Source organism: Streptomyces sp. NPDC059832, from assembly GCF_042731715.1.
Taxonomy (GTDB): Bacteria; Actinomycetota; Actinomycetes; order Streptomycetales; family Streptomycetaceae; genus Streptomyces.
In genome coordinates, this window is sequence record NZ_JBHWIY010000012.1 from 1 (window position 1) to 55,401 (window position 55,401).

General features: G+C 71.8%; 52 protein-coding genes and 2 pseudogenes (1 of these 54 only partly in view). 15 read left to right on the plus strand and 39 right to left on the minus strand.

Going from position 1 to position 55,401, the window contains the following annotated elements:
- Window positions 1-388, plus strand: a 388-nt coding sequence (locus ACFV8T_RS21965; protein ID WP_385329891.1) for a TSUP family transporter, incomplete at its 5' end; no start/stop codon positions are given.
- A 34-nt stretch (window positions 389-422) separates the two neighbouring features.
- On the opposite strand, the gene ACFV8T_RS21970 is transcribed toward ACFV8T_RS21965, so the two are convergent.
- Window positions 423-701, minus strand: coding sequence for a metal-sensitive transcriptional regulator (locus ACFV8T_RS21970; RefSeq protein WP_093546175.1), 279 nt, complete (start codon window positions 699-701; stop codon window positions 423-425).
- Between the two features lie 100 nt (window positions 702-801).
- Between ACFV8T_RS21970 and ACFV8T_RS21975 the strand changes: the two genes are divergently transcribed.
- On the plus strand, window positions 802-1,374 hold the full coding sequence (locus ACFV8T_RS21975) for a rhodanese-like domain-containing protein (RefSeq protein ID WP_385329894.1): 573 nt from the start codon (window positions 802-804) through the stop codon (window positions 1,372-1,374).
- A gap of 90 nt (window positions 1,375-1,464) precedes the next feature.
- On the opposite strand, the gene ACFV8T_RS21980 is transcribed toward ACFV8T_RS21975, so the two are convergent.
- The gene (locus ACFV8T_RS21980) at window positions 1,465-2,760 is read right to left on the minus strand and encodes an alpha/beta fold hydrolase (RefSeq protein ID WP_385329897.1); all 1,296 of its coding nucleotides are present in this window, start codon (window positions 2,758-2,760) and stop codon (window positions 1,465-1,467) included.
- Window positions 2,761-2,864: 104 nt separating this feature from the next.
- Between ACFV8T_RS21980 and ACFV8T_RS21985 the strand changes: the two genes are divergently transcribed.
- Entirely contained in the window at window positions 2,865-4,028 is a 1,164-nt protein-coding gene (locus tag ACFV8T_RS21985) for an ABC transporter ATP-binding protein (protein ID WP_385329898.1), read from the plus strand.
- Window positions 4,029-4,234: 206 nt separating this feature from the next.
- Here ACFV8T_RS21985 and ACFV8T_RS21990 read toward each other — a convergent pair whose 3' ends face one another.
- The 5 genes from ACFV8T_RS21990 to ACFV8T_RS22010 form a co-directional block, all read right to left on the minus strand.
- On the minus strand, window positions 4,235-5,518 hold the full coding sequence (locus tag ACFV8T_RS21990) for a transporter (protein ID WP_385329900.1): 1,284 nt from the start codon (window positions 5,516-5,518) through the stop codon (window positions 4,235-4,237).
- A 4-nt stretch (window positions 5,519-5,522) separates the two neighbouring features.
- Window positions 5,523-6,110, minus strand: coding sequence for a hypothetical protein (locus ACFV8T_RS21995; protein WP_385329903.1), 588 nt, complete (start codon window positions 6,108-6,110; stop codon window positions 5,523-5,525).
- Window positions 6,107-8,236, minus strand: coding sequence for a hydantoinase/oxoprolinase family protein (locus tag ACFV8T_RS22000; RefSeq protein WP_385329905.1), 2,130 nt, complete (start codon window positions 8,234-8,236; stop codon window positions 6,107-6,109). The genes ACFV8T_RS21995 and ACFV8T_RS22000 overlap by 4 nt, the downstream gene beginning before the upstream one ends.
- A 100-nt stretch (window positions 8,237-8,336) precedes the next feature.
- Entirely contained in the window at window positions 8,337-9,947 is a 1,611-nt protein-coding gene (locus tag ACFV8T_RS22005; RefSeq protein WP_385329907.1) for an FAD-dependent oxidoreductase, read from the minus strand.
- On the minus strand, window positions 9,944-11,095 hold the full coding sequence (locus ACFV8T_RS22010) for a LacI family DNA-binding transcriptional regulator (RefSeq protein WP_385329910.1): 1,152 nt from the start codon (window positions 11,093-11,095) through the stop codon (window positions 9,944-9,946). The genes ACFV8T_RS22005 and ACFV8T_RS22010 overlap by 4 nt, the downstream gene beginning before the upstream one ends.
- A 155-nt stretch (window positions 11,096-11,250) precedes the next feature.
- On the opposite strand from ACFV8T_RS22010, the gene ACFV8T_RS22015 reads away from it, so the two are divergent.
- Window positions 11,251-12,225 (plus strand): acetylxylan esterase, encoded by a 975-nt coding sequence (locus tag ACFV8T_RS22015; RefSeq protein ID WP_385329912.1) that lies wholly within the window; start codon window positions 11,251-11,253, stop codon window positions 12,223-12,225.
- Between the two features lie 42 nt (window positions 12,226-12,267).
- Here the strand turns inward: ACFV8T_RS22015 and ACFV8T_RS22020 are convergent, their stop codons facing one another.
- The 4 genes from ACFV8T_RS22020 to ACFV8T_RS22035 all read right to left on the minus strand — a co-directional run bounded on the left by ACFV8T_RS22020 (window position 12,268) and on the right by ACFV8T_RS22035 (window position 15,161).
- Window positions 12,268-13,218, minus strand: a complete 951-nt coding sequence (locus ACFV8T_RS22020) for an ABC transporter substrate-binding protein (protein ID WP_385329914.1) — start codon at window positions 13,216-13,218, stop codon at window positions 12,268-12,270.
- Window positions 13,215-13,892: an ABC transporter permease gene (locus ACFV8T_RS22025; RefSeq protein ID WP_385329916.1), complete on the minus strand. Its 678-nt coding sequence runs from the start codon at window positions 13,890-13,892 to the stop codon at window positions 13,215-13,217. The genes ACFV8T_RS22020 and ACFV8T_RS22025 overlap by 4 nt, the downstream gene beginning before the upstream one ends.
- Window positions 13,889-14,566, minus strand: coding sequence for an ABC transporter permease (locus tag ACFV8T_RS22030; RefSeq protein ID WP_385329919.1), 678 nt, complete (start codon window positions 14,564-14,566; stop codon window positions 13,889-13,891). The genes ACFV8T_RS22025 and ACFV8T_RS22030 overlap by 4 nt, the downstream gene beginning before the upstream one ends.
- A gap of 124 nt (window positions 14,567-14,690) precedes the next feature.
- Entirely contained in the window at window positions 14,691-15,161 is a 471-nt protein-coding gene (locus tag ACFV8T_RS22035) for a winged helix-turn-helix transcriptional regulator (protein ID WP_385329921.1), read from the minus strand.
- Window positions 15,162-15,278: 117 nt separating this feature from the next.
- Here ACFV8T_RS22035 and ACFV8T_RS22040 point away from each other — a divergent pair, with 117 nt between their 5' ends.
- Window positions 15,279-16,532, plus strand: coding sequence for an MFS transporter (locus ACFV8T_RS22040; protein ID WP_385330455.1), 1,254 nt, complete (start codon window positions 15,279-15,281; stop codon window positions 16,530-16,532).
- Here ACFV8T_RS22040 and ACFV8T_RS22045 read toward each other — a convergent pair.
- From ACFV8T_RS22045 to ACFV8T_RS22100, 12 genes are all read right to left on the minus strand, one after another.
- Window positions 16,466-16,912 (minus strand): nitroreductase family deazaflavin-dependent oxidoreductase, encoded by a 447-nt coding sequence (locus ACFV8T_RS22045; RefSeq protein ID WP_385329923.1) that lies wholly within the window; start codon window positions 16,910-16,912, stop codon window positions 16,466-16,468. The two genes, ACFV8T_RS22040 and ACFV8T_RS22045, sit on opposite strands and share 67 nt — an antisense overlap.
- Before the next feature lie 101 nt (window positions 16,913-17,013).
- A complete protein-coding gene (locus ACFV8T_RS22050) occupies window positions 17,014-18,627 on the minus strand; it encodes a PucR family transcriptional regulator (protein WP_385329926.1) in 1,614 nt (537 codons plus the stop codon).
- Between the two features lie 2 nt (window positions 18,628-18,629).
- On the minus strand, window positions 18,630-19,544 hold the full coding sequence (locus ACFV8T_RS22055) for a serine hydrolase (protein WP_385329929.1): 915 nt from the start codon (window positions 19,542-19,544) through the stop codon (window positions 18,630-18,632).
- Window positions 19,541-20,647: an o-succinylbenzoate synthase gene (gene menC / locus ACFV8T_RS22060; protein WP_385329931.1), complete on the minus strand. Its 1,107-nt coding sequence runs from the start codon at window positions 20,645-20,647 to the stop codon at window positions 19,541-19,543. The genes ACFV8T_RS22055 and menC overlap by 4 nt, the downstream gene beginning before the upstream one ends.
- Entirely contained in the window at window positions 20,644-21,513 is an 870-nt protein-coding gene (locus ACFV8T_RS22065) for a GNAT family N-acetyltransferase (RefSeq protein WP_385329933.1), read from the minus strand. Before ACFV8T_RS22065 ends, menC begins: the two co-directional genes overlap by 4 nt.
- Window positions 21,510-22,655, minus strand: coding sequence for a M20 family metallopeptidase (locus tag ACFV8T_RS22070; protein WP_385329936.1), 1,146 nt, complete (start codon window positions 22,653-22,655; stop codon window positions 21,510-21,512). The genes ACFV8T_RS22065 and ACFV8T_RS22070 overlap by 4 nt, the downstream gene beginning before the upstream one ends.
- Window position 22,656: 1 nt before the next feature.
- Window positions 22,657-24,027 carry a serine hydrolase domain-containing protein gene (locus ACFV8T_RS22075; protein ID WP_385329939.1) on the minus strand — a complete coding sequence of 457 codons (1,371 nt, stop codon included), beginning with the start codon at window positions 24,025-24,027 and terminating at the stop codon, window positions 22,657-22,659.
- Window positions 24,028-24,050: 23 nt separating this feature from the next.
- Window positions 24,051-25,991 (minus strand): S9 family peptidase, encoded by a 1,941-nt coding sequence (locus ACFV8T_RS22080; RefSeq protein WP_385329942.1) that lies wholly within the window; start codon window positions 25,989-25,991, stop codon window positions 24,051-24,053.
- Complete coding sequence (locus ACFV8T_RS22085) at window positions 25,988-26,776, minus strand: ABC transporter ATP-binding protein (RefSeq protein WP_385329944.1); 789 nt, start codon at window positions 26,774-26,776, stop codon at window positions 25,988-25,990. Before ACFV8T_RS22085 ends, ACFV8T_RS22080 begins: the two co-directional genes overlap by 4 nt.
- Window positions 26,773-28,689 (minus strand): dipeptide/oligopeptide/nickel ABC transporter permease/ATP-binding protein, encoded by a 1,917-nt coding sequence (locus tag ACFV8T_RS22090; RefSeq protein ID WP_385329947.1) that lies wholly within the window; start codon window positions 28,687-28,689, stop codon window positions 26,773-26,775. Before ACFV8T_RS22090 ends, ACFV8T_RS22085 begins: the two co-directional genes overlap by 4 nt.
- A gap of 2 nt (window positions 28,690-28,691) precedes the next feature.
- Window positions 28,692-29,678: an ABC transporter permease gene (locus ACFV8T_RS22095; RefSeq protein WP_385329949.1), complete on the minus strand. Its 987-nt coding sequence runs from the start codon at window positions 29,676-29,678 to the stop codon at window positions 28,692-28,694.
- Entirely contained in the window at window positions 29,678-31,288 is a 1,611-nt protein-coding gene (locus tag ACFV8T_RS22100; protein ID WP_385329952.1) for an ABC transporter substrate-binding protein, read from the minus strand. Before ACFV8T_RS22100 ends, ACFV8T_RS22095 begins: the two co-directional genes overlap by 1 nt.
- Before the next feature lie 241 nt (window positions 31,289-31,529).
- Here ACFV8T_RS22100 and ACFV8T_RS22105 point away from each other — a divergent pair, with 241 nt between their 5' ends.
- Window positions 31,530-32,096, plus strand: a complete 567-nt coding sequence (locus tag ACFV8T_RS22105) for a DUF4291 domain-containing protein (protein ID WP_385329954.1) — start codon at window positions 31,530-31,532, stop codon at window positions 32,094-32,096.
- A gap of 62 nt (window positions 32,097-32,158) precedes the next feature.
- Here the strand turns inward: ACFV8T_RS22105 and ACFV8T_RS22110 are convergent, their stop codons facing one another.
- From ACFV8T_RS22110 to ACFV8T_RS22125, 4 genes are all read right to left on the minus strand, one after another.
- A complete protein-coding gene (locus ACFV8T_RS22110; RefSeq protein WP_385329957.1) occupies window positions 32,159-33,175 on the minus strand; it encodes a hypothetical protein in 1,017 nt (338 codons plus the stop codon).
- Between the two features lie 63 nt (window positions 33,176-33,238).
- Window positions 33,239-34,255, minus strand: coding sequence for a phosphotransferase (locus ACFV8T_RS22115; RefSeq protein WP_385329959.1), 1,017 nt, complete (start codon window positions 34,253-34,255; stop codon window positions 33,239-33,241).
- A 116-nt stretch (window positions 34,256-34,371) separates the two neighbouring features.
- Window positions 34,372-34,812: an NUDIX domain-containing protein gene (locus ACFV8T_RS22120; RefSeq protein WP_385329961.1), complete on the minus strand. Its 441-nt coding sequence runs from the start codon at window positions 34,810-34,812 to the stop codon at window positions 34,372-34,374.
- 130 nt (window positions 34,813-34,942) lie between these two features.
- Window positions 34,943-35,452 (minus strand): DUF664 domain-containing protein, encoded by a 510-nt coding sequence (locus ACFV8T_RS22125; protein ID WP_266430513.1) that lies wholly within the window; start codon window positions 35,450-35,452, stop codon window positions 34,943-34,945.
- Between the two features lie 205 nt (window positions 35,453-35,657).
- On the opposite strand from ACFV8T_RS22125, the gene ACFV8T_RS22130 reads away from it, so the two are divergent.
- On the plus strand, window positions 35,658-36,602 hold the full coding sequence (locus ACFV8T_RS22130; RefSeq protein ID WP_385329964.1) for an aminoglycoside phosphotransferase family protein: 945 nt from the start codon (window positions 35,658-35,660) through the stop codon (window positions 36,600-36,602).
- A 50-nt stretch (window positions 36,603-36,652) separates the two neighbouring features.
- Here ACFV8T_RS22130 and ACFV8T_RS22135 read toward each other — a convergent pair whose 3' ends face one another.
- From ACFV8T_RS22135 to ACFV8T_RS22160, 6 genes are all read right to left on the minus strand, one after another.
- Complete coding sequence (locus ACFV8T_RS22135) at window positions 36,653-37,762, minus strand: hypothetical protein (protein WP_385329966.1); 1,110 nt, start codon at window positions 37,760-37,762, stop codon at window positions 36,653-36,655.
- Window positions 37,763-38,229: 467 nt separating this feature from the next.
- Window positions 38,230-39,267, minus strand: coding sequence for an MsnO8 family LLM class oxidoreductase (locus ACFV8T_RS22140; protein ID WP_385329969.1), 1,038 nt, complete (start codon window positions 39,265-39,267; stop codon window positions 38,230-38,232).
- A 98-nt stretch (window positions 39,268-39,365) separates the two neighbouring features.
- Complete coding sequence (locus tag ACFV8T_RS22145) at window positions 39,366-39,557, minus strand: DUF6381 family protein (protein WP_385329972.1); 192 nt, start codon at window positions 39,555-39,557, stop codon at window positions 39,366-39,368.
- Between the two features lie 69 nt (window positions 39,558-39,626).
- The gene (locus ACFV8T_RS22150; RefSeq protein ID WP_385329974.1) at window positions 39,627-40,088 is read right to left on the minus strand and encodes a hypothetical protein; all 462 of its coding nucleotides are present in this window, start codon (window positions 40,086-40,088) and stop codon (window positions 39,627-39,629) included.
- Window positions 40,089-40,270: 182 nt separating this feature from the next.
- Window positions 40,271-41,089: a hypothetical protein gene (locus ACFV8T_RS22155; RefSeq protein WP_385329977.1), complete on the minus strand. Its 819-nt coding sequence runs from the start codon at window positions 41,087-41,089 to the stop codon at window positions 40,271-40,273.
- On the minus strand, window positions 41,086-41,502 hold the full coding sequence (locus ACFV8T_RS22160; protein WP_385329979.1) for a hypothetical protein: 417 nt from the start codon (window positions 41,500-41,502) through the stop codon (window positions 41,086-41,088). The genes ACFV8T_RS22155 and ACFV8T_RS22160 overlap by 4 nt, the downstream gene beginning before the upstream one ends.
- 446 nt (window positions 41,503-41,948) lie before the next feature.
- On the opposite strand from ACFV8T_RS22160, the gene ACFV8T_RS22165 reads away from it, so the two are divergent.
- Together ACFV8T_RS22165 and ACFV8T_RS22170 are read left to right on the plus strand one after the other, a co-directional pair.
- Window positions 41,949-43,013, plus strand: a complete 1,065-nt coding sequence (locus tag ACFV8T_RS22165; protein WP_385329982.1) for a tetratricopeptide repeat protein — start codon at window positions 41,949-41,951, stop codon at window positions 43,011-43,013.
- On the plus strand, window positions 43,010-44,062 hold the full coding sequence (locus ACFV8T_RS22170) for a polyprenyl synthetase family protein (protein ID WP_385329984.1): 1,053 nt from the start codon (window positions 43,010-43,012) through the stop codon (window positions 44,060-44,062). Before ACFV8T_RS22165 ends, ACFV8T_RS22170 begins: the two co-directional genes overlap by 4 nt.
- A 52-nt stretch (window positions 44,063-44,114) precedes the next feature.
- On the opposite strand, the gene ACFV8T_RS22175 is transcribed toward ACFV8T_RS22170, so the two are convergent.
- Window positions 44,115-44,726 (minus strand): LysR substrate-binding domain-containing protein, encoded by a 612-nt coding sequence (locus ACFV8T_RS22175; protein ID WP_385330458.1) that lies wholly within the window; start codon window positions 44,724-44,726, stop codon window positions 44,115-44,117.
- A gap of 112 nt (window positions 44,727-44,838) precedes the next feature.
- On the opposite strand from ACFV8T_RS22175, the gene ACFV8T_RS22180 reads away from it, so the two are divergent.
- On the plus strand, window positions 44,839-45,030 hold the full coding sequence (locus tag ACFV8T_RS22180; protein WP_385329987.1) for a hypothetical protein: 192 nt from the start codon (window positions 44,839-44,841) through the stop codon (window positions 45,028-45,030).
- On the opposite strand, the gene ACFV8T_RS22185 is transcribed toward ACFV8T_RS22180, so the two are convergent.
- Together ACFV8T_RS22185 and ACFV8T_RS22190 are read right to left on the minus strand one after the other, a co-directional pair.
- The gene (locus ACFV8T_RS22185; protein WP_385329990.1) at window positions 45,000-45,632 is read right to left on the minus strand and encodes a hypothetical protein; all 633 of its coding nucleotides are present in this window, start codon (window positions 45,630-45,632) and stop codon (window positions 45,000-45,002) included. The two genes, ACFV8T_RS22180 and ACFV8T_RS22185, sit on opposite strands and share 31 nt — an antisense overlap.
- Window positions 45,629-46,369, minus strand: coding sequence for a 2OG-Fe(II) oxygenase (locus ACFV8T_RS22190; RefSeq protein ID WP_385329992.1), 741 nt, complete (start codon window positions 46,367-46,369; stop codon window positions 45,629-45,631). Before ACFV8T_RS22190 ends, ACFV8T_RS22185 begins: the two co-directional genes overlap by 4 nt.
- Before the next feature lie 455 nt (window positions 46,370-46,824).
- On the opposite strand from ACFV8T_RS22190, the gene ACFV8T_RS22195 reads away from it, so the two are divergent.
- Window positions 46,825-47,826 carry an Acg family FMN-binding oxidoreductase gene (locus tag ACFV8T_RS22195; RefSeq protein ID WP_385329995.1) on the plus strand — a complete coding sequence of 334 codons (1,002 nt, stop codon included), beginning with the start codon at window positions 46,825-46,827 and terminating at the stop codon, window positions 47,824-47,826.
- Window positions 47,827-48,100: 274 nt separating this feature from the next.
- Here the strand turns inward: ACFV8T_RS22195 and ACFV8T_RS22200 are convergent, their stop codons facing one another.
- Window positions 48,101-48,886 carry a hypothetical protein gene (locus ACFV8T_RS22200; protein ID WP_385329998.1) on the minus strand — a complete coding sequence of 262 codons (786 nt, stop codon included), beginning with the start codon at window positions 48,884-48,886 and terminating at the stop codon, window positions 48,101-48,103.
- A 198-nt stretch (window positions 48,887-49,084) separates the two neighbouring features.
- On the opposite strand from ACFV8T_RS22200, the pseudogene ACFV8T_RS22205 reads away from it, so the two are divergent.
- Window positions 49,085-49,378 (plus strand): annotated as a pseudogene (locus ACFV8T_RS22205) (GNAT family N-acetyltransferase); the annotation flags it as partial.
- Between the two features lie 116 nt (window positions 49,379-49,494).
- On the opposite strand, the gene ACFV8T_RS22210 reads toward ACFV8T_RS22205, so the two are convergent.
- A complete protein-coding gene (locus ACFV8T_RS22210) occupies window positions 49,495-50,682 on the minus strand; it encodes a serine hydrolase domain-containing protein (protein ID WP_385330001.1) in 1,188 nt (395 codons plus the stop codon).
- Between the two features lie 286 nt (window positions 50,683-50,968).
- Between ACFV8T_RS22210 and ACFV8T_RS22215 the strand changes: the two are divergent.
- Window positions 50,969-51,115: pseudogene (locus ACFV8T_RS22215) on the plus strand (IS5/IS1182 family transposase); the annotation flags it as partial.
- A 117-nt stretch (window positions 51,116-51,232) separates the two neighbouring features.
- Window positions 51,233-52,984, plus strand: coding sequence for a hypothetical protein (locus ACFV8T_RS22220; protein WP_385330004.1), 1,752 nt, complete (start codon window positions 51,233-51,235; stop codon window positions 52,982-52,984).
- 501 nt (window positions 52,985-53,485) lie between these two features.
- Here the strand turns inward: ACFV8T_RS22220 and ACFV8T_RS22225 are convergent.
- The gene (locus ACFV8T_RS22225) at window positions 53,486-54,400 is read right to left on the minus strand and encodes an NADP-dependent oxidoreductase (protein WP_385330006.1); all 915 of its coding nucleotides are present in this window, start codon (window positions 54,398-54,400) and stop codon (window positions 53,486-53,488) included.
- 400 nt (window positions 54,401-54,800) lie between these two features.
- On the opposite strand from ACFV8T_RS22225, the gene ACFV8T_RS22230 reads away from it, so the two are divergent.
- Window positions 54,801-55,401: the 5' portion of a class I SAM-dependent DNA methyltransferase gene (locus tag ACFV8T_RS22230; protein ID WP_385330009.1), read on the plus strand. Its footprint extends 47 nt past the window's final position; only the first 601 of its 648 coding nucleotides appear in the window; the start codon lies at window positions 54,801-54,803; the stop codon falls past the right edge of the window.

A 55,401-nucleotide genomic window follows, 5' to 3' on the forward strand; every position in this document is an offset into this window, starting at 1 on the left:
GGCCGGGGACGGTGCGGGCGCCGCGCCCGCCGGACGGGTCGCGCGGACCGGCGCCGGGCTCGGCGCGGTGACCGGGTTCCTCGGCGTGGGCGGCGGGTTCCTCGTGGTACCCGCGCTGGTCACCGTGGTCGCCGTTCCGATGACGGCGGCGGTCGGCACCAGCCTGCTGGTCATCACGGTGAACTCCACGGCCGCGCTGGTCACCCGGCTCGCCACGCCCACCGCGCTGGACTGGGCGACGATCGCCCCGTTCACGGCGACGGCGGTGCTCGGCGCCTGGGACGGGCAGCGGCTCGCCGCGAAGGTGTCCACGGCCGCCCTGCAACGGATCTTCGGCGCGGTGCTGCTGGCCGTGGCCGTGTTCATGCTCGTCGACGCCGTGACATGAACCACGGCGCCCCTCCTCGGCCGGCCCGGCCGGCTCAGGCCAGCGAGAGAAAGAGCTTCTCCAGCCGTGCCCGCATCTGGTCGCGGTCCGCGGGCTCCTGGCCGCCGTCGGCCATGCAGTGCTGCAGACCCGTCGCGATGATCGCGAAACCGGCCCGGTCCAGCGCCCGGGACACGGCCGCCATCTGCGTGATCACGTCCTCGCAGTCCCGGCCCTCCTCGATCATCCTGATGATCCCGGCGAGCTGGCCCTGCGCGCGGCGAAGGCGGTTGAGGACCGATTTCAGTTCGTCGGCCGCCATGTCGAGTTCCACAACATCCTCCTCCTGATACCCCAAGGGGTATTCTAACCCGACCGGGGAAGGGGGGACCGCTTCCCTCCCGAGCCCCGGTGAACGAAAGGAAACACTGCTCGTGACCAGCCCCGTCTCCCTCTCCCCCGCCCAGGCCGCGGCCCGCCTCGCGGAATTCACCGTGATCGATGTGCGGGCTCCCGGCGAGTACGCCTCCGGACACGTTCCCGGTGCGCTGAACATCCCGCTGGACCGCCTTTCCGAGGCCGTGCCCGCGCTGAAGTCCGCCGCGGCCCGCGGCTCGCTGCTGATGGTGTGCGCCTCCGGCGTCCGCTCCACCCGGGCCTGCGACATTCTCGCCGCCGCCGACATCGACGCCGTGACGCTCTCCGGCGGCACCTCCGCCTGGGAGGGCGAGGGCCGCGATCTCGACCACCCGGCCGGAGCCCGCGCGACCTGGCCGATGGAACGTCAGGTCCGGCTCGCCGCCGGTTCGCTCGTGGTGGCCGGCCTGCTCGCCGGGATGCGCTTCCCCGCGGCACGCTGGATCTCCGCCGGGGTCGGCTCCGGTCTCGTGTTCTCCGCCGTGACCAACACCTGCGGCATGGCGGCGGCCCTGTCGAAGCTCCCGTACAACCGGGCCCCGCGCTCGGCCACGAGCCTGGACGCCACGCTGCACGCCCTCCAGAGCTGACGCCCGTGGTTCCGTGAGCGGGAGGAGCCGGTCACGCGCGCTGCGTGGCCGGCTCCTCCCACTCACGGAGACCAGAAGGACGGAGAACGGTCAGACGTCGTCCCGGACCAGGGCGAGCAGCCGGTCCAGTACCCGCGGTCCGCCCGCACGCAGCCCGTCGTGCTCGTACTCATTGGTCACCCAGGTGCGCAGACCCCGGATCGATGACGCCGTGCGCAGCGCGTGTTCCGTGTCGACGTACATGTCGTCGTGGTAGACGGCCGCCGCGACCGGCACCTGATTGGCCGCCAGGCGCTCGGGGTCGTACAGCGGCGGCCAGTCGGTACGGGCGGCCAGCAGTTCGGCGGTCTCGCGCAGCGGGCGCAGCGCCGGGTCCACCTCGAAGTGCCAGGGGTGGATGCTCTCACCGGTGAAGAGCACCGGACCGTCGCCCTCGATCGCCGCGGCGGCGTCGAACTGCGGGAATTCGGCACGGACCCGCTCGGCCGCCCAGCCGGTGGGCTGCTCGCCCTGGCCGTAGATCGCCTCGTGCATCAGCGCGTACAAGGGATGCCCGGCGAACGAGGTGGCGGCCCGCATGGCCTCCTGGAAGGTGTCGGAGAGCTCGGTGCCGAGCGGCGTACGGACGAAGGCGTTCTCCAGCAGATAGTGCAGCTGGTGGCTGCCGTTGCCGCCGCCCAGCATGATGCCGAGGGACTGGAACCCCTCGGGCGTCAGACGGTGTCCGGCGCTTTCCGGGCGGTGCTCCGCCAGGTGGGCGGTGATCTCCCGGGCGCGCTCGGCGTCCTGCGGGTAGCGGGCGTAGTGGGCGGCGACCTTGCGCTCGATCCGGGGGTAGGCGGCCCGGTACACGTCGTCGGCGTGCGCGTCGAGGGAGGGCAGCCCACCGGTGATGAGGACGGCCTTGAGCCCTTCGGGAGCGGCCGACAGGTAGCGGACGGCACAGAAGCCGCCGAAGGACTGGCCGAGGACCGTCCACGGTTCGCCGCCGGTCAGCTGCGGGCGGATCAGCTCGCAGTCACGCACGATGTTGTCCGACCGGAAGTGGGCGAGGTAGTCCGCCTGCTCGCGCGGGCCGCCGCGCAGCGGCAGGGTCTGCCGGTTGGCCGGGGTGGAGAGGCCGGTGCCGCGCTGGTCGAGCAGCAGCACCCGGAATTCCCGCACGGCCCGTCCCAGCCAGGCCTCCGCGCCGACGAAACGCCGGGCGCCGAACCCGGGGCCGCCCTCCAGGTAGACCAGCCACGGCAGCTCCTCGCCGGTCCTGTCGCTCGCCACGGCCTCCCTGCCGAAGACTTCGATCTGCTCGCCACCCGGATCGCCGTGGTCGAGCGGGACCGTGAAATAGCGGTCGGTGAAGACGATGCCGGGGTGCCGGTAGCTGTTCACAAGGTGCTCCTGAATCAGATGTCACGGACAGTTCAGCACATGGCCGTGACACGGACAGTCGCGGCCCGTGTGCGGAACACCCGGGGGCCTCCTACCGTGCAGGCATGATCCGGTTCGAGCAGGTCGGCAAGGTGCATCCGGACGGCACCAGAGCGGTCGACGACCTCTCCTTCGAGGTCGCCGAGGGAGAGCTGGTCACCCTCGTCGGACCGTCCGGCTGCGGCAAGACCACCACGATGATGATGGTGAACCGGCTGATCGAGCCCTCGTCGGGACGGATCCTCGTCGACGGCGAGGACATCGCCGGCGTCGACCCGGTGAAATTGCGCCGCCGGATCGGCTACGTCATCCAGCAGGTCGGTCTCTTCCCGCACCGCACGGTCCTCGACAACACCGCGACCGTCCCCGCGCTGGTCGGCTGGAAACGGGCGAGGGCCCGGGAGCGTGCGGCCGAGCTGCTGGATCTGGTGGGCCTCGACCCGAAGACGTATGGCTCCCGGTACCCCGCGCAGCTCTCCGGCGGACAGCGCCAACGGGTGGGTGTGGCACGGGCGTTGGCGGCGGATCCGCCGGTACTGCTGATGGACGAGCCGTTCGGCGCGGTCGACCCGGTGGTGCGCGAGCGGCTGCAGAACGAATTCCTGAGCCTGCAGGCGACGGTCCGCAAGACGGTCCTGATGGTCACCCATGACATCGAGGAGGCGGTCCGGATGGGCGACCGGATCGCGGTGTACGGGTCGGGGCGCATCGAGCAGTTCGACACCCCGGGCGCCGTGCTCGGGGCTCCCGCGACTCCGTACGTGGCGCAGTTCGTCGGCGCCGACCGGGGCCTGAAGCGGCTCTCGGTCACCACGATCGAGCCGGCGGACCTGGAGGAGCCGCCGGTCGCCCGTCTGGACGAACCGGCCGGCGCGGCGGCGGCGCGGCTGGGCGGCACGGGTGCCCGCTGGGCGGTGGTGCTGAACGGCGACGGCGATCTGCACGGCTGGGTGGCGGCGGACGCGTTGCGGATCGCGGGTGACCACGGCACGGTCGGCGAACTGGCCCGCAGGATGGATGCCTGGGTGCCGGTCGGGGCGCCGCTGAAGCAGGCGTTCAGCGAGATGCTCCAGCACGACGCGGGGTGGGTCGCGGTACTGGACGGGTCCCGGTTCCTCGGCGTGCTGACGCCGGCCAAGCTCCACGAGGCGCTGCGCCGCTCGGTCGACGCGGACGCGCGGGGCGTGGGCCGAAACGAGGTGCGCTTCGACTCGGTCGCGGACGCGTAGGGAGGGACGGGCGCGGACGCCCGTCCCTCCCCCGAGGGCTCTGGGAGTTGTCGTCGCATGTCACGTCCGCATCAGGAGTGAGGCGGGGTGACTGCTGCTTCGTACTCGGTGATCAGGAGGTTGCCGCCGCTCCCCTGACGCAGGCGAGACGGATTCGTCTGCGGCTCGTTCAGGGGTGAGCTCCGTCCCGGGAGTGGGTGAACGTGTCAGAGGCAGGTGGCGGCGGTCACGCAGAAGCCACCGAGGGCGACGGCCCAGACGTACGGCAGGGTGCGGAGCATCACCTGCTGCGGGGTGACACCCGCGTACTGAGCGCTCCACACGGTCTGGGTGCTCGTGGGGTCGGCGACACCGAAAACCTGGTTGTACGAGGTGGCCAGGCCCAGGACCGCGGTGGCGGGGTAGATGCCGGCGGCGATCAGGACACCGGCGATGCCCGCGCCGAGACCGAAGACGTTGAGCGGGCCGCGGTAGAGGCAGAGCGGTACGAGGACGGTGAAGACGAGGACGAACAGCACCGCGTTCTGCGGGCTGACCGCCTTGACGAGAGGTTCGAGCGCCTCGATCGCTCCGGGCAGCTTCACGGCCGCGAGCAGGATGCCGATGGCGATGAACAGGGTGATCGGCGCGGCGGCCACCTCGAAGCCGCCGTACAGGGTGCGCAGCAGCCGCTTGTTCATCTCGCGCGGCCGGGTGGTGGTGACCAGGCAGTACAGAACGCCCGCGAGCAGCGAGGGAATGATGGCCACGTCGAGGCCGAGCGCCAGGACCAGGGGCACGACCGGCGTGAGCAGCGCGTACCAGGGGGCGTCGCCGAGCCGGGCACGCCTGCTGGAACGCGGCTTCGGCGCAGGGGACTTGGCGGACCAGGCGTGCTCGACGCCGCGGCGGCGGGACTCGACGAGGACGAAGAGGACCGCGGCGGCCAGCGCGAACGGGAACAGCTTGACCATGAATCCGCGCACGGTGGGGACGGGTAGTTCGAGCGCGGTGGAGAAGAACTGCCAGACCGGGAGCTCGAACGGCATGCCCGCCGCGATGCCCAGGAGGATCGTGCCGGCCGCGGTCACCTTGGGGATGCCGACGGCGATCATCGCCGGGATGCCGATGATTCCGGCGAGCATCGCGGCGGGCGCGGAGCCCGTCACCGTACCGACGAGCGTGGAGACGGCGAGGACGCCGAGGGCCACCACGACCGGACGGTCGCCGCCGAATTCGACGATCTTGCGGACGAGGGTGCCCGCGATGCCGGTCTCGTCCAGGAGCTTGCCGAGCCAGGAGCCGAGCAGGATGGCGATCATGGTGGCGGCGAGGGCGGGTGCGCCCTCCTGGAGGACCGTGTCCAGGACACTGTTCCTGCCGGTGAGCGGGGCGCCCGCGACGAGGGCGATGACGACGGCCAGGACGACGAGCGCGAAGGCCGTGGGGAGTTTCCGGGTGAGCATCGCGGCGACACCGGCCGCCATGACGAGGAGGATGACGACGCCCATGGCGTTACTTCTCTCTTCCGTGCGGTGCGGCGGAGGGGTGCGCGTCGGCGGTGGCCAGCGCGGCGGTCAGCAGCAGCGGGCTGCGGCCGAGTCCGCAGGCGGTGCGGGCGTAGGCGTGGGCGGCGATCTCCTCGGCCCCGGCGACATGGCCGTACAGGCGTCGGCGTCCGGCGCGCAGCACGACATGGCCGAGGGCGCGTTTCAGTACCGCCTTCGCCGGGCCGTGGTGGAGCAGTTCGTGGACGGCCTCGTGTGCGAGGGCCGCGGCGCGCACCGAGCCCGTCGGGTACCAGTGGCGCCAGCCGCACTCGTCGACCAGGGCCTCCGCGCGGGCGAGGGTGTCGGTGTACAGCTCGACGGTCGCGGGGCGCGAGGTGTAGCGGGCGAGGAGGCCGTGTTCCAGCCCGCCGTCGCGTTCGACGACGCGGGCGCGGGACGGGGCGGGGGTGAGCCGGGCACCGAACTCCGTCGCCACGGTGGCCCAGTGGCGCAGCAGATCGCGGTCGCGTCCTTCGTGCGTGGGGGTGGCCGCCAGGAGCCGTACGCCGAACTCGACGTCGTCCGTGGCGGCGAGGTCGGCGGTCCGGCTCACGTCCGTACCTCCACGACCGCGATCACGGACTCGTCCGCGGCGCGGGTGCCGAGTTCGCTGCGGGCCAGGGCGAGCAGCGGCTGCGGATCCAGGACGCCGGAGAGGTCGGCGATGCGGGAGCCGATGAGCAGCCGCAGGGCGGGGGCCCGGACTCCGCCGTCGCCGTACGAGGTGGCCTCGCCGACGAGCCGGGCGAGCGTCTCGGGGGCGCGGGCGACGGTGGTGGTCTCCACCAGGGCGTCGGGGGCGTGCAGCCGGACGACACCATCGGCGTCGACGACCCGCACCGGGTGCCGGGTGGTGCGGAAGCGGCGCCGGATCTCGGTGCCGTAGACGGTGTGGGCGGCAGTGCCGGCCAGGATGCGCACGTCCGAGGGGTCGGCCTTGAGGCTGGCCGCCGCGGCGCGCAGCCGTTCGTCCCCGTCGGCGCGGTGGGCGCGGTCCTGGGTGCGGAGTTCGGTGGCACCGGTGGCCACCGCCCGCACCGTACTGGTCTGCGGGTCCACGGTCACTTCGACCTCCACGCCGTCGGCGGCGGCGCCCTGGGCCAAGACGGCCGCCTCGGCCTCCGCGCGGACGGCGAGGATCTGTTCCTGGCCGGCGCCCGGGATGATCCGCTCGATCTGTTCACGGACCAGGGCGAGGGCGACTCCGATGGGGCTGATGACCTCGCTGTGCCGGGCGATCCGGCCCTCCTGGCCGGTGACGGACGACAGGTGCGGGGTCACGGACGCGGCGCCTCCGCCGCCCCCGACCAGCACCGCGGTGTCCTTTTCCAGCCGGTAGTCGCGGATCATGGCGTCGGTCACGGCCCTGACCTGTTCGATGCCCGTGTCGAGGAGCCGGGCGGCGGCCGTCGTGACATCGGTGGACAGCGCGGTGGCCAGCGGGGCCAGCGCGGCCTGGGCGACGTCCTGGTCGCAGCGGGCGAAGTCGCCCTCGGGCACCCGGCCCAGCGCGTTGGCCGCGCAGGTCATCGTGAGCGCGTACCGCCCGCCGGCCGCGTCGATCACGGCGTAGTCGTCGGGGTCGCCCTCCATCGGCCGGACGGTGACGACGCGCGCGTCGCGCAGTTCGTCGAGCGTGGCGAAGCAGGCGTACGGCAGTCCGGCGATGTGTGCGCTGCGGGGCCCGACGCCGACGACCCTGCCGCCGCCGATCCGGACCATGGACCCGCCACCGACGCCGACGGTCCGCACATCGAGCGCGGAGAGGTACGACGCCCTGCCGAGGATGGTGGCGTGCCGGACGGCGACCTTGCCGCGGCGCACGACGCTGATGTCGGTGGAGGTGCCCCCGGTCTCCAGGAACAGGCCCTCGCTGATCCGTTCCTGCATCAGCGCGCCCGCCACTCCCGCGGCGGGGCCGGAGAGCACGGTCAGCAGTGGGCGTCGGCGCATCTCGTCGAGCGACATCACACCGCCGTCGCACCGCATCACCATCAGCGGCGCGTTCACCCCGGCCTTGGTGATGGAGGCGTCGACGAGGTCCGCGGTGGCCAGCATCCGGGGCAGGATCGCGGCGTTGACCACGGCGGTGCGGGTCCGCTTGGCGAGTCCGTACAGGGAGGTGATCTCGTGCGCGGCCGTCATCGGCAGTCCGCGCGGGCGGGCCGCTTCGAGGACCGCGCGCTCGCCCTCCGGCCGGTCGACGCCGAACGGCTCACTGGCGACGAGCACTTGGGCGCCGTCCCGGGTGACCGCGTCGACGGCGCCGCGCACCTCGTCGGCGTTCTCGGGGTCGGCCACATGGGCGTAGGAGAGCGGCAGCCGCTTGCCCGGGGCGAGTTCGAGCCTGCCGAGCGAGGCGAGCCGGCGGGTGAGCGCGGCGCCGGGTCCCGTTCCGATGCCGATCAGCCCGACGGTGGCGACATCGCCCTCCAGCAGGGCGTTGGTAGCCTGTGTCGTGCCGTGGGCCAGGAACGCCACGTCCTCGGCGGCGCGGCCGGTCCGTTCCAGCAGCCGGTCGAGTGCCTCGACGATGCCGTGGGCGACCCCGTCCTCGTGGTGGTGGCTGGTGGGAACCTTTACCTGCCCCAGCAGTTCGAGGGTCGTGGCATCGACGGCCACGGCGTCGGTGAAGGTTCCGCCCACGTCGATACCGACGCGGATGCGGTGGGTGGTCATGGCTGGGCACCTCCTTGTGCGGGTGGGTTGATGCGCGGGCGGGCCGGGTGGGACAGGTGGAGCTGTCCCACCCGGCGTTTCACGGATTCCGGACGGGCCGTCAGTAGCCGCGTACGTCGGGCCAGTGGCGCTGGACCCCGTCGCGGTCGAGCAGCCGGGCGAACGCCTCGTACCGCTTGTCCTCGGACTGGACCTGCTGCGGTTCGACGCCCTCGGTGAGGCAGTGGGCGGCCAGGGCACCGGCGACCTCGCCGATGTTCCACTCCACCGGGTGGAGCCGGTAGCAGCCGTTGGTGATGTGGGTGGTGCCGATGTTCTTGCCCGCCGGCAGCAGGTTGCGGACGCGGCGTGGCACGAGGGCGCCGAGCGGGATCTCGAACGGGACCGAGCCGATGTCGATGTAGTTGTCTCCTCCGGTGGAGGGGTGCAGATCGATGCGGTAGCTGCCGACGCCGACCGCGTCCCGGTGGCGTGTTCCGCCGTGCGGGCCGACGAGGTCGATCGCCACGTCCTGCTCGGTGACGGTGGTGACGGCCTTGATCCGGCGGGACTCGCGTACGTACGGGGCCTTGGCGAGGCCGTCGTCGGTGCCGGTGATGTCGGGGCGGATCCGCAGCCCGGGGAAGCCGGTGCCACCGTCCTGGCGTGGGGCCTCGGTCTGCAGCCAGTACAGCACCGACAGCGACAACTGCCGTGCCTCGGTGACCGCTTGTGCGGAGACCTCGTCCCCGGCACCGATCAGCGGCTTGAGCCAGTAGTCGTTGAGCGGCCAGTTGACGAGCGTGATGTCGGAGTCGAAGGCACCGGGGCGGTGCATTCCCCGGGCGAGGATGCGGCGGAAGCCCCACAGCTCCTTGTCGCCCGCGTCCGCGCTCTGGTCGGCGCTGACGGCGAGCGGGTCGACGTCCGGGTTGGGGACGAAGGCGCGCGGTACGGATTCCAGGGAGCGCGGGTCGGGTGCCTGGAATCCGAGGAGCGGGCCGGGCCAGAAGCCGGGGCGGTAGGAGCGCCAGAAGTCGTAGTCGGCGGGGCGGTCGACGGTGTGGTTCTCGCCCTCGTGGTGGGAGAGCGCGAAGCACACGGTGATGCCCTGCTGGTTGAGCGGCTGGGCCTGTTCGGGGGCGTGCGGTTCGTCGAACTCGCTCCGCGCCTCGGCGCCGATGGCGTGCTCGACACCGCCGAGTTCGAGGAGTTCACCGGTCTCGGTGGCGTCGACGACGTAGCGGGCGGTGACGGTGGTGCGGTCGCCGGTCCGGAGGTCCTCCAGCGTGACGGCCCGGATGACATCGTTGTCCGCTTCGGCGGCCACGGCCCGGTGCTCGGTGAGCAGGGTGAGGCGGCCGGCCGCCCGGTGCGGTGCGAGCATCGCCTCCAGCACGGTGAGCGCGACGCGTGGCTCGTGGCAGAGCTTGCTGACGCGTCCGGCGCCCGGGTTGAGGTCGGTGAGGGCGAGGGCCTCGGAACGCATCGGGTACCACTGGCGGTAGTACGCCCGGATGCCTTCGCGCAGTCGGCGGTACGAGGCGGTGGTGCCGAACTGCTCCACCCACGGGTGCTCGTCCGGGGGGACGGCCTGGGAGGTGAGCTGGCCGCCGATCCAGTCGGTCTCCTCGGTGAGGACGACGGTGCGTCCGGCGCGGCAGGCGGCGAGCGCGGCGGCGACGCCGCCGAGTCCGGCGCCCACGACGAGGATGTCCGGTTCGGGTATCACTGGTCTCCTTGAGCTGTACGTACGGGTGGTGCGGTCGGTCGGTGGTCCTCGGTGGCGGGCGGCGGGCCCGAGGTGACGCCGGGCCGGAAGGTGCAGGCGACCAGGGGTTCGGTGGCCTCCTCCCCCGCGACCAGCGCGGCGAGCATGCGTACGGCGGCCGCGCCGAGCCGGGTACGGGGGATGTCGAAACCGGTGGGTTCGGGCCCGTCCGCGAGATCGGCGGGCGGGCTGCCGAGCAGCGCCAGGGAGGCGTCGCGCGGGCAGTCGATCCCGGCTTCGGCGACGGCGCGGCGCAGGGCGCGCCAGGCGGCCCCGGTGTCGGTCTCCTCGGCGACGAACGCGGTGACGCCGTCGGCGAGCCAGCTCCGCAGCCGCTCGGGGGTGAGGTCTCGTTCCGGGTCCGCGGAGCGGAAGACGGCCCCGGGGCCGTCGGCCGGACCGGCCGCCTCCAGCCCTTCGAGGAAGCCCTGCTCGCGGTCGGTGGAGGCGGGCGCCTCGTCGTCCTCGCGGATCAGGACCATCCTCCGGTGCCCGAGCGCGGCGAGGTGGTCGACGACCTCCCGGGCGGCGCTCACGTAGTCGGCGCCGACCCAGTGCAGGCCCTCCGGCTCGTCCCGGCGGCCGAGGTGGACCACCGGGAAGCCGTCGGCGACCAGCCGGCCCAGCTCCCGGGCCGGCGCGTGGCGGCCGAGGAACAGGCAGCCGTCGGCGAGACGGACCCGGTTCAGCGCGTCGGGTCCGGCGGCCCCCGCGCCGCCGGTGCTCGACCCCGTGAACAGCACCAGGTCGTAGCCGCGCTCCGCGGCCTCGTGCTCCACGCCCACCAGGAACGGGTAGTACGAGTGCTGCACATCGGTCGGGAACGTCGCGGTGAAGCTGAACACGCCCAGCAGGTTGTTGCGCGCCGCCGCGAGCCTGCGGGCCGCCGGGTCGGGGACGTAACCGAGACTGCGGGCCGCCTCCAGGACCTTCTGCCGGGTCTCCTCCGAGATCGCGGGGCCCTGTCTCTTGTCCGCGAGCACCAGCGAGACCGTGGCCTGCGAGACCCCGGCGAGCCGTGCGACCTCCGCCTGGCGCGGGCGGGCCGTGCGGCCTGCCGGTGCGGGTGCGCGGCCGGGCCTGGCCCGCTTCCTGGGTTCCTCCACCATGGCTCCTCACATCGATTAATGCGTATTAGTAATGCGCATTAACGAGTACTGTGAGGGTCGGCCGGGCGCCGGTCAAGGGGCCGGGCACCACTTCTTCACCGCACGCCCTCCCCGTACGGTGTGATCAACCATCCCCGCGAAGAAGGCGGTCCCACATGTCCCTGTTCGATCTGCCGCTCGACCGGCTGCGCGACTACCGCAGCGGGTCGGTGGAGCCGGAGGACTTCGACGCGTTCTGGTCGAAGACGCTCGACGAGGCCCGGTCCCACGACCTCGACGCCCGTTTCGAACTGCGCACCGGCACGGGGCTGAGCACCGTCGACGTGTACGACGTGACCTTCGCGGGCTTCGGCGGCCACCCGGTCAAGGGCTGGTTCCTCGTCCCGGCGGGCACCACCCAGCCGCTGCCGGTGGTGGTCGAGTTCATCGGTTACGGCGGTGGGCGGGGCCTGGCGCACACCCATCTGCTCTGGGCCTCGGCCGGTTTCGCCCACTTCGTGATGGACACCCGCGGCCAGGGCAGCGGCTGGCTCGTCGGCGACACCCCGGACCCGGTGGGCAGCGCCCCCGCGTACCCCGGCTTCATGACCCGGGGCATCGAGGACCCGGAGTCGTACTACTACCGGCGGGTGTTCACCGACGCGGTGCGTGCGGTGGAGGCGGCGCGCTCGCACCCGCTGACCGACGCGGCGCGCACCGCGGCCATCGGCGAGAGCCAGGGCGGCGGCATCACGCTCGCCGTGGGCGGGCTGATACCCGACCTCGTGGCCATCGCGCCGGACGTCCCGTTCCTGTGCGACTTCCCCCGCGCCCTCACGGTCACCGACCGGACCCCGTACCGCGAGGTGGGCAACTACCTCAAGACGCACCGCGGCCGGGCCGAGCGGGCGCGGGCCACGCTGTCCTACTTCGACGGGGTGCACTTCGCCGCACGCGGGCGCGCGCCGGCGCTGTTCTCGACGGCCCTGGAGGACATGACCTGCCCGCCCTCGACCGTCTTCGCCGCCTTCAACGCCTATGCCCACCAGGACAAGACCATCGAGGTGTACGACTTCAACGATCACGAGGGCGGCGGGCCGTTCCAGGAGGCCGTGCAGCTGGGCTGGCTCCCCGGAAGGCTGACGGCCTGACCTCGCGAGGCGGCGGTGGTCCGCGGCGGTGTGCGGGGGCGGTCATCCGCGCGGGACGAGGTTCTTGGACTCCAGGTAGGCGCGTGCCACGTCCTCGGGCAGCCGCCGCCAGCTGTCGACCTGCTCGTTGAGCCGGGCCAGGTCGGCGGTGGTCAGCACGGTGTTGAGCCTGCCCAGCGCCGTGCGTACGCCTGCGCTGCCCGCCCGGGACCGGTTGACGACGGGGACGAGGTAGTCGGCGTTCTGGAGATGCTTGTCGTCGGCGAGCAGGACGAGGCCGAAGCTGTCGAGCGTGGCGTCGGTCGTGGTGGTCAGCACCATCTGGTCCTGACCGTTCTGGACGGCCTGTTTGGCCTGGGTGGTGCCGACGCCCTTGGGGTCCACCGCGGTGATGCGGATGCCGTACGTCTTCTTCAGCCCGGGTGCGCAGTAGGGGCGCTGCACGCATTCGTCACCGGCGGCCAGACGCACGGGCAGCCGGGACCTGCCCAGGTCGCCGAGGGTCCTGAGGCGGTGTGCGGACGCGTACCGGGCGGCAACCGCGAACGCGTTCTGGTCGACGGCGCGCCCGGGGTCGAGGACGATGAGACCACGGGGCGCGGCCAGCGCGCGCAGGGCCTTCATGGTGGCGGCGAGGTCGGGCGAACCGACCGGGGTGGCGTCGGCGCCGTTCTTCTTTGCGTTCAGCCAGTCCGCGAAGGTGGCGGCGTACTCCGGCACGACGTCGATCTGACCGCTCTCCAGCGCCGGTTCGTAGATCTCCCGGTTGGTGACAGAGATGATCTTCGTGGAGTAGCCGGCCCGGTCCAGCAGCAGCGCGTACATCTGGGCGAGCAGATCGCTCTCGGTGAAGCCCGCGGAGCCGATGGTGAGGTGCTTGCTGTCCCCTGGCGGTGCGGTGACCTCGCCCCGGTCCTCCAGGGAGGGGCCGGTGCCGCACCCGGCCGCCGGGAGCAGTACCAGCAGCACGGCGACGGCGGTTCGTGGCCTCATCCGGATCCCCCGCCGCGGAACCGGCCGGGAACGAGCAGCCGGCCCGCCTCGAAGAGCCCTTCGACGATCAGCGCGAAGACCGCGACGAGCACCGCCCCGGCGACCACCTGGGCGGTGGAGGCGAGATTGAAGCCCGCCGTGATGATGCGGCCGAGTCCCCCGCCGCCCGCCAGCGCCGCGAGGGTGGCGGTCGCGACGAGCTGGACGGCGGCGATCCGTACGCCGGTGAGAATCAGTGGGAGGGCGAGCGGCACCTCGACGCCCAGTATCAGTTGTCCGCCCGTCATGCCCATTCCCCTGGCCGCCCGCACGACGTCGCGGTCGACCTCCCGCATGCCGACATAGGCGTTGGTGAGCAGCGGAGGTACGGCGAAGAGCACGAGAGCGATGACGGTCGGCCACTCGCCGTGCCCGCCGATCGGGGTGAGGAGCAGCAGCACCAGCACGGCGAAGGTCGGCACGGCCCGGCCGATGTTGGAGATGTTGACGGCGAGTGCCCCGCCCTTGCCGAGATGGCCGAGGACCACGGCGACCGGCAGCGCGATCAGGCAGCTGATCAGCAGGCAGACGACGGTGAGGAACAGATGCTGGCCCAGCCGGTTCCGGATGCCGCCGTCACCGGACCAGTTGGCGGAGGTGGTGAGCCAGGACCAGGCGTCGGCGAGGGTGTTCACGACTGCCTCCGGGTCCACGGGGTCAGCAGTCGCTGCGCGAGCAGGAGCAGCAGGTCGGCGGCGACGGCGATGACGACGCAGAGGACGGAGGCGGTGAGCACCTGGGCCTTGAAGTAGGTGTTCATCCCGGAGTAGATGAGGTTTCCGAGTCCGCCGTAGCCGACGATCGCGCCGACCGTGACCAGGGAGACCGCGGAGACGGTCGCGATCCGCAGTCCGGCCATGGCCGCGGGCAGCGCGAGGGGCAGCTCCACGGCGAGCAGCAGCCGCAGGGGGCCGTACCCCATGCCGCGCGCGGCCTGCCGGGTCTCCTCGGGCACCGCGCGCAGTCCGGCGAGGATGTTCCGTACGAGGAGGGTGAGCGAGTACAGCACGAGCCCGGCGACCACGAGGGAGGCGGAGAGTCCGTACACCGGCAGCAGCAGCGAGAACATGGCGAGCGACGGCACGGTGTAGAGAATCGTCGTCACGCCGAGCACGGGTCCCGCCGCCCAGCGCCGGTGCCGTGCCGCGAGGGCGAGCGGGACGGCGAGGACCAGTCCGATGAGCACGGCGGCCACGGTGAGCTGAAGGTGCTGCACGACGGCGTCCCAGAGAATCTCGCGACGGCTGGAGAGGTAGGCCCCGCAGAGCCACTCATTGCGCGCTAGGCAGTCGTCCGGGGGCGCTGTCACCCGTCCATTGGAGCGTGCGGGGCCGCGCGGGCGCGCGTCCTGATCGACCGTCCGGGGTGGTGCGGGTGCGTATGCACCTCACGTGACGGGGACGCGACCGGGAAGGCGGGGGTGGCGGGCCGCGCTATGCGGGCGCCGACGTTCCCAGACGCTCGACCTTTCGCACCGTGATGTCGTCCGGTCCGAGCAGGCGCCCGTCGGCCGCGCGGACCTCCAGTGCCCGGGGCGTTCGGCCGTGGCGCAGGTCGACCATCTCCGAATGCGGTTCGCCGGGGTCGAAGAAGTGGCCCTCGCCCCACTGCCTCAGCGCCACGATGACCGGGAAGAGGTCCCTGCCCTTGGCCGTCAGCACGTATTCGTGGCGGGCCCCGCCGTCGGCCGCCGGAACCATGTCGAGAATCCCGCCCCCGACCAGCTCGCGCAACCGCGCCGCCAGGATGTTCTTCGCGACCCCCAGACTGCGCTGGAACTCCCCGAAGCGGCGGCTGCCGTCGAACGCGTCACGGACGATCAGGAGCGACCACCAGTCGCCGATCGCGTCGACCGAGCGGGCCACCGGGCAGTCGCTGTCGTCGAGGCGCGTCCGCTTGACCATTCCGTTCCCCTTCACATCATCGGTTGCAACATGCTACCAGCTGACGCTAACGTCCACCCGGTAGCAACTTGCAACCGAACTGATCGAGGGGCACCCGTGACCGACAGCGAGAGAACGATCAGGACCGCGGACACCAGCGGGGGGACACCGGCACCCGCTCTGTCCGGACGCACCACGCTGCTCTTCGCGGTCGCCTCCGGAGTGGCGGTGGCCAATGTCTACTTCGCGCAACCCCTGCTGGTCACCCTGAGTCAGGACTTCCGGATCAGTGCGGCGACCATCGGCGTCGTCGTGACACTCACCCAGATCGGCTACGGCCTCGGGCTGTTCCTGCTGGTGCCCCTGGGCGATCTGGTCGACCGGCGAACCCTCGTCGTGACCCAGCTGGCGCTGCTCGCGGCAGCGCTCGTCGCCACCGGCACGGCGGCCACCGCGCCGGTCCTGCTGACCGCCCTGGCCGCTGTGGGCTTTCTCGCCGTGGTGACCCAGACGCTCGTGGCCTTCGCGGCGTCGCTGTCCGCCCCGGACCGACGTGGCCGCGCGGTCGGCCTGGTCACCAGCGGAATCGTCATCGGGATCCTGCTCGCCCGCACGGTCTCCGGCGCGCTGGCCGACCTCGCGGGCTGGCGCTCGGTCTATCTCGCCTCGGCCGCACTGACCCTCGTGCTCACCCTGGCCCTGTACCGCGTGCTGCCCCGCCGGTCGGCACCACCGGCCTCCATGCGGTACCTACGACTGCTGCGTTCGACGTTCACGCTGTTCGCCGAGGAACGCGTACTGCGGGTCCGCGCGCTGCTCGCCCTGCTCGTCTTCGCCGCGTTCAGCACCCTGTGGAGCTGCGTCGCGCTCCCGCTGAGCGCACCCCCGCTGTCGCTGTCGCACACCGCGATAGGGGCGTTCGGGCTCGCGGGAGCCGCGGGCGCGCTCGCGGCCGCGCCGGCCGGACGCCTGCACGACCGGGGTCTCGCCGGGTGGACGACCGGCACCGCACTGGTCCTGCTCACCGTGTCGTGGCTCCCGCTCGCCCTCACCCGGCAGTCGCTGTGGGCGCTGGCGATCGGCGCGGTCGTCCTCGACCTGGCCGTGCAGGCCGTCCATGTCACCAACCAGAGCCTGATCTACGCGGTCCGTCCCGACGCCGGAAGCCGTCTGATCGGCGGCTACATGGTCTTCTACTCGGTCGGCAGCGCCACGGGCGCCCTCGCCTCGACGGCCGTCCACGCGATGGCCGGGTGGGGCGCGGTGTGCCTCCTCGGCGCCGCGTTCAGCGCGCTCGCGCTCCTGGTGTGGGTGGTGGACAGCCGTCAGTGTGCCTCGGCCGCCGGTTCGAGGACGAAGACCGGAATCTTCCGGTCGGTCTTGCGCTGGTAGTCGGCGTAGTCGGGAAACGCCTCGACCGCCCGCTGCCACCACAGGCCCTTCTCGTCGCCCGTGGCCTCACGGGCGTTCATGTCCTGTCGGACCGGGCCGTCCTGGAGTTCCACCCGGGGGTCGGCCACGATGTTGTGGTACCAGACGGGGTGCTTGGGGGCGCCGCCCTGCGAGGCGACGACGGCATAGGCGCCGTCGTGCTCGACCCGCATCAGCGGGGTCTTGCGGATCTTTCCGCTCTTGGCCCCGCGGGTGGTGAGGATGATGACGGGCAGGCCGCGCATCGTGGTTCCCTCGGTGCCGCCGGAGCTCTCGAACAGCTCGACCTGATCGCGGACCCACTGCGCGGGGCTCGGCTCGTACTCTCCCTGGAGAGGCATGACATCTGTCCCATCGTCGATGTTCGGACGCGCGCGTGAACCTGCGGACATCGGTGTGTCCCGTCCGTTGCGAAAACTCTTGCACCATTCCGTCCGGACGGCTACGGGTGTCCCGCCTCAGGAGTGCGGCGCCGCAGCCGCAGTTGCAGCATCGCCTCGAATCGTGCCTCCGGGTCGTTGAGATCGATGCCCGCGACCACGGCCAGCCGCTTGAGCCGGTAGCGGAAGGTGTTGGGGTGGATGTGTACGGCGGCAGCGGCGGCGGGCACATCGCCGAAGGTGCTCAGCCAGGCGTCCAGGGTCTCCGTGAGGGCCGTGTTGTGCCGGGCGTCGTAGACGAGCAGCCGTATGACGGGGCCGTCCGGCAGATCGTCCTCGGCGGCCATCCGGTCCGTCAGCTCCTCCAGCAGCGAGGCGGCGTAGACGTCCGACAGCCGTGCCGCCCTGCGCTGCGTACGACCGGAGCCGAGGACCCGCAGCGCACGGTCCGCGTCGGCGCGCGAGCGGCGCAGCTCCACCGGGCGGGAGGCGAGCCGGCCGATTCCGATGACGGCGGGCACCCGGTCCCCTATCCGGCCGAGGAACGCCTCGGCCACCCGCAGCCCCTGCTCGTCCGAACTCGCGGGCAGGACCGCGTAGGTGACTCCGCCGAGTGTGGCGGCGGCGGTACGGGGGTGGATCGCGGCCAGGTGCAGGGTGAGTGCCTCCGCCACCCGATGGCCCGCGGCCACCCGGTCGGGCGCGAACTGCTCGCCGGTCACCGCGAGTGCCAGTACGCAGGCGGGCTGCGCGGACAGGCCGAGCCGCACGGCGGCCTGCGGTGCGTGCGTACCGCCCTCCAGGACGGTGGCGAGCAGATCCGCACGCAGCCGTCGTTCGGCGTCCTCACCCGTGCGGCGGCGCAGCAGATGCAGGGCGGCCACCTTCGCCGCCTCCTGCAGCGCCTGTGCGCGGTCCGCGCTCAGCGGTCCGTCGACCACGACCCAGATCGATCCCAGGATCTCGCCGCCCGCGCGGACGGCGATGGCCATCCGGGGCTTGTCCGAGACGCCGGCCACATAGACGGGTTCCTCCTTCCGGTAGAGGGCCTGGAAGGCGCCGCGTTCCTCCAGGGCGCGCAGTTTCTCGGCGGGCACCTGACGGTCGAGGATGGTCGCGATCCTGGCGTCGTCGCCCTCGTCCTGCCGGCTGGAGAAGGCCAGCACCCGTCCGCCACGGTCCTCCACGGTGACCGGGCCGTCCAGCAGCCCGGCCGTCGCGTTGGCCAGGGCGAACAGGTCACCGGCGAGCGGCTCGGTGCCGTCCGCCTCGTCGGGGCCGCCCACCGTGCCGAGTTCGTCGACCGCGAGCAGCGACCGCAGCAGCGCGGCCACCTGGGCCCAGGAGGCGCCGGGCGTCAGGCCGAGTACGGTCAGGCCGGTGCGGGCGGCCGCATCGGACACGGGTCCGTCCACCGGGACCGGCGAGCGGACCACCACGGCCGCCGCGCCGAGCCCGGCGGCCGTGTCGACCAGGGCGGCGACCGGCCCGGCGCCGTACACACCGACGCCGAGCACCACCGCCCCGGGCAGCCTCGCCGGTTCGTCCAGGGGGTCCTGGATCAGCACTCCGCTGACGGTGCGGGCCGGGTCGGCCTCCCCGGCCACCACTTCGATCAACGTCGACCCGAGATCGTTGAGGATCCGGCCGAGCACGGCCCGTGGCTGCTCCGTCATCCTCACAAGGTAGTTGATCGGAGTTCGTCGACGGCGAGTGCTGCCACCTGCCCGATCACCCGGTCCGCCCGGGAATTGTGCAGGTCCGGCCTGTCGGACCGGGTGAAGACGGCCACTGCCCAGCGCCCGCCGTCGCGGTCCTCGATCACCCCGGCCTCGTTGCGCCAGCCCGGCAGCGTCCCGGTCTTGCCTGCGATGCGGTAGCTGTCGTCGAAGCCGGACCACAGTCGGTGCGGCCATATCTGCTGGGACATCACGGCCCGTACCTCGGCGCAGGCTTCGGCGGGGCCGGCCTCGTCGCGCCAGATCCGGACCAGCAGTTCCGCGATGTCGCGGGCCGTACCCCGGGTGGTGCGTTCCGGGACGCACACCGACAGCTCCAGCAGCTTCTCCGGCCCCTGCGCGGCAAGTGCCGCCATCCTCGTGTGCGCCTCGACCTCGGTGGTCACGCCGAGGTCGGCGAAGAGCGAGCCGGTCAGCTCCAGACAGCCACCGATCAAGTGGGTCCGACGCAGACCCAGTTCGGCGAGCAGCCCGTTGACGGTGTCCAGACCGACCCGGGCCAGCACCACATCGGTGGCTGCGTTGTCGCTCATAGTCAGCATCATGTAGACCAGGTCGCGCAGGCTCATCTCGACCGGGTCGGCGCAGCCGGAGGTGCCGATGCCGCCGTCGCGATAGCGCGGGTCCACCGAGTGGCGCTCGGTCCTCTCCAGCCGTCCTGCGGCGGCCTCGCGTGCGTAGGCGAGTGCGATCGGGATCTTGAACACGGAGGCGAGGCAGACCGGTTCGTCCGCCGCGACGCCGATCGTGCGGTCGCCGTCGATCTCTCGGGCGAAGAAGTGTCCCTGGACCTCGGCGTCGTCGAACGCCGTCCGGATCCTGGTCTCGACGGTGCCCGACACGGTTGCGGTCATCGGCTGATCCATTCGGTCGATTCGGTCACTGCGGCCAACTGCTCGGGGATCGGGGAGAGTCCGAGCCCGGGTGCGCCAGGCACGTCGAGATGGCCGTCCTTCAGCACGAACGGTTCGGTGATGTCGGTCCGGTAGTACCGGTCGGAGGCGGAGGTGTCTCCGGGCAGGGTGAAGCCGGGCAGTGCGGCAAGGGCGACATTCGCGGCCCGGCCGAGGCCGGTCTCCAGCATTCCGCCGCACCAGACCGGGACGCTGTGCGCGGCGCACACGTCGTGGATCCGCCGGGCCTCCAGATAGCCGCCGACCCGCCCCGGCTTGATGTTGACTACCGAGCAGGCGCCCATGGCAATCGCGTCGGCCGCCGAGCGGGCGGAGACGATGGACTCGTCCAGACAGATGGGGGTGCGCACCCGCTCGGCCAGCGCCGCGTGTCCCCGGATGTCCTCCTCGTCCAGGGGCTGTTCGATCAGCAGCAGCCCGTACGGGTCGAGCCGGGCCAGCTGTGCGGCGTCGGCGAGGGTGTACGCGGTGTTGGCGTCGACCTGGAGCAGTACGTCGTCGCCGAAGCGCTCCCGGACCGCGCGCACGGGTTCCACGTCCCAGCCGGGTTCGATCTTCAGCTTGATCCGCAGGTAGCCCTCGGCGAGATAGCCGTCGACGGCGTCGAGCAGTGCGGGGACCGAGTCCATGATGCCGACCGACACCCCGGCCGGTACCCGTTCGGCCGTCGCGCCCAGCCACTGGCCCATCGACAGATCGTGGGCGCGCAGCCAGGCGTCGAGGACGGCGGTCTCCAGAGCGGCCTTGGCCATCCGGTGGCCCTTGAAGGCGGCCAGTGCCGGGGCGACCGCCCAGGGGTCGAGCGCCGGCAGCGCGGTGAGCGCGGGCACGAGATAGCTGCGCAGCACGTCCGCCGCGGCCTCGGTGTACTCGGAGGAGTACAGCGGATCGGCCATGGTGACGCATTCGCCGTAGCCCTCGTGGTCCTCGGTCTCGACCCTGACCAGCAGGATCTCCCGGGTGGTCATCGTGGCGAACGAGGTCCGGAACGGTGCGACGAGCGGCATCGCGATCCGGCGCAGTTCCACACCGACGAGTTTCATGCCTGATTCTCCTGATGTCTGTCGATCACGTACCAGCCGTCCCGGGTGAATCCCGTGACGGTGTGTCCCTCGGCCATCAGGCCGCCGAGTACCTCGCGCAGCGCGTACCGCCATTCGCGGGCCAGGGGCGGGTCGGTCCGGCGCAGTTCCTCGGCCTCGGCGGGGATCCGGACCAGGACGGTGTCGCCGTCCCGGCGTCCGACGACGGGGCTGCCGTCGGGTTTGGCGTCCAGTCCGACCACGGCGTGGGCACCCGCGCCGTCGACGGTGACGACGCGAGGTGTGCCCGCGGCGGATCCGACGGCGTGCGCGCCGGTCAGCTCCCACCGGACCATCAGCCGGTCCGTCTCGGTCCCGGCGTTGACCTCGTCCTGCATCGCGCCATAGAAGTCGGCCAGGTACTCGCTCGGTGCCGCACCCAGTTTGGCCAGGTTGAAGTAGGCGTTACGGCTGATCAGCGGGTCGAAGGTCCAGGTGACGGTGGTGATGTCGCGGGCCAGGGCCCAGGCCCGCTGGTGCTGTTTGACCGCGAAGCCCACATTGCGGCCCCGGACGCTGTCGTCCACTCCGGCGATGTGCGAGTGCAGTCCGGCGCTGGCCAGGAAGCCCAGGCAGAAGCCGACCATCCGGCCGTCCCGGTCGACCCCGACGACATAGCTGCCGGAGTGGGCGAAGACCCGCAGCAGTTCCGGGGTGATCAGCGGGTTTCCCGGGTCGGGCCGCCAGATCCGGTCCAGTACCCGGCAGGCCTCGTGCATCTCGTCCAGGCCGTGCAGCTCCCTGAGGGTGACGCCCGCACGCTGCGCGGCCAGATCCGCGGCCGCCGTGGCGGCAGCGGTCGCGGCGTCCGCCCGCATACCGCTCATGGTTCCACCCGGCCGGGGCCGGTCGGCGATCCGCTCAGCAGCGAGGTCACCAGGGAGGCCACGAGTGCCGCGCGACGGGGCAGTTCGGCGACGATCACGTGCTCGTCGTCCGCGTGTGCCCCGCCGCCCACGGCCCCCAGGCCGTCGAGCGTGGGCGTGCCCGCTCCGGCGGTGAGGTTGCCGTCGGAGCCACCGCCGACCGCCACGCCGCGCAGTGGACCGAGACCCAGCTGCGCGTAGTGGCCGCGGGCGAGTTCGAACAGCTCCGCCGACGCGCTCTCCGGCAGCGGCGGCCGGTCCGGGCCGCCGGAGAACTTGAGCGAGGCTCCGTCGAGCACCGGCCGGAGGCCGTGCACGGCACGGTCCACCCGGTCCTGTTCGGCGGCCGTCTCCACACGTACGTCGACCAGCAGCCGGGCGGCGTCGGGCACCGTGTTGCGCGTGGTGCCGGAGGAGGTCACGGTCGGTGTCACGGTGGTGCCGGCCGCCGGATCGGCGAGAGCGGACAACGCGAGGACCTGGTGGGCGAGTTCGGTGGTCGTGTTGACACCCTTGTGGGGCTCCAGACCGGCGTGCGCGGCGCGTCCGGCGATGGTCAGCTCGTAGCCGGACATCCCCTTGCGCGCGGTCTTCAGCGCGCCGTCCTCGCTCGCCTCCAGGACGAGAACGGCCCGGGTCCGGCGGGCCTCGGCCTCGATCAGGGTGCGCGAGGTGGGGGCACCGATCTCCTCGTCGCCGGTGAGGAGTACGGAGACCCCGTCCAGGTCGTCCAGCACCGACAGGGCGTGGAACAGCTGCACCACACCGGCCTTCATGTCGAAGCAGCCGGGCCCGGTGAGCCGGCCCCCGGCGACCGCGAAGGGGTGAGTGGCCAGGGAACCCACCGGCCACACCGTGTCGAAGTGGCCGAGCAGCAGCACCCGGTCGCCGGAGCCGAAGCGCCAGCGCAGGGCGGGCCGCCCCGAGCCGTCGATCCACTCGGGCGCCGCGCCCGTCAGCCGGGTGCCGATCCCGGCGACGACGCGGGCGCAGTCGGTGACCGCGGCCAGGTCCTCGCTGGGCGACTCGGTGCGGACCAGCTCCTCGATGTCGGCCAGCAGACCCGGCAGCCCGGCCTCCAGGGCGGAAACGATCGCGGTCACGTCAGCCCACCTTGGGAGTGGCGCGGCCACCGTGGTGGATGTACGGCGTGCCGTCGGCGAGCGTGTAGAACACGACCGGGACCCAGAGCTCGAACCCCGGCCGCTGTACGACGAACAGCCCCGGCTCGACCGGGTGCAGCTCGTACTCCGTCTCCGTGTCGGGTGCCAGTTCGGCCAGCGGTCCGGTGATCCGGTTCAGCATCACCAGCCCGCCGTCCCGCTCCACGATCTCCATCCTGTTGGAGAGCCGCTGGTACACGCCGACGTAGTCGGCGGGGTCCACCGCCACCGGCTCCGTCGCCGGCTCGATCGTGGTGCGCATCGTCACCCCGGCCAGCTCCTGGACGATCTCCGCGTACACGTCCCGATAGAGGCTGGAGGTGTCGCCGCCATTGGTGAGCAGGCAGATCGCCAGGTCGGCCTCGGGCAGCACCCGCAGGAACGCGCTCTGTCCGATCGTGCCGCCGTCGTGTCCGTACACCCGGTGTCCGTCCCAGGTGTCGAGGAACCAGCCGAGCCCCCAGGCGTCGCCCAGGATGTGCGGGTCGGGAATCTCGACCTGCGGGGTCTGCATGGCGGCCACGGACTCCTCCGAGAGGAGCTTGGTGCCGTCGCCGGTGACGCCCTTGCCGAGGTGCAGCCGGGCGAACTCCAGTACCTCGCGCGGTGTGGAGCAGATCAGTCCGGCCGGTCCGGCCGAACGCATCAGCCCCCACATCGGGGCCTGCTCCGGCGGGCTCCCCAGGTGCCCGATGGCGGCACGGAAGCGCAGCACCTCCTCCGGCAGGGTCGCGGTGTGCGTCAGGCCGAGCGGCCGGTACAGGCGCTCGCGCATCAGCTCGTCCCACTGGACACCGGTCACGACCTCCAGCACCCGGCCGAGCAGTGTGAAGCCCGCGTTGCAGTACGACATGGTGGCGCCGAGCGGGTGGTTGGGGGTGGTGTCGCCCAGCAGCGCGACGTACTTCTCCAGGCAGTCGTCGCCCCGGCCGGTGTCGGTGAAGAGGTCGCCGTCGATGCCGCTGGTGTGGGTCAGGAGGTGCCGGAGCGTCACACCCTCGGTCAACTCCTCGTTCGCGAGGCGCAGTTCGGGGAGTACGGAGACGAGGGGGGCGTCCAGTTCGAGCAGGCCCTCGTCGACCAGGGCCATGGCGACCGTGGTGGTCCAGACCTTGGAGATCGAGCCGATCTGGAAGAGGGTGTTGGTGGTCGTCCCGATCCCGGCCTCGGTGTTGGCTACGCCGACGGCGGCCTCGGCGACGATCTCGCCGCGGTGCAGGATCGCGAGGCCGGCGCCGGGGACGGAGTGACGGGCCGTCAGTTCGGTGAGCCGGTCGGTCCAGCGGGCTGACAGCTCGGTGGTGTCGGTCATGTCGTGCTCCGATTCTGTTTCGTTCAGCGGTTGGTGTGCGTGGTGACCCATTCGATCAGCCTGCGGGAGTAGTCCTCCCGGTGCGAGGGCCGGCCGTCCAGGAGGAACAGATGGGAGCTGCCGGGGTACACGACCAGCCGGGCCGGCACGTCCCGGGTGCGCAGCGCGTGGAACCACTGCTCGGCCTGGCCCACCGGGCAGGTGCTGTCCGCGCCGCCGTGCAGGATCAGGGTGGGTGCGCGTACCGCGTCGGCGTGGCTGATCGGCGAGAGTTCCGTCAGCCGTTCCGGGTCGCCGATCTCGTAGTCGGCGATCAGGTGTCCTTCCTCGGAGGTGCCGGCCATGCTCTTCAGGTCGACCAGGACGCCGCCCGGCACGACGGCGGCGAAGAGGTCGCTGCGGGTGGAGAGCCAGCAGGTCAGATAGCCGCCGTAGCTGTAGCCGGTGAGCGCGATCCGTTCCGGGTCGACGAGCCCTTCGGAGACGAGGGCGGCGACCGGTTGCAGGACGTCCTGTTCGTCGGTTTCGCCCCAGGCGCCCACGGCGGCCGTGTAGAACGCCTCGCCGTAGCCGTCGCTGGCGCGGACGTTCAGCGTCAGGATCGTCCAGCCCCGCGAAGCCAGTTCCTGGTGGTAGAGGTGGACCGGATCGGAGTGCGGGGCCCAGGCGTTGTGCGGGCCGCCGTGCACGTCCACCAGCAGCGGGCCGCCCGGGGGCGTGTCCGCGGCGCGGGTGATCATGCCGTGCACGACCGTGCCGTCCGCGATGGTGAACTCGCGTTCGGTGACCGGGTGGAGGGCGATCCCGGGCAGCGACCGGGCCATGTGGTCGGTGAGCCGCGCGGGCTGCGGCCCGGCCGAGGGCAGGCCCGGTTCCCCGGACGTCCAGGAGTCCAGGTCGAGCAGCACGACCTCGGCGAAGCGCGTCGCGTCGGAGACCACGACCGCCGCACGGCCGGTCTTGGTGACGACCGAGCATCCGCTGACTCCGGTACCGGCGGGCAGCGGGGACGCGCTGATCCCGGCCGCGTCCAGCCGGAACAGGCGGGTGGCGCCCCGGTCGCGTGCGCAGAAGACGATGTCGTCGCCGTGGAACTGCGGCGGCGCGCCCGGGTATCCGGGGCCGCCGCCCATGACGTTGCGGTCCAGGGCGGCGCTGAGGGACACCGGAGCGGATCCGTCCAGCGGCTGGCGCAGCAGTTCCGAGTGGCCGACGCCGAACGTGGTCCGGCCGACGACGAGCAGCGCGGATCCGTCGGGGTACCAGCTCACCGGGCCGACGAGACCGCCCACGGGTCCGACCCGGCGGGGCTCGGACGCGTTCTCCCCGACCCCCACGACATGGGCGGCCGAGGGGCCGAACACGGCCGCGTCCGAGGTGGTCTGCGCCGGGTAGGCGAGCTGGGTGCCGTCGGGCGACCAGCTCGGCGGGCCGACGTGCCGGTCGCCCTTCGTGAGCTGTGCGACCTCGCCCGAGTCCACCTCCACCACGAACAGCTGCGTACGCAGCGACCCGATCAGGCCCGCCCCGTCCGCCTTCCAGCCGAGGGCGTCGATGACCACCGGTGCGCTGTCCGCGCGATACGTCTCGGAGGCCGCGAAGGCGATGCGTGATCCGTCCGGGCTCCAGACCGGTGTGCCCGCACCGGCCGGGCACCGGGCGGGCGTGGTGAGTGCCACGGCCTCTCCCCCGTCGGCGGACAGCAGATGGAGCTGCCCCGCGCGCAGGAAGGCCAGCCGCGCCCCGTCCGGGGACCAGCGCGGCACGGTGTCCGCCGGGCCGTGGGTGAGGCGCCGGGCCGGACCGCCCCCGCCGCGTACCTCCCAGATCGAGCGGATCACACGGTCGTTCTCGGCGTCCTGGGTGGTCAGGGTGTAGGCGACGCGTTCGCCGTCGGGGGACAGTGCGGGATCGCCGGGGATCTCGAACCGGTACAAGTCGTCGATCGTCAGTGGTCGGGTCATGACGCCTCCTCGGCGAGGGCAAAGGTGGGTACGCAGGAGATCAGGTTGCGGGTCGTCGGGTGCTCCGGGTGCTCCAGCACCCGGTCGGTGGGACCGCATTCGACGAGGTGTCCGCCGTCCATCACGGCGACCTGGTCGCAGAGGTGGCGGACGACCGCGAGGTTGTGGGAGATGAAGAGCATCGCGAAGCCCAGTTCGCGCTGGAGACGGCGGAGCAGATTGAGGACCGCGCCCTGGACGGACACGTCCAGGGCCGAGGTGATCTCGTCCGCGATCAGCACGGCGGGCCGGGCGGCCAGGGCCCTGGCCAGGGCAACCCGTTGACGCTGGCCGCCGGAGAGGGCGTCCGGGGTGAGCGCGGCACGGGCGGGGTCGAGGCCGACCAGTTCGAGGAAGCGTGCCACCTCGGCATCGCGTGCGGCGCGGCGTTCCCGGGCCGGTGCCCTGCGCCCGGTCGCCTCGCCCGGTCCGGTCCCGCCGGACAGCGCTTCGGCCACGGACGCGCCGACGGTCATGCGCGGATCGAGCGAGGCGTACGGGTTCTGGAACACCAGCTGCACCGGGCTGCGCCCGCGCCGGCGCGTGGCATCCCTCCCGTCGACCAGTACGCGTCCCGACTGCGTCGGCGCCAGTCCCACCACGGCCTTGCCGAGGGTCGATTTTCCCGACCCCGACCCGCCCACCAGTCCGGTCACCGTTCCCTCCGGCACCAGCAGGTCGACGTCGTGCACGGCGGTGAAGCGGCCGTAGCGCACCGTGATCCCGCGCAGTTCGAGTGAGCTCATGACGTCGCCTCCGCTGCGTATGACGTGGCCACGACGGGCCCATGCCCGGCCGCCGTCCCGACCGGGTACCAGCAGGCGACCTGTCGGCCCGGCCCGAAGGCGGCAAGAGCGGGGGCGGCTTCGTGGCAGCGTTCCCGGGCGCGTTCGCAGCGCGGTGCGAACGGGCATCCCTCGCCGGTCTCCCCCGGTTCCGGCGGTCGGCCGGGGATGGTCACCAGTTCCGTTCCGGGGTCCGTGGCCATGGTCGGCACGGCCCCCACCAGGGCCCGGGTGTACGGGTGGGCGGCGCCTTCGAGCAGTTCGCCGACCGGGAGATCCTCGACGATCAGGCCCGCGTACATCACCAGGACGCGTTCGCAGACCTGTGCGACGACGGCGAGGTCATGGGAGATCAGCAGCAGCGCGGCGCCGGAGTCCTCGCGCACCTCGGCGAGCAGGTCGAGCACCTGCTGCTGGACCGCCACGTCGAGCGCCGTGGTGGGCTCGTCGGCGATGATCAGTTTCGGCTTCCCCATCAGTCCCATCGCGATGACGGCCCGCTGCCGCATCCCGCCGGAGTATTCGTGCGGCCGCTGCCGGGCGCGGCGTTCCGGCGTGGGGATACGGACGGCGGCAAGCCGGTCGACGGCGCGTGCCGCGGCCTGTGCGCGGCCGGCTCCCAGGTGCACCTCGGCCACCTCGGCGAGCTGGCGGCCCACGCGCAGGGCCGGGTTCAGCGAGGCCATCGGGTCCTGGAAGACCATGGCCAGTTCGGTGCCGAGCCGTGGGTCCGCCCGCGGATCGTCCCCGTCGAAGCGGAGGGTGCCGGCCGAGACCCTGCCCGGGTACGGGACGAGATCCGCCAGTGCCAGCGCGCTCAGGCTCTTGCCGGAGCCCGATTCGCCGACCAGGCCGACCGCCTCTCCCGTGCCGATGTCCAGCGAGATCCCGCGTACGGCCTGCCGCCCGCCCGGGAACGTCACCCGCAGATCGCGCGCCCGGACCAGGGTCCCGGCGTCGCCGTCGGCGACCGGTTCGTCCGGTGTCATCGGCCGCTGCTGCGGCGCCGGCTCCGGTGCCTGTGGCGCCCGTCGGCCACCGGCCTGCGCGAGCACCTCGCCGACCAGGCCGAACATCAGCCCCGTCAGGACGACGGCCGCGCCGGGTGCCAGGGCCGCCGCCGGGTTCACGAAGATGCGGTTCAGCTGTTCGTTGAGCAGCCGCCCCCAGTCGTACTGCGGCGGCTGTACGCCGAGCCCGAGGAACGAGAGGCCGGAGAAGGCGACCAGGATGCCGCCTGTCGCCTGGGTGGCGAACAGCACCGACGGTTCGGCGATGTTGGGCAGCAGATGACGCACCACCAGCTTGAACCGGCCGACGCCGAGGATCCGGGCCGCCGCGACGTAGTCGGAACCCGCGATCGAGGCCGTCAGGTTCTGTACCAGCCGCGCCATGGGCGGGACCATGGCCAGCCCCACGGCGAACACCGCGCCGGTGCTGCCCACCCCGAAGATCGTGGCGAGGAAGAGCAGGAACAGCAGTCCCGGAAAGGCCACCAGCACGCCGACGGTCGCGGTGATCAGCCGGCCCAGGCGCCGGCCCACGACCGCCGGGGCGACGCCGAGCAGCAGCCCGCCGCCGACACCGATCACGGCGGCGAGCAGGGTGAGTCGCAGGGTCAGCCGGGTCGCCACCACGACGCGGGCGGCGATGTCCCGGCCGAGCTGGTCCGTGCCCAGCAGATGGGCGGCGCTGCTGCCCTGGTTGATCGCATCCGTATCGATCTGCGCGGCCCGGTCGCCGAGCAGCACGGGGCCGAATACGGCGACCAGTGCGACCAGCAGACAGGCGGTGAGCGCGGTGACGCCGATCGGTGTCCAAAGGGAGCGACCGAGCCGGTGCCGCAACGAGCTGTCATGGTCCTGATGAGGCATCGTCAACTCCCGCGGACGGTGGACTGGGGGTCGGCGACGGCCACGGCCACGTCGACGGCGAAGGTGATCAGCAGTGCGGCGGCCCCGTAGACCAGCACGACGCCCTGGACCAGCGGATAGTCCTTCTCGGTGATCGCCTGGACGATCGTGGTGCCGAGGCCGGGCCAGGCGAAGACGTTCTCGACCAGGACGGTGCCGGCGAGCAGCGAGCTGAACAGCAGGCCGCCCAGGGTGAGCGAGGAGGTCAGCAGATTGGGCAGCGCGTGCCGCAGATAGCGCAGCCGGGCCGGGAGCCGCTTCGCCCGTGCGGTCCGCATGTAGTCCTCGCCGAGCACCCGCAGGGTCTCCACCCGGACGATGCGTGACAGCGTCGCCGCCGGTACGACGGTCAGGGCGAGCACCGGCAGTACGTAGGAGTCCGGGCCGCCCCGCGAGGCGACCGGGAAGAGCGGCCACGCCACGGCGAACGCCGCGATCAGGCCCACCGCCAGCAGGAATTCGGGCACCGCGCCCAGGAACCCGGTGACCCCGGTGAAGGCGAGTTCACCGCGTCGCCTCCGGCCGTCCTTGGTCAGTACCGCGGCCGTCATGCCGACGGGAACGGCGATCAGCAGGATCAGAACGAACGCGGGGACGGTGATCTGCAGGGTGGCCGGGAGCCGGCTGGAGATGATCTCGGACACCGGCATCTGGGCGCCGATCGACTCGCCGAGCCTGCCCTGGAGGAGGTTCCCGACGAAGTCGCCGTACTGCTTCAGCAGCGATTGATCGAGGCCGAGCGACTGTCTGCGGGCAGCGACCAGGGCCGGGTCGGCGGTGGTGCCGAGAGCCGCCCGGACCGGATCGCCGGGGATCAGGTGGATCATCGCGAATGCGGCCGTGACCAGCGCCGCGAGCGACACCAGCAGCCGCCGGGTGCGGCGCAGGGCGAATCCGATCCACGGGTTGCGAACCCTCGCCCCCAGGGAGTCCAGGGTGATCGTCGCCATCAGTCGGCGCTCCGGCGCAGGGTGCTCGGGACGATGCCGCTGCCGTCCACCTCGAAGGTGACGCCCTTGCCGTAGTACCGGTTCGCCTTGCTGACGACCGGCACGATGTCGACGTTCTTGACCAGGGCGGCGTCGGCCGCGTTCCACAGGGCGCAGCCGGCGGCGCCGGGCTCGGCCGCGGCCTGGGCGGTGAGCCGGTGGTACTCGGGGTTGGCGATGGAGCCGAAGTTGTTGCCCTTCGGCGGCGGCGGACCGTCGTAGAACTGGGTCAGCTGGTCGGGGAGCGTGACTCCGATGGGCGCCCAGGCGATGTCCCAGTCGCCGCCGGCGAGGGTGCTGACGATGCTGCCGGAGCCCTTGGGTTCCGCCTTCGCCTTCACGCCGAAGGACGTCCACTGCTGGACGGCCAGTTCGACCGCCGAGCCGACCTGCGGCCCCTGATTGGTCGCGTAGCTGAGCCCGACGGTGAGCGGTTTGCCGTCCTTGGTCCAGGTGCCGCCGCTCTTCACCCAGCCCGCCCCCGTGAGTGCGGCGGCTGCCTTCGCCGTGTCGTGGGCGGGGAGGTTGCCCTTCACCGTGTCGCCGGAGCAGGGGGTGGGGGCGATCTCGCCTATGCCGGTCGCCGGCCTGCCCTTCCCGCCGGTGGCGACGTTTCCCAGCTGTTCGAGATCCAGCACGGAGACCAGCGCCTTGCGTACCGCGAGGTCGGCGGTCGGGCGGCCGGCGGCCTGGTTGAACAGGAGCTGTCCGAACAGCGCCTGCAGGCTCCGCTTCTTCACCTTGGCCGCGTCCAGCCGGTCCTGGTCGGCACCGTTGATGAGGGCGACATTGATCTGACCGGCCATCAGGAGGTTGGCCGCGGTCGACTCGTTGGCGACCACCTTGACCACCACCTTGCCGGGAAGGCCGGCACCGGTGGATCCGCGGGGCCCCCAACTGTACCCGTCACGCTTAACGTACGTGTAGTGGTCGCCCGGGACCGCCTCGGTCAGCCGGTAGGGGCCGCTCGCGTCGGTGGCCCTGGCCAGTGCGGTCGGCGTCGCCAGGCTCTTCTTGCACAGCAGCGGCAGCAGCCGGGCCATCTGCACGATGAACGGGGCGGGCTTCGTCGTGGTGACGGTGACCGTCCGGGCCGCCTTGTCGGCCTTGGCCACAGCGGTGACGGGGACGGAGAGGCCGAGCATCGGCGACTGGTTCTTCGGATCGGCGATGTGGTTGTACTCGGCGGCCACGTCCTCGGCGGTGAGGGCCGAGCCGTCCTCGCAGGTGACTTGGGGGCGGATGGTGAACTTCGCCGAGGTGGCCGTGGCGGACCACTTCTCGGCCACTCCCGGCACCAGCGAGCCGTCGGCGTCGATGTGCACAAGCGTGTCGTACGCGAAGGAGTTCATCGCCAGTGCAGTGCTGACCAGCGCCGTGGTGGGACTGAGGCTGCCCGGATCACCGGAGATGGCGACCACCACCGTCGAGCCGCCGGCACCCCCTGCGGATGAGTCGCCGCCGCATGCGCTCGCGGTGCCGACCAGGCCGAGCGCCGTGACCACCGCGGCCGCCGCCCGGGTTCTGCGGGCCGTTCTGTTGCCGGTCTCCGTGCCTGCGGTGCTGGCCATGGTCACCTCCGAGGGAGCGGCACGCCGCCGCCGAGTGAGGGAACACTAGGCAGCGCCGGACCGGCTCCGAGTGGTCGCGCCGCACGAAAAACCGGCTCCCCGACGGTGCTCCGCACCGAAGACGGACGCGAGGACGGGGTGATTCCGGACGGCGGAGCCCCGGCGCGGAGCCCCGGCGCGGAGCCCCGGCGGAGAGAAAATTCGATCGCCATGAAATCCGCCGACTGAAAATCTGTGGCGCATGACTTCGCAGCACCAGATACGGGCCGACTACGACGTCCGGACGATCGTCGTCTATCAGGCGTACTCGCCGGCGGTCGCCGGTCCGGCCCTGCGGGCGAAACGGTTCGTACCGCCGTTCTCGTTCAACCGGATGACCTGGATCAAGCCGTCGTTCCGCTGGCTCATGCACCGCAGCAACTGGGCGCAGAAGTCGGGCCAGGAGCGGATTCTCGCGGTACGGATCACCCGGGCCGGATGGGAGGAGGCCCTCTCGCAGGCCGTACTGACGACGGCCGACCCGTCGGCTGTCGCCCAGGCCCCCGTGCACGTCCAGTGGGATCCCGAACGTTCATTGCGGGGAGCCGCGCTCAATCACTACAGCATCCAGGTCGGGGTGGGACGCGGTCTGATCCGCAGCTTCGCCGAGGAGTGGGTCGTCGACCTCACCGACATGACGCCCCGGGTCCAGAAGATCGCGGCGCTCAGACAGAGCGGCCGGACCGCGCAGGCCCAGCGGCTGCTTCCACCCGAGCGGATCTACCCGGTGCCCCCGGCCGTCGCGAAGGGCCTTCGGATCGACGCCTGAGGCCACGGCGGCCCCGGTGCGCACACCCGCGGCACGCACCGACGCCACCGCGCCTCATCGCGCTACTGCATCACCTGGAGCGCGGTGTGCCCGAAGGACCGCTCGCAGGAGTAGACCTGCATGGTGCAGCCCCGGCCGATGGTGACCTGGGTGGGTTCCTGCGGCTGCGGGTACACCACTCCGGGTGCCGCGTCGGCGGCTTCGTCCTCGACGGGGCGCCAGTGCATTTCGTTGTCCCATTCGCCGCTGTCCACGGTCAGCAGTGGGCGGACGCCCCCACCGCAGTCCGGGCACTCCATGGGCCACGGATCGCAGAAGCTCCAGTTTCCCCAGCCACCGAGCTTCCATCCGGGCGCCACGGACAAGGCGCCCTGGTACAGGTAGTCGTGCTCTTCCTCCCAGGCCCTGACGCGTTCGGCGAGTGCCTCGTCCAGTTCGTGCGGTGCCGGGTACTCGGTGACCCGTTCGGGGTGCAGGAGGCAGGGGCCGGGCAGATAGTTCCCGTTGCCGATCACCGACGGCTCGGGCGGCGTGGTCAGCGGCGGACCGACTTCGGCGGCCCTCCGCCACACCAGACGCACCCGCGGAAGGCAGTCGTCTCCGTGGTCGAAGGGGCACCACAGCACCTGGAGCAGATCCGTCGCCCGTGGGCCCGGCCACGGGCCGTCGCCCTCGGCGGCCTGGAGGTCACGTGCATACAGCTGGGCTACTGCCAGCAGGGGAACCGGCCCGTTCTGCGGGATGCGCCGGCCGCTGTAGCCGGCCCGGTCCACGACTTCCCGCTCCTGCGGGGTGAGAATCAACCGGTTGCCCTCCGCCCGTGCCCAGGCCGCGGTCAGGACCCGGCGTTCGGCCCGCACCTCGTCGGGTGCGAAACCGAGGTGCCACGGGCCCACGTGCTCCGGGCAGGTGGGCCACGGTTCGTCCCGTGGCCACCGCAACGGCCCACCGACGGAGCTGTCCTCGACGGCCGGCCTCCCCGGGCGCGGGTGCAGCCGCACCGCCGTGCGTGCCAGCGGGGCGAGATCCGGGAACTCCTCGGTGATGTCGACCGGGCGAGGCGGCGTCGTGCGGTGCATCGGAGCAGCGTAGTGGCCCGTCCCCCGGACCGGCACACCGCTCGCCCGTCCGTCCGACCGTCCCTACAGCGGTGGCTCGGTGGCGAGTTCCAGCAGCCAGCCCGCGCTCTCCGCGTCGCCGGCCCCGCCCGCGCTGCTGGACGCGCCGGGGAAGAGCCGTCCCCAGGAGCAGGCCCGCCCGATCGCCCCGAGTCGCCAGGCCAGACTCAGCGCACGCCTCAGCTCGGCCTGCGTGCGGCCGTCGCCCGTCCACTGCTCCAGGTAGGCGTCCCGCAGTCGGGGCAGCACCTCGGGCCCGAACCGTTCACGGGCCGCACGGGCGGGGACGAGGAGGCTGCAGAACGGGTGGGCGACGGCCGCGTCGCCCCAGTCGAAGAACGTGAAACGGCCCGGCTCCGGCGCGAAGAGCTGGCCGTCGTGCAGGTCGGAGTGGTCGAGCGTATCGGCGATGCCCGCTGCCGCGAGCTCCTCGCACCACCCGGCGAGCCGGGGCCGCAACTCGCGCAGGACCTCGCGGTCGGCGGTCTCCAGTGCGGTGTTCTCCTCGACGACCCGGTCGAAGGTCTCCGGGAGCACGGTCGTGCGCGCGCCGGGGACACCGAGCCGTTCGATCTCGTCGGTGTACGGAACGAGGGCGCGTTGCATTCCGGCGTACTGCCGCAGCGGTTCCTCCCAGGCACGCGGATCAACCGCGGTGAGGGCCGCCGAGTCGAGTGCGTCACGGAAGAGCGTGCCGCCGTCCGGAAGCAGGGACCAGCCCCGGCCCGCGTCGACGGCGAGCGGTTTCAGCACGTACCCGGGCACCCAGCGGGCCAATGCCTCGGTCAGCCCCGCCTCGAAGGCGCTGGCGGGCGGGTTGGCCTTGAACCACACGACGTCGCCGCCCGCGACGGACATCCGCACCAGCACGGACCACGGCCGGAGTCTCACCTTCCGTGGCCCGGTTTCGCGCAGCCCATGTGCGGCGAGCCCGCGTTCCGCCCATCCGAAGACGGCCTCCCGCCAGTCCTGCCGTTCCCAGGGCGTCACGGCGTCCTGGTACCGCCCTCGGTCCACCACGGCCGGCGCATCACTTCGCATCGCGCCATCCCATCACCGTGCCGGTCCGGGCCTCATCCGAATTTCCGGCGACGGTACGCGGTCAGGCCCGGCACAGGGCGCAGGCGGCCTCTCCCGGACCGGGCGGGGCGAGCGGCCTACTGACGCACCGGCTGCGCGCCGATCATCGCGAGACCGTCGATCGCCGCCGGGGACAGCCGTGACTCCTCCAAGCCCGACAAGGGCATCCAGCTGACGTCGGAGGTGGAGTCATCGACCTTGGTGACCGCGAGCTGTCCCGGTTTGAGGTCGACCACGTAGAAGAGCCCCACGAGATGCCAGTTCACTCCGAGCCGGTGCGCGGTGTACGACCGCGCGTCCACCAGCCGGGCGTCGAGAAGCTCCAGGCCGGTCTCCTCGTACAGTTCACGGGCCAGCGTCTCCCGCGGCTGCTCACCGGGATCGATGCCTCCGCCGGGCAGGTGCCACAGTCCGGGCATGAAGACCGGTGAGCTGTCCGAGAGCCGGGTCAGCAGCAACTGGTGATCCGCGACGGCGAGCGCATATGCCGAGATACGTGAACGTACGTCGCTTCCCACGGGTGTCCTCCGGTCATCGAGGTCCACGGCTCCGACCGAGCCGGTCGGGACAACCTATCGATCACACAAAGGAGTTCGGACACGGGACCGCCGGCTGACGGTCGCCGGAAGTCCCGACCGCGGCCCCGGTCTACCGGCGTTCCAGCGCCCCCCGGACGAAGGCCGCCTGACCTGCGTGCTGCAGATCGTCCGAGATGACGCTGATCAGACGCACTCCGAGGCTGACCGGCGGCGACCACGCCTCGTCGACGATGCGGTCCAGAGCCGCGTCGTCGAGCCCGCGCACGAACCCGACGGTCCGCTCGTGGACCGCGTCGTGGTAGCCGAGCAGCAGTTCGGCCGAGCCCACCCGCACGGCCGCGACATCCGCGCTGCTGTGTCCGTACCCGGTGGCCTCCTTCGCGAAGGGCAGATCGAAACGGGAGGCCCAGTCCTCGGAGAACCAGACCTGCTCGACACCGGCCGCGTCCGAGACATGGTCGTCCTGGATCCGGGTGAGATGCCAGACGAGCCAGCCGATCGAGTTCGCACCGTCGTCGAGACGAGCATGGAGGTCGGCGCGTGAAAGGCCCTCGACCGCCGAGTGCACCGTCTCCCGGACGCGGCTGAACGCGTCGGTCAAAAGGTCAGCACTGTTCATGCCATCACCTTCGCCGCTGCCGGGCCCCTCCCCCGCCATCGACACGCACCGCGCACCGCAGCCGCACCGTTCACCGGCCGCGGTCTCGGCAGCGTCCGGGCATGCGCATAGAGTGGCAGCATGCTTTGACGCCTGCCCGGAAGCCGGGCACCACCATGACCTCCGTCGTACCCGATCGATTCCGGAACCGACGAAGGAGAGACACATGAGTGCCACCCACCCGATCGACGTCCCCGCCGCGTTCGCCGCGTCCTACGGCACGAACGGTGGCGCGTCCGGCCGTGCCTGGATCGCCGCGCTGCCCGGACTGGCCGCGGACTTCCTGGACCGCTGGACCCTGCGGCTGGACGGCCCCGCAGCACACGGCATGGCCTCGCTGGTGCTGCCGGTGATCCGCGGGGACGGTATGCCCGCGGTGCTGAAGCTCCAGCAGGTCTCCGAGGACAACATCGGCGCCGCGCCGGGCCTGCGGGTGTGGGACGGCAACGGGACGGTGCACCTGCTCGACCACGATCCGGACACCGGCACGATGTTGCTCGAACGGCTGGACGCGGCGAGGCCGCTGTCGGCGGTGACGGACGACATGGCCGCCGTGCAGATCCTCGCCGAGCTGATGGCCCGCCTGGTCGCGGTGCCCGCGCCGCCGGGCTTCCGGCAGTTGGCCGACATCGCCGCGGCCATGCTCGACGAGGTGCCGCGTGCCGTGCCGATGCTGCGCGACCCCGCCGAACGGCAACTGGTGCGCACCTGCGCGTCCGCGGTGGCCGAACTCCTCGGCGAACCGGGCGACCGCCTGCTGCACTGGGACCTGCACTACGACAACGTTCTCGCCGGACAGCGGGAACCGTGGCTGGCCATCGATCCCGAGCCGCTGGCCGGCGACCCGGGTTTCGAGCTGTTGCCGGCGTTGGACAACCGCTGGGCCGAGGTCGTGGCGACCGGTGACGTGGCCCGCACAGTGCTCCGCCGCTTCGACCAGCTGACCGAGGTGCTCGGCCTGGACCGGCAGCGGGCGACCGGCTGGACGCTGGGCCGCGTCCTGCAGAACGCGCTGTGGGACATCGAGGACGGCAGGACCGCCCTGGAGCCAACCCAGATCACCATCGCCACGGCCCTGTTGAGCCGTCAGGGACAAGAGCACCGCCGATAGGCCGGATTCGACGCCGGTTCGGTCCGGCAGGACGCCTTCGCGGCCACGGTCTACAGCATGGTGAACCGTTGGCGCGCCTCGTCGAACAAGCGCGGGTAGTCGCTGCCGTACGTGACCGCCGCGGCGAACAGCGCGTCGAGCGCGGCACGCAACGGGTCCGTCTCCATCGCGTCGAACAGGGCGGGCATCGCCATGGCCTGCTTCAGAATCCCTCCCCGGCTGCCGTCGGGCGAGTCCACAAGCGTGTGCGGGATCGTCCGGTCGGCGAAGAAGCGGTCCCACGTGCGCCGGAGATCGTCGAACGGCTCCGGCAGGTCGTGCCCGAGGTCGAGCGCCGCCAGCGCGGGGGCGATCCAGTCGACGCCGCTCAGACCCGCTTCCTCGTACGCGCGGTGGGCGGCCCAGCGGGCGATGGACCGCTGGGCCGCCGGTCCCGCCGCGTCCACCGCGTGCAGGAGGTCGCTGTCCAGGCGCAACAGCCCCGCCACATTGCCGCCGACCTCCCGCAGACTCCGGCTGGGCAACCGACCGCCCCATTCCTGGGCTTCGGCACGCCTCTGCGCGGCCTCCGCCGCTCGCGCCTGCTCCGCTGCCCGGCGGCGCTCGGCCCGGGTGCGCTCTTGTGGTGACGGGGGCGGCGGCAGGAGGCGCGCCTGCCGATGCCAGTAGTCCGCGGTCTCTGCCGTCTGCCTGACGATCTCGTCGGGGCGGGGTGCGGCCGGCCAGAACTGCAGCAGGTACTGATCGGCTGTCGCCTCACCGGCGAGAATGGCGAGTTCGTCCTCGCGCGCGCCGTCCATGTCACGCCCGCAGTAGCGCACCCGGTAGTCGGCCACGGGCAGATCCAGCGACACCAGGGGGCCATCACCCCACGGCAGGACGACCGTGGACTCGGAAGCGGGCCGGAACGCAACCTCGACCACGTCCTCCCAGCCGGCGTCGAGCGCGGGTACGGTGTCGTGCACCTCGACGGTCAGCCCCACTTCCCCGGTGTGCAGGCCCGTGGTCAGAAACAGATATCCGGGCACCGCGGCTCCGCAGAGCCCATTGGCCTGCCCGGCGCTGGGCTCCGGCCCATCCGGGTCGTCCGTGTCAGGCCTGCTCTCCACATAGAACTGCCCATAACTGACGTGCAGTTCCCCGCAGTACACTGTTCGCATGCCCGCCCCTTTGCCGGTTCCCGGTATCCGGGCCAAAGTATGCGGGCCGGGTCCGACAGTGCCGGTGGTCCCGGAGCATCGCGGCCGGGAGACCGCTCCGCCGCCTGCCTCGGGCGGCCTTCTGCCTGTGACGGAGGATCGAGGTCGCAACGGTACGTGCTCGCCGCTTCTGGGCATCGGGGGTGCGGCCGGGTCCGGATGTCCATTGCTGCCGTCCGCCGGCCCGCCGTGGATCCGGTTCTTCCCCGTCCACCTGGTCGTGCCCCCTCGGGATCTGTGCGATCGTCTCCGGCGTCGACGCGTCGCACAACATGCGGGGGCTGGAAGATGCCGACCGCCTCCGTGCGCGGGCCGGGGTCGTTCTCGGCTCAATGGCCGTCGTCGTCCCGGTCGCGGTCGTTGCCTGGGCCTGGTGGGCGCTCAGCCGTCCGCACGGCTGACCGGGCCGCGCCGCTCGCCGGGTGCTGTCACCCGAGTGCGCCGGGCGCTCCGCGCCGGGGGGTCAGCCGCGCGATCCGGGCCAGCCGGCGCAATGAGCCGACCAGAGCCGCGCGGTCGTACGTACTGGTCGTGACGAGCACCTCGTCGGCACCGGTCTCCTTGATGACCGTTTCGAGCTCCGTGGCGACTTCGTCCTCCGTGCCGTGGAGGTGTCCGCGCAGCCCGTCCTCGTAGAATCGGCGCTCCTTCTCCGTCATGGTCCGCGCCTCGACCCGCTCGACGGGGGCGAGCGGCGGGAAGACGCCGTGGGTCCGGGAATGGGCCATGGACCACGCTTCCGGGATCAGGATTCGGCGGGCCTCCGCCGCGCTCCCGGCGAGCGCGATCGTGCCCGCCACGACCACATAGGGCTCTGCGGCCCAGGAGGAGGGGCGGAATTCCCGGCGGTAGCGCTCGACGGCGCGCAGCAGCTTCTCCCGGCCGCGGAGGTCTCCGACCACCAGCGGCAGGCCGGCCGCGGCCGCGATGCCAGCGCCCTCGCCGGTGGCCAGCAGGAACGGGGGTATGCGCAGGCCCTCGGCGGGCAGGGCATGGACCTGCGGGTGGGCCCGCTGTGTGCCGTCCAGCCAGCCGAGCAGTTCGGTGAGCTGCCCGGAGAAGCCCTCGGCGGCCGATCTGTCCCGGCCGAGCGCCCTGCGGATGCCGTCGGTGAAGCCCACGGAGCGGCCGAGGCCCATGTCGATCCGGCCGGGGAACAGGGACTCCAGTACGCCGAACTGCTCTGCCACCAGCAGCGGTTGATGATTGGGCAGCATCACGCCGCCGGTACCGACCCTGATGATGGAGGTGGCGGCCGCGACGGCCGCGGCCAGGACGGTGGGCGCCGAACCGGCGACGCCCGGCACGCTGTGATGCTCGGAGACCCAGAACCGGTGGTACCCGAGCGCTTCGGCCTCCTCGGCGAGACGCACCGAGTCACGCAGCGCCTCCGGACCGTCGTGCCCCTCACGGATGCGGGAACGGTCGAGCACGGAGAACCGGGTGGATGCGATCACTGAACTCACATCCTTGTTCAACGTCCGGGGCGCGTCAGGATTCCCCCGGCCCCGTACGGAGTCCTGCCGGTGCGGGGCCGGGGGAACGGCGGCAGGCCTGCCCGGCTTCACTCCATGGGGTAAATGTCCCCGCTCGCCATGCCGCTGACCTGCTCACTCTCCGATTCGATCCGGCTGGCCTTCTCCTTCAGACGCCGGCGTTCCTCGGGGTCGGTGGTGCGCTCGGCTTCGTCCTTCAGGTTTTTCGCCTTGGCTCGCATCTGCCGCACGCGACTGCGCAGTTCGTCCGACTCACTCATGATCACTCCTTGGATGTGCGGGACCCGCCACGGGACCGGGCGTCGCCCGTCCGGTCCCCGGCCGAGGTGTCAGGATCGGGAGCGGCGCCATGGACAACTGGACGCACGCGCGCGTGAACAGCGGGCCTTGGAGCTCAGGAAACCGAGACCGATGCCCAGCATCCAGAAGTCCTTGGCCATCGGGATGCCGTTCTGGGTGGGCCGGAGGCTTCCGGGCTCCCGCAGCCCGGGAACCCTCAGATACAGACCGATCAGGCCCCCGGAGAATCCGGTCAGCGCCAGCCCGGCCAGCCGGGTCGGCACGAACGGGGCGAGCAGCGTTCCGCCGACCGCGATCTCCGACCAGGCGAGCAGTCGGGTGAACCGCTCGGGCTCGATCTTCTTCAGGAACGGGTAGGCGACACAGGCCATGCCGTGCAGGCCCTCGGCCGTCTCCGCGTCGGCTTTCAGCATGCCCAAGCCGGAGTTCAGGATGAACGCGCCGGTGGCGAGGCGAGGGGGCACATCACGCGGTTCGACAGTCGTCGTCATGGGAGCCTCCGTCCTGTACTGGGCCCCTCGTCGAGCTTAGCCAGTAGGTGCCGGTGGCGCTTCACAAGGAGAGCCCCGACCGCGGGCCCGGCGTCGTGACCTCCGCCGCCGGACCCGCCCCGGGTCAGGTGATCGGGCCCGACGCGGGGGATCGGACGAGCTATGGTTCCGGATTCAAGGATTCAGCCCGTTGTGGGCGCTTCCGCCGTGGCCGCATTGCCCGCCACCGTGACCCGCTGTCCCCGGCTCGTGGTCTGCGAGGTGGTGCTCAGGCAGCTTCCGGACGACGGATCGGTGACTGCGGGAAGGCTGCCCGTATGGGCCACGCCCGCCTCGGTGCCGACCGGTTTTCCGTATGTCGCGGTGACCCGCTGGCCGCAGCCGGCCGAGAGGTAGGGCTCGATGAAGCCCTGATCGGCGTTCTTGAACCGGCCGGAGGCGGACGGAAGCCCGAAACTGCCGATGTGTGCCACCGGCGCTCCGGTCGCCGTCTCGACGACATCCCCGGTCATGAGCTGCGTCGCCCCGCTCACGGAGGCCCGCTCGAGCACCAGCGAGTACATCGTCCCCGGTGTGTAGCGGAAGCGGACCGCACAGCTCACTCCGGCGCCGCCGTCGGCTCCGTAGGTGCAGTGGTCGTCCGTTGTCGTGGCATCGGCGTTGAAGGAGCTGAAGATCGCCTGAAGTACGCGGTTCCCGTTCGCGTCGACGGGCTTGGGCTGGAAACCGGCGTAGGGGCGCGTGCCGCTCTCCAGGGTGGTGTAGTAGGCGAAGTAGATGCCGGACGCGTCCGGCGCGGAGTCCACGGCCATCGGAAGCGTCAGCGTGGTCACGGGCGTGGGTGCGTTCGTGGTCCAGCGCAGGGTGGGCGTCGAGGCCCACGACTGCCCTGCCGCGCCGAGGGCGAGCAGCGTGGTGGCGGCGAGGACCGTGCCCGACCGCACGAGGCGGCGCAGCTGTCTGCGGGCGGGGGTCCCGGAGTAAGTGTTTGTGGTGCTCATGTCATCCTCTTTCGGTCGGTGAGCTTGCCGGGATCGACGGGCGGCTTGGGCAGCCCCAGCGCGGCGGGGGCGGCAACTCCCGCGGAGTCGATCGGCGCGCGGGCCAGTCGCATACGCTCCCTCTCGGCGTCCGGAAACGCCTCGATCAGCAGCGTGTTCCCGGGGCCGTGCCCGGCCTGCCCCCCGATCCGTTCCCGGGTCCGGTCCCCGGCCTGCCGGGCAGCGGCGGAACCCGCGCCCAGCAGGGTCGCCGCACCGGCACCGGCCAGGGCGCCCAGGATCGCCCGACGGCTCATGGCACGGAGGACGGAGCCGTCCGGCGCTCCGGAAGCCGGCCCCGTGTCGTGTTCGGACAGCGGCGAGGCGGCGGCGAGATGAGCCGGAGTGGTGAACGGTGTTCGGGCAGGGCGCATCCGGAACTCCTATGAGGATCAACGGAATCGGAGTGTTGTGCGGGTTGCGCGCCAGCATGTAAGCGATTGCCGTAGGGAGCAAGAGGCCATCAAATGTTTCTGTCTTTTACTATGACCAGGGCATACGTGGGTGACAGTAACCGCTAACACTCTTCGGTACGGGTGGACTTGGTGACGCCGGGGCGGTTCTGGCCGGATGGCGAGGAATCGGCCACTGGCTCGCAGCCCCTCCGTACCGGCGATGTCGACTTCTGTTGATCGCGGAGCAACCTCGGACGCGCGACCGTCGTCTTGATCCACAGCAAGGCGGTTCGCCACAAGCGACAGAAACCGCCCCCGACCCCCACGAACACCCGGGTCCGTCCATCAGGTAACTATGCACGCCATGTATACACTCAGCGCATAGTTGATTCCCGTCCCGATCCGGCCGCGCATGAAAGGCCCCCATGCACAGCAAGGCACTGGCGCCCGAGTACCAAGGCGCCCTCACCAAGATGTCGGTGAACTCCTCTCTCACAGACGTACTGGCAGAAGGAGTACGTCACTTGAGAGAGGCCGAGCTCTCCGGTTCGCAACAGGAGGTGGCCCGGTGCGGGCTCGCCGTCGCCGAGGCGCACCGCAGGCTCGGCAACGTGACGGAAGCCGATCGGGCCTGGAAGGCCAGTTACCGGTCCGCCCGCTCGGCCGGCGACCTCGGGGCGATGGCCTGGGCGCTGTGGAGCGGGGGGACGCTGGCCCGGCAGCGCGGTGAACTCAGGCTCGCCTTCCGGCTGTTGGGACTCGCGGCCGACATGGGCAAGCGCGGCGGGGACATCGTCGCCCGCGGCTACTCCCTCGCCGGCCTCGCGGAGACCGGTCGAATACAGGGCGACTACCGGACCGTCGCCGCACTGCACGAACAGCTGCTCGCCGAAGCACGCGCACGTGGCGAGGCGCGTCACACCGTGTGGGCGCTGGAGGGAATCGCGCAGATCCACCGCAACACCGGCTCGCTCGACACGGCCCTGGCCATGTTCGAGGAGGCGGCCGAACTTGCCGGCAACGCGGACGACCGGCGCGGCCGGGCGTGGGCCCTGCGCGGCATGGCCGACATCATCTCCCTGCGGGACGGTGACACGGAGCGCGCCCTCGCTCTGCTCTCGGAGGCCGAACTCACCTGCCGCGAGATGAATCTGTCCAGTGCGCTCGCCTACAACCACAAGATGCGCGCCAACGTCCTCTTCCGCGCCCGCCGTTACGAGGAGGCGCGCGAGGTGTACGAGGAAGCGCTCGCGGAGTTCCGCGCCATGACCGAACCCCGGGGTGAGGCGCTGGCCCGGCTCGGTCTCGTCAAATCGCTCGCCCGGCTCGGCCGCGACCGCAACGACACCGCGGTGGATCTGCACGAGTTGCGCCGCACCCTCAGCCGGATCGGTCTGCTCAACGCCCGGGACATGGTGGACAAGGCGTACGCCGAACTCGGTGTGGCCCCGGTCGACGGCGACACGGACGAGGAGAGCGGACGACGATGACACCACCGCCCGCAACCCGGCAGGCCGCGGCGCCGGAGGTGCTCGCCCGCTGCCGCGACCTCGTGCGCCCGGCGCTCGCACAGGCCGTACGGCGCCTGCATCCGTGGCACGCGGAGATGGCCGCCTTCTCGCTCGGGTGGGACGCGGCGGACGGCAGCCCCGCCCCGGGCTCACAGGGCAAGGGGATCCGCCAGACCCTCACGCTGCTCAGCGCCGAGGCCGCCGGGGCGCCGGCAGAGGACGCGGTGGTCGGCGCGGTCGCCGTGGAACTGATCCACGTCTTCTCCCTCCTCCACGACGACATCATGGACGGCGACGAGACCCGCAGACAGCGCGCCACCGTGTGGAAGGCGTACGGAACCGGCCCGGCGGTCCTCGCGGGCGACGCGCTCTTCGCGCTGGCCGTGCAGACCCTGGCCGACTCGCCCGGCAGTCACAGTGCGACGGCGGTCCGGCATCTCGCCGGGACGCTGGCCGACCTGGTCCGCGGCCAGGCCGACGACCTGCTCTTCGAGTCCCGGCCGTGGAGCGGGCCCGAAGCGGTCCAGCCGCACGAGTACCGGTGGATGGCCGAACACAAGACAGGTGCGCTGCTCGGCTGCGCGGCGGGCCTGGGCGCGGTCTTCGCAGGTGCCCCGGCCCCGACCGTCGACGCACTCACCCGAGCGGGCCGGCATCTCGGGGTGGCGTTCCAGGCGGTGGACGATCTGCTCGGGATCTGGGGCGATCCCGAGGTCACCGGCAAGCCCGTGCACAGCGATCTGCGCCGGCTGAAGAAGACCTGTCCCGTCCTCTCGGCCCTGGCCACGGACCATCCCGCCGCCCGACGGCTCGCCACGCTGCTCGGCACCGGAAATCCGCTCGACGGCAACGACGCCCGGCGGGCGGCCGAGCTCGTCGAGGAGGCCGGCGGACGCTCCGCCACCCTGGCCGAGGCCCACCGGCAGCTGGACGGCGCCCGGCGCAGCCTGGAGAGCGTTCCGCTCGCTCCGGCCGCGCTCGGCGAGATCCTCGCGCTGTTCCCGTTCCTCATCGACCGCACCGGCTGACCGGGTCCGGCCGACGGTCCCTTCTTCTGCTCCTCCGCTCCTCCGCGCCCCGTCAGCCGGTGAGCCCGGTGATGAGCTCCTGCGCGACGGCTGCCGGGGCCCTGGGATGGAGCAGTTCGGTGCGGTGGACCAGGCGCGGGGCGGAGAACCGGATGCCGGTCGTGCCCGGCAGGGCGGCGGTGAGGGCGAGGGGCAGGGCCGCCAGTCCGTGTCCCGCGGCGACGAGCAGCCCGAGGCCGTACACATCGGTTCCGCGGTACGTGATGTGCGGGCGGAACCCGTCGGTGTTGGCGGCGGCGCGCAACTGGGCGAGGGCAACGGCGGTGTCGGGGGCGTCGATCCAGTGGGCGTCGGCGAGGTCGAGGAGGCGAAGGGAGCACCGGTGCGCCGACGGGCGGCCCGCGGGAAGGAGAACGGCGAGGGGCTGCTCGGCCACGGCCAGGCCGGTCATGGGTCCCGCATCGGGCACCGGCAGCGGGTCGCTGGGGGCCGCCGCACCGTCGATCAGGCCCAGGTCCACGGCTCCGGTGAGCACCGCCTGCGCCACCGCTGCCCGTCCGAGCACCCGGACGTCCACGGCGAGTCCGGGCGTGTCGGTGCGCAGGCGGGCCAGCTGCCCGGCGACGGCGGGCGTGAGTGCCGCGGGGCCGCAGGCGAGGGTCAGCCCGGTGGGGTGGGTCCGTCCGACCCGAACTGCACGGCGACGGCACCCGGCCCCACCCCCTGATCACAGGACTGGCCGAGGCGGCCGTCCGGCACGCGAAGGGCACGCACTGATGCGGATCCAGAACGCCACCTCCAGGGGCGGGAGAACGCGGGCGGCGGCCGTGGTCGCCGCCTATCTGCGAGCCTGCACGGTCCCCGACGCCTGCGCCACCAGCCCCCTCGCGCCGGTTCCGGACGCCGCGCTGACCGCCACCCGCGTCGACGCGCCTGGTCACCCCGATGTCCGGTCCGGGGGCTCGTAGCAGGTGGTCCAGCCGCGGCGCAGGTCCCAGGTGCCTCCGTCGGCGCAGGCGCCGCGCAGACCGTGGACGGTGCCGGCCCCGGCGAGTTCGACGAGTCGCGGGGTACCGAGCGAGGCGAAGCCGAAGGTGCGGTCCGCCGCCCAGTCGGTGGACCGGCGCAGGCGCCGGGTCAGCCGGGCCACGCCGCGCGGCGCCCCGGCCAGCACCCACGCGTCCGGGGACTGGGCGGTCAGCCGCCGGGCCGGACGGAGCCACGAGGCGGCGTCCTCCGGCCAGTCGACGACGACGAGCACGTCCTTGTCCAGGTCCTGCCAGCAACGTACGAACGCCTGCGCGGCGTCGACGGATTCGGCGTCGCGACCGTGTCCTACGGCGACGGACCGGATGCGCGAACGCGGCGCGGTCAGCAGGCCGATCAGAGCGGCCAGCTCCGCTTCGGTGTGTGCGTGCGGTGCGGGGCTGTCGACGTCAGAGGTACGGAGGCCGGGTGACGTACTCCGCGCAGCATCCTCGAAGTGTCCTCGGGTGACCGTCCGGTGTGCGGCGGGGCGGTCCAGCCGCCCGTACGACCGCCCGCCGCGGGGCTGGGTGGCGTCGTTCACCGGGCGTCGTGGAAGACGAGGCCGAGGGTGCGGCGCCGGCCGGAGCGGACGGTGCTGACACCGTGCCGCATGGGCGCGATCGACCAGCCGCGCTTGGAGACGACCGGCCGGTCACGGGTGGTGAAGACCAGCCCGTGGCCCTGGAGAAGAGTGGTGGCCGATCCGCGTGACTGTGCACGCGGCCGCTGTTCGGTCATGAGGAACTCACCACCGGTGTAGTCGGTGCCGGGCACATCGAGGCCGATGACGACCTGGAGCGGGAAGAGCATGTCGCCGAACACGTCGCGGTGCAGGGCGTTCCAGTCCCCGGCGCCGTAACGCAGCAGGATCTGGGCGGACTTGGACTGCCCCGCCGCGTGACACATGCCGAGCCACTCGGCCAGTTCGTCGGGCCACGGCGCGGCCGTGCCCAGCTTCGCGGACCAGTCACGGGCGATGGGCAGCAGGTGCGGATAGAACGCCTCACGCAACTCCCCCACCACTTCGGGCAGATCGTGGGTGAAGTAGCGGTACTGGCCGGAGCCGAAACGGTGGCGGGCCATGTCGACGGTGGAGCGGAAGCGCTCGGTCTCGTCGTACAGAGCGGCGATCTCCCGGCACTGAGCGGGGGTGAGCAGCCGCCCGGTCGGCGCGCTGCCGTGGGCGGCGAGCTCGTCGGTGAGCGCGGTCCAGTCGGTGGCGTCGACCAGGTCGCGCGCGGTTCCGGCCGGGCGGGCCGGGTGTGTGGTGTCGGTCATGGGTCTGGTTCCCTGTTCCCCAGGCTTCCGCCTGTCGGTCGTGCGCTCAGCGGGCATGGTGCTGGTGCCGTGCCGAACGGGGTGCCATCGGCAGCCGTTCCTCCCCCGGACCGGCCGACGGCGGCCCGGGACGCTCGTTCCCCGGCCCGGCTCCGGCTCCTCCTCGATGGGGTGTGGTCGTCCCCACCCGGCGTCGCGACGGGTGGCCCCGTGACCCATGCTCGCCGACCGCCGGCACCGGATCTGGCGCTATTCGGACATTGCGCTGCCCAGTGCCCGACGTGCGAGACGCGACCTGCGAGGTGCGACGTGCGCTGCACGGAAGCGGTGTTCTCCCGCTGGTACAGCCGTACGGGAGACTCGCTCGGCCGGCCACGGACGACCGGCCTTCGCGCCGGGCCTGCCTGACGTGCGACGGTGGAAGAAGACCCTGCGTCCGATGCGGGAGGTCCCGGATGCCTGCACAGCCGCTCGACGAGGGCACGCTGAAGGAATTGGTCGCCGATGCCACCGCCGCCCCGTCCATGCACAATGCCCAGCCCTGGCGATTCCAATACCGGCGCTCCACCCGGACGCTCACGCTGCGGGCGGAGTTCGACCGTGAGATGCCCGAGGCCGACCCCTCCACTCGCGGCCTGCACGTGGGGTGCGGCGCGGCACTGCTGAATCTGCGGGCGTCGGCATCACACCGGGGCCTCGACGCGGTGACCACGCTGCTTCCGGTTCCCGCCGATCCCGCCCTCGTGGCGTCGGTCCGCCTGCACGAAGGCACCGGCGTACCCGCGACGCCCGCGGATGCGGCCCTCGCCGCTCTGTACCCCGCGATCCGGCACCGTCACACCAGCCGGAATCCGTTCGACGACCGGGCGATCCCCGACGACGTCCGCGCACTCCTCACCGAAGCGGCCCGCCGCGAGGGGGGCGAATTCGCGTTTCTGCCGCCGGACCACCTGGAGGGGGTGCTCGTGCTGATCAGGGACGGCGAGGGATTCGGCCTGCGCGACCCGGCGAGGGAGGCGGAGCAGCGCTACTGGACCCGGGACACGAGCACGGAGGCACCGGTCGACGGCGTCCCGGACTACGCCTTCGGCCCCACCGACGCGTCGTGCAGGGCACTGAACCGTGACTTCGCCGGCACGGACATCGTCCCGGGCCGGGCTGACGCCCTGTTCGAGGACCGGCCGCAGCTCGCCCTGCTCCGTACCGCGCGCGACCGTCCGGCCGACTGGCTGCGTGCCGGTCAGGCCCTGGAGCGCGTCCTGCTCACCGCCGTGCTGCACGGGCTCGTCGCCTCGTTCGCGACCCAGCCCCTCGAATGGCCGGAACTCCGGCATCTCCTGCGCGCCCCGGCCCTCGGCACGGGACACCCGCAGATGATCGTGCGCCTCGGATACGGACCCGAGGGGCCGTGCACGCCTCGCCGCCCCGTGGCCGAGGTGCTGACCATCGATCCCTGACGGCCGGAGGCGGGGCCGCTCCGTGCGACATCATCGACCGCGGCACCATCCGGGAAAGCATCCTCATGGACACAGGCACGCCGGGCGGGTGCGGCAACGGCTCGGGACCATGAAGTCCTGCAACTGGCAGACAGCCCGATTCGGCGACCCGGACGCCGGCATGGACGGCTCCCGGGTGCCGGATTCGAGCAGGTCGTTGCGTGCCGGGTCCGGCACGAGGGGGTCCGGCACGAGGGAGGCCCGTCGGCGGGCCGGTTCCCGGCCCGCCGCGAGATCACTTCACCGTGACGGCATCACCCGTCGAGACGACCTTCATGGTCGTGTTCGTACCGAGGAACGCCCAGCGCCAGCTGCCCGAAGCGGCGGCCTTCACCGTCGTGCGGAGATGGCCCTTGCTGTCCGTGGTCGCGGTCTTCACCGTGCTGTACCTGCCGCCCGGCTTCTTGTACTGAAGCTTCACCACCTGCTTGGTGAACGCGTGGTACTTCAGGTCCGTCCAGTTGGCCCGTGACAGCTTTCCGGTGACGGTGAGCGTGCCACCCTTCCGCACGGGCTCGGGCGCGGCGTCGGTGGTCAGGGTCGCGGCACGCTTCATCTTGAACGAGGCGATGCTGTCCGAGATCCAGTAGTCCCCGTCATTGGCGTGGACCGTGGCGTTGACCTGCCAGTCGCCCGCGACCGCGTTGGCGTCCCAGCCCTCGTTGCCGCTTCCGTAGGAGTCGATCCACGACGGGTCGAACTCCATCGTCGCGGTGCACACGGAGGTCGTCGTGCTGGTCTTCCTGCATGTCGTACCGAGGTAGTCCACCGGTCCGTGACCATTGGTCCGGTTGAACGCGGACACCGAGCTGACCTTCTTCACCCCCGAGTTGTCCTTGATCGTCATGGTGATCGGGAATCGCTTGACGTTCTTGATCCCGACGATCACGCTGCCGCCGTCGTTCACGACGGTCTTGGTGACCCGGATGTCACCGCGCCCCTCCGCGTGTGCGGCCGGCGCCACCATGACCGCGGCGGCAACCGCTCCCACCGCGGCGAGCGCGGCGATTCTTCTGTGCATGTCCCACCCCTGTTCTGCCCCGCCCGGTGGCGGGGCAACAGAGTAACGATCACCGTGTGGCGTTCCGCACCGGGACCGCCTGCGCTCCGGCCGCCGCACGCGCGACCTCGACCGGAGCCGCGCCTGAAGGCCGTTCCGGCTTGCGGGCGGGACAGCCGGCGACCGTCATCGGTGAGGCATGCCGAGGGGAACGGTGCCACCGGATGGGTCTCCTACTGGACCGCCTCCGCTGCCCGCGGCAGGGGCGTGGCAACCCACGGCTGCCGGGCGCCGGCCGACTGGTGTTTCGCCGATCTGGGACTGTTCCGCCTGGAACTGGGGCACCGCACCGACAACCCCGCTTCCTGCCGAGCTGCCCTCGCGTCCGGCTTCACCGCCGAGGGTCTCCAGCGGCAGAAGCTCGCCTACGACGGCATCCGCTACGACGTCGAGATGCACGCATGCCTCGCGACGGACCCGCATCCTGCCCAACAGCCCCTGGCGGAAACATGACTCGGCCTCCGGGCGACGGGGAACTGACCGGTCCCACCACCCGTCCCCGCCCTCGGGTCGACCGGGCCCGGATCGACCTCTCCACGGTCGAAGAGGCAGACCCGTGGGTGGGCTGATCACGAGACTCCGGTGCCCGGGTTGCGGGTGAGCAGGTCGGCGACCCGAGCGATCATCCGGCTCTCCTCGCCGTTGCGGACGGACGTCGGATGGTACGCGAGCACGAAGCGGCGCTCCTGGTCACGAGTGGAGAACGCGGCGTTCTTGTAGCCGTACGTCTCGCCGGTCTTGCCCCAGAGGGTGACGCCGTTGACGGTGGCCTGCTGCAACCCGGTGCTGTAGCGGGCCGGGGAGCCGTCCAGCATCCGTACGTCGTCCGGAGGAAGGGTGAACAGCAGCTGCAGCAACTCCGCTGGGAGCAGTTCGCCGGAGAACAGTGCGGCGAGCATCCGGTCGAGGTCTCCCGTGGTGGAGATCATGTCGCCTTCGCCCCGGTTGGCGGACCGGTCGTACGCGGTGATGTCCCGCAGGCCGCCATCGGCCATGGCCAGGTAGCCGTGCACGTGACGGCCGTGGATGCGCGGGTCGTCGCCGGGCACGACGGTGCGCGCCAGGCCCAGCGGGCGCAGAATCCTGGCCGTGACGGCCTCCCCGTACGGGCGGCCGGTCACCTTGTCGATGATCAGTGCGGCCAGGACGTAGTTGATGCCGCGGTACTCCTGCCGGGTGCCCGGGGCGAACTTCAGCGGTCCGTGTGTCGCCGTCGCCACCCACTCCTGTGGCGTCCAGTGGTCGAATCGGTGGCGGAACACCTCCTGCGCGGTCGTCGGCTCAGGGATGCCGACGTGGTCCGGTATCCCGCTGGTGTGGTTCAGCAGGTGCGCCACGGTGACAGCGGCGAACCGGTCCGGCAGCAGGCCCGGGAGGATGCGTCGCACCGGCGCGTCCAGCACAACCCGGCCCTCGGCCACCAGTTGCAGCACCACCGTGGCGACGAAGACCTTGGTGAGGCTGCCGATCCGGACCTTGTCGTGCCCCGTCACCGGCCGCTGCGTCCTGATGTCGGCCACACCCGAGGTGCCGTACCAGTGGCCGACCGTGCCGCCGACTCGCAGCTGGGCCGCGGTCGACGGCGGGTGTTCCAGGTCGTCGATCGCCGCCCGCAGGGCCGTGGGATCCAGCGGCGGGAGAGGAGCGGGAGCAGCGGTGGCGCGGCGCGCGGGCAGCATCGCGGTGGCGGCCAGCGCGGCGGCCCCCGACATGGCGAGGCCAGCAAAGGCCCTTCGTGACATGTGTGTTGAGGTCATGCCCCTCACACTGCCGTCGGGCACGGGCCCGAACATCGGGGCCACCCCGGAGAGATCCCCCATCACCCCCTGAGCCGTCCCGCACACCGGTGGCCGTCCTGGCGAACCTCACGCGCTCGGTGCAACGCGCCAGAACCGGGCCGTCCACCCGAAGGCGGCGAGGTACGCCCGCCGCGCCGCCGCCGATCCCCGGACCCCCGAACGAGCACGACCACCAGCGCCACGACGAACAGTGCGGCGAAAACGCCTGCCGTGAGAAGGCCGGACACGGCACCTGCGCCGATGACTCCGCACACGCGGCATCCGACACCGCATCGCACGCAAGGGCATCGAGTCCGCACAGCGACTCGGACGCCACCGCTGGGTGGTCGAGCGGACCGTGTCCTGGCCGGCCGCCTGCCGACGCCCGCACCGCAGCCACGAACGCAAGGCCAGCACGCCCCGAACTGCCGCCCTGCGCCTACTAATTCGTATTAGTACCTTGACTTCTTCCATCGGCTGGTTCGAAGCTGAGCGCCACCCACCGTGAGCACGCATGAGTGAGGACGCCATGAGTGAGATCACCCGCAGAGGGTTCGGCCGCATGGCCGGGCTGGTTGTGCTGGCCGCAGGATTCACCGCCGGGACGGGAGCCGCGAGCGAGGCCGCTGCCGCCGCCACGGCCCAGGAACCGTTCGAGGTGCGCCACCTCAGTTCGTTCGACCAGCGGCGCTACTTCACATACCCCACCCACAACGGCTTCGTCGATGCCGACCGCATCGTGCTCGGTCAGCGGGAGACCGGGGCCACCAGCCTGTGGGAGGTGAATCTGCGCTCCGGCAAGGAGCGGTTCCTGGCGCGATTCGTCACTCCGGCCGACGACCGGAATCCGTTCGTCTGGTGGAACATCCACTCCGGACGCCTCGTCACCTGCGCCGAGAACGCGGTCTGGTTGATCGACCTGGCCGATCCCTCGCCCGTGAAGCTCTACTCACCGCCGCCGGGCCGCGCGCTCAGCGTCGTCGTCAATCTGCATCCGGCGGGCGACCGGGTGCTGTGCAGCCACTACCCGGCACCGATCACCGCCGGACCGACCACAGCGGTGGAGATCGAGCTCACGGGCGGCCGGGTCCGAGAGGTCTTCTCGGGGGACGCGTTCGCCACCCACTTCCAGTACAGCGCCCACGACCCCGAATGGATCGGGTACTCGCTCGGCGGCAACATCCTCGCCTGGGCGCTGCATCCGGTCCACGCGCCGCGCGGCAAGCTGATCTGGGACCAGGCCGCCGCGGGCGTACCGATCGGCACCCACAACGTGTGGAAGTCCGGTGCCGACACCGGCTGCCTCGCCGTGGGCATCGGCGGCAGCGCCTCGGGACTGTGGATGGTCCACCCGGACGACCGGCCGGACCGGCTGCTGGCGCCGGGCCCCTCGGGCACGAACGGCGCATACAACCACTGCGACCTCACCGCGGACGGCCGTTGGGCCGTGACCGACACCAACGGTCGCAACGGCTCGGCGCGCGGGCAGGTGGGGGCGGTGGCCCTGGTGGACCTGACAGGCGTACACCCTCCGCGCACGCTCGGCACGGTGGGCTGGGGATCCGCGCATCCCGGGCACCCCCATCCGGCCTTCTCGCCCGATGGCCGCATGGTCGCCTACACCGACACGGAGGCCGCCACCGACCGCACCCGGGTGGTGCTCTGCGACTCGCGCGGCAACTGGACGCCGCGCCCCCTGGACTGGATGGCAGAGGCGCAGGCGCTCGCCTTCACCGCCTCGGGAGGCCGCGCCGAGGTCTTCGCCGATGCCCAATGCGGCGCCGGTCACGGGCTGTTGTTCACACCGGCCGCCACCGGCGATGCGCTGACCTTCGAGTTCCAGCAACCGGAAGCCGGCCTGCGAACCCTGCGGTTGCGGGTGAAGCGGCACTACTCCCGGGGCATCTACCGACTCTCGGTGAACGGCACCACGGTCGGAGAGCCGCTCGACCTCTACAGCCCGGTCATGACCTACGCCGAGCCGGAGTTCACCCAGGTCGCCCTGCGGGCGGGACGCAACACACTCCGCCTGACCCACCTCGGTCAGCGTGCTGACAGCACCAGTGTCCCCGGGACGTGCGCTGTCGACCGTATCGGCGTGCGACACCCCGGTCAGACGTTCGACGAACCAGGAATGAGGGGTGAGGGTCTTCCGGGGATGCCGCCTCGCCCCTCGCGCCGTCACAGGCCGGAGTCTCGGTGGGTGGTGCGGCCGTCGACCACGGTGAGCACGACGGGAAGGCCGGCCAGGTCGGCCGCGGGCGTGGTGAGCGGCCGGTGAAGGACTCAGGGTCGGGCCAGAAGGCGTGGGGGACTCGCCGTGGCAGTCGGGCCGCTCCAGCCAGGCGGTGCCGTTGTCGATGGTGCCGTCCATGAAGAGCTTGACGCCCGCCACTTCCCACAGCCGGCCCCGGGCGGCCCGCTTCGTCGCACACGATCTCGGCGAACTGCTCGAAACGGCGGGGCCCGTCGACACCGGCGAGTTCCAGCGCACGGGGCCGGCGAGCATGGAGTGGGCGTCGAAGAGCAGCAGGAGGGCCGGGACGCCGTCCAGGACCGGTCCGAGGGCGGCGGATGCGACGGGCCGGTCGCCGAAGACGTTCGGGTCCGGGCCCCAGCCGTGCAGCCATGCTCCGGGTGCCAGTGATCGGACCTCCCGCGCCAGGGCCTGACGTACCTCGTCGAGAGTGGTACACCCGGACAGGTCCAGGCCGTGGGTGAGCTCGGCGCCCATGACGGGGAGGATGTGGCCGTCGGCCAGGCCGCCCCCGATGCCCGGCGGTCAGGGCAGCAGTACCAGCTTTCCTCGTACGTGCCCCTCCTCGCTCAGCTGCTGCGCCTTCGCCGCATCGCCGAGGGCGAAGGTCTGCGCGACCGGCACCGTCAGGCGGCCCGCCGCGGCGGTCCGGGCGTTCTCCGCGAGCCGCTCGCCGGCCCGCTCGATGCCTCCGCCCGAGAAGGCCACTCCGTACTTCGCCGCGTCCGCGTCGGCGATGGTGACGATCCGCTCGGTCGTGCCGCCGCGCAGCTCGATGGAGTCGGGCAGCGCGCCCTGCCCCGCCGCGTCGAAGACCGCGTCCACACCTTGCGGGGCGGCCTCCCGTACCCGGTCCACCAGCCCCTCTCCGTACGCCACCGGAATGGCACCCAACTCGCGCAGATACGCGTGGTTCGCCGGAGAGGCCGTCCCGATCACCGTCGCGCCGCGGGCCAGCGCCAGCTGGACGCCGGCCGAGCCGACGCCTCCGGCCGCACCGTGCAGCAGCAGGGTGTCACCGTCGCCGACCCCGAGCTCGTCGAGCACTCGCGCCGCCGTCTCCGTCGCGATGGGCAGGGCGGCCGCGTTTTCCCAGCTCAGCTCGGACGGCTTGAGGGCCACGGTACCGGTGTCCGCCAGCGCGAGGGTGGCGTAGGCGCCGGTGGCAGTCCAGCCGAGGACCTCGTCGCCGACCACGAAACCGGTGACTCCGTCACCCACCTCGTCGACGGCCCCGGCGAACTCGTTGCCCGGCGTCGCGGGGAGGACGGTGGGAAACATCTGCTCCATCCAGCCCCTGCGGATCTTGTAGTCCAACGGGTTCACTCCGGCGGCCCGCACCCGCACCCGGATCTGCCCGGGGCCGGGATGCGGATCGGGTGACTGCACGAGATGCAGCACATCAGGTCCGCCGAACTCCTCGAAAACAATCGCTTCCATCCCTGTCTCCTATGTCGACATGCCACGTGCCCGGACGAGCCGCGTGTGATCCAGCGTCGATCCTCCCGGCTGCGGACCCGGCCCGCCCTCCGAGCGGTTCCACCTGGCCGAAAGGCGAGCCGCACGGGTGACGCCGGGCGGGTTCGAGGAACATCCGTGTCGGATCGAACGCCGAGCCCCCGCCGGTCCAAGTGGGAGGCCGACGGCGAGGCCCTGGAACTGCTGCGGGGCACGGCGGCGGTGTACACCTGCCACACCCGGCGCGGCGCGGTGCTGTCCTGGACCGGCTGGTGCACCGAGTGCGGCTATGACGGGCCGGTGGCGGGCCCGGGTGAAGCGGCTGGAGGGAAGATCGTGATTCTCCCGGCTCGCCTCAGCGCCGGGAACTACTGTGGCGAGCATGGTCGAACACGATGCCCACAGCGCCACCCGCGAGGCCTACGATGCTGCTGCCACCACCTATGACCAGCTGTTCCGCGACACGCTGCGTGACAGGCCGTTGGACCGCGCGATCTTGAGTGCCTTCGCCGAGGTCGTACGTGCGAGTGGGGATGGTGAGGTCGCGGACCTGGGGTGTGGGCCTGGGCATATCACCGCTCATCTGGACCAGTTGGGGCTGGCGGCGTTTGGCGTCGATGCCTCTCCTGCGATGATCGAGTTGGCTCGACAAGCCAATTCGGACCTACGGTTCGACGTGGGCTCGATGACCGCGTTGAACATCGCTGACGGCGTGCTGGGCGGCGTACTCTCACGTTGGTCCGTCATCCACACTCCGCCGGAGGAACTCCCCGTCATCCTGGCGGAGTTCCACCGCGTGCTGGCACCTGGCGGCCATCTTCTGATCGGCTTCTCGGCCAGCGATGGTCCGTCTCACCCGACGCAGGTCTTCGATCACGCGGTCGCGCCTGCCTATCGATGGTCGCCCGATCACCTCGCCGCGATGCTGCGCGAGTCCGGGTTGGCCGAGGTGGCCCGGATGGTTCGCGAGCCCGAGCCCACCG

Bases quoted from the DNA above. Each gene is read 5' to 3' on its own strand.
- ACFV8T_RS22170 (WP_385329984.1), top strand. From the start codon at position 43,010: ATGACACCACCGCCCGCAACCCGGCAGGCCGCGGCGCCGGAGGTGCTC.
- ACFV8T_RS22000 (WP_385329905.1), bottom strand. From the start codon at position 8,236: ATGACCACCCACCGCATCCGCGTCGGTATCGACGTGGGCGGAACCTTC.
- ACFV8T_RS22015 (WP_385329912.1), top strand. From the start codon at position 11,251: ATGTCCCTGTTCGATCTGCCGCTCGACCGGCTGCGCGACTACCGCAGC.
- ACFV8T_RS22150 (WP_385329974.1), bottom strand. From the start codon at position 40,088: ATGACGACGACTGTCGAACCGCGTGATGTGCCCCCTCGCCTCGCCACC.
- ACFV8T_RS22085 (WP_385329944.1), bottom strand. From the start codon at position 26,776: ATGAGCTCACTCGAACTGCGCGGGATCACGGTGCGCTACGGCCGCTTC.
- ACFV8T_RS21990 (WP_385329900.1), bottom strand. From the start codon at position 5,518: ATGGGCGTCGTCATCCTCCTCGTCATGGCGGCCGGTGTCGCCGCGATG.
- ACFV8T_RS22180 (WP_385329987.1), top strand. From the start codon at position 44,839: ATGCGGATCCAGAACGCCACCTCCAGGGGCGGGAGAACGCGGGCGGCG.
- ACFV8T_RS22210 (WP_385330001.1), bottom strand. From the start codon at position 50,682: ATGACCTCAACACACATGTCACGAAGGGCCTTTGCTGGCCTCGCCATG.
- ACFV8T_RS22160 (WP_385329979.1), bottom strand. From the start codon at position 41,502: ATGCGCCCTGCCCGAACACCGTTCACCACTCCGGCTCATCTCGCCGCC.
- ACFV8T_RS22050 (WP_385329926.1), bottom strand. From the start codon at position 18,627: ATGACGGAGCAGCCACGGGCCGTGCTCGGCCGGATCCTCAACGATCTC.
- ACFV8T_RS22100 (WP_385329952.1), bottom strand. From the start codon at position 31,288: ATGGCCAGCACCGCAGGCACGGAGACCGGCAACAGAACGGCCCGCAGA.
- ACFV8T_RS22165 (WP_385329982.1), top strand. From the start codon at position 41,949: ATGCACAGCAAGGCACTGGCGCCCGAGTACCAAGGCGCCCTCACCAAG.
- ACFV8T_RS22105 (WP_385329954.1), top strand. From the start codon at position 31,530: ATGACTTCGCAGCACCAGATACGGGCCGACTACGACGTCCGGACGATC.
- ACFV8T_RS22225 (WP_385330006.1), bottom strand. From the start codon at position 54,400: ATGGAAGCGATTGTTTTCGAGGAGTTCGGCGGACCTGATGTGCTGCAT.
- ACFV8T_RS22200 (WP_385329998.1), bottom strand. From the start codon at position 48,886: ATGCACAGAAGAATCGCCGCGCTCGCCGCGGTGGGAGCGGTTGCCGCC.
- ACFV8T_RS22055 (WP_385329929.1), bottom strand. From the start codon at position 19,544: ATGACCGCAACCGTGTCGGGCACCGTCGAGACCAGGATCCGGACGGCG.
- ACFV8T_RS22125 (WP_266430513.1), bottom strand. From the start codon at position 35,452: ATGAACAGTGCTGACCTTTTGACCGACGCGTTCAGCCGCGTCCGGGAG.
- ACFV8T_RS22035 (WP_385329921.1), bottom strand. From the start codon at position 15,161: ATGGTCAAGCGGACGCGCCTCGACGACAGCGACTGCCCGGTGGCCCGC.
- ACFV8T_RS22095 (WP_385329949.1), bottom strand. From the start codon at position 29,678: ATGGCGACGATCACCCTGGACTCCCTGGGGGCGAGGGTTCGCAACCCG.
- ACFV8T_RS22135 (WP_385329966.1), bottom strand. From the start codon at position 37,762: ATGCGAACAGTGTACTGCGGGGAACTGCACGTCAGTTATGGGCAGTTC.
- menC (WP_385329931.1), bottom strand. From the start codon at position 20,647: ATGAAACTCGTCGGTGTGGAACTGCGCCGGATCGCGATGCCGCTCGTC.
- ACFV8T_RS22075 (WP_385329939.1), bottom strand. From the start codon at position 24,027: ATGACCGACACCACCGAGCTGTCAGCCCGCTGGACCGACCGGCTCACC.
- ACFV8T_RS22145 (WP_385329972.1), bottom strand. From the start codon at position 39,557: ATGAGTGAGTCGGACGAACTGCGCAGTCGCGTGCGGCAGATGCGAGCC.
- ACFV8T_RS22190 (WP_385329992.1), bottom strand. From the start codon at position 46,369: ATGACCGACACCACACACCCGGCCCGCCCGGCCGGAACCGCGCGCGAC.
- ACFV8T_RS22045 (WP_385329923.1), bottom strand. From the start codon at position 16,912: ATGCCTCTCCAGGGAGAGTACGAGCCGAGCCCCGCGCAGTGGGTCCGC.
- ACFV8T_RS22020 (WP_385329914.1), bottom strand. From the start codon at position 13,218: ATGAGGCCACGAACCGCCGTCGCCGTGCTGCTGGTACTGCTCCCGGCG.
- ACFV8T_RS22195 (WP_385329995.1), top strand. From the start codon at position 46,825: ATGCCTGCACAGCCGCTCGACGAGGGCACGCTGAAGGAATTGGTCGCC.
- ACFV8T_RS22130 (WP_385329964.1), top strand. From the start codon at position 35,658: ATGAGTGCCACCCACCCGATCGACGTCCCCGCCGCGTTCGCCGCGTCC.
- ACFV8T_RS22115 (WP_385329959.1), bottom strand. From the start codon at position 34,255: ATGCGAAGTGATGCGCCGGCCGTGGTGGACCGAGGGCGGTACCAGGAC.
- ACFV8T_RS22090 (WP_385329947.1), bottom strand. From the start codon at position 28,689: ATGCCTCATCAGGACCATGACAGCTCGTTGCGGCACCGGCTCGGTCGC.
- ACFV8T_RS22065 (WP_385329933.1), bottom strand. From the start codon at position 21,513: ATGAGCGGTATGCGGGCGGACGCCGCGACCGCTGCCGCCACGGCGGCC.
- ACFV8T_RS22010 (WP_385329910.1), bottom strand. From the start codon at position 11,095: ATGGTGGAGGAACCCAGGAAGCGGGCCAGGCCCGGCCGCGCACCCGCA.
- ACFV8T_RS22155 (WP_385329977.1), bottom strand. From the start codon at position 41,089: ATGAGCACCACAAACACTTACTCCGGGACCCCCGCCCGCAGACAGCTG.
- ACFV8T_RS22110 (WP_385329957.1), bottom strand. From the start codon at position 33,175: ATGCACCGCACGACGCCGCCTCGCCCGGTCGACATCACCGAGGAGTTC.
- ACFV8T_RS21985 (WP_385329898.1), top strand. From the start codon at position 2,865: ATGATCCGGTTCGAGCAGGTCGGCAAGGTGCATCCGGACGGCACCAGA.
- ACFV8T_RS22080 (WP_385329942.1), bottom strand. From the start codon at position 25,991: ATGACCCGACCACTGACGATCGACGACTTGTACCGGTTCGAGATCCCC.
- ACFV8T_RS22220 (WP_385330004.1), top strand. From the start codon at position 51,233: ATGAGTGAGATCACCCGCAGAGGGTTCGGCCGCATGGCCGGGCTGGTT.